Source organism: Amaricoccus sp., from assembly GCF_017993425.1.
GTDB lineage: Bacteria > Pseudomonadota > Alphaproteobacteria > Rhodobacterales > Rhodobacteraceae > Amaricoccus.
The window spans coordinates 54,042-94,973 of the sequence record NZ_JAGOMQ010000014.1 but is presented as its reverse complement, the minus strand read 5'-3'; the positions used below and the strand labels follow the sequence as shown (position 1 = coordinate 94,973).

Sequence of the window (40,932 nt, the reverse complement as noted above, 5' to 3'; positions counted from 1 at the left end):
CGACAGTGGAGAGGAAGCCCGGCCCGAGGCTGGCCGCGACGCCGACGCCAGACGGATTTGACCCGCGGCAAATCCGTCCGCGATCGCCCCTGCGGGGGGCGAGCGCGATTCCGCGCTCGCCGGGGCGACCACGGACGGATGGCGCGCTTCCGCAGAAATCGGCGCCCCTGACGGCTTCCGCGCCAACGCGCTCCAGCCGTCGGCGCGGCGAAAGCCATGCTTTCGCCTGTCGCGCCGGGCCTCGCGGGCAAGCCCGCTTCGGTCGCTCGGCGCTCGCGCGCGCCCCGTGGATCCAGCAGGGCAGACAGGTGTCGTGCAGTGTGCCGCGCCAGGATCCGGCCGGGGTCGCCTCACGTAAAATCAATGACTTAGGCAATTTTCACGCGTGAACACGCCTCCGCCCCGGGACGGGCTCAGCGCGCGAGGCGCGCCGCCAGCTCGACGTGCCCCGACCAGCGGAACTGGTCGATCACCTCGACCGCGCCCAGCCGGAACCCCGCCGCGACGAGGATCGCCGCGTCGCGGGCGAAGCTCGCCGGGTTGCACGAGACCGCCGCCGCCACGCCCACCTTCGACGCCGCGAGCGCCCGGGCCTGCGCCTCGGCGCCGGCCCGCGGCGGGTCGAGCGCCGCCGCCTCGAACCGCGCCAGCTCGCCCGGCAGCAGCGGCCGGCGGAAGAGGTCGCGCGCTTCCGTCGTCACGCGCCGCAGCCCCTCCGCCCCGCGCCAGCCGGCGTCGAGCGCCGCCAGCATCGCCGCGTCGCCCTCGACGGCGTGAACCTCCGCCGCCTCGGCGAGCGGCAGCGCGAAGGCGCCGCAGCCGGCGAAGAGGTCGGCGACCCGCCGCGCCCCGCCGACGCCCTCGCGCACCGCGGCGACCAGCGCCGCCTCGCCCTCCGCCGTCGCCTGGAGGAACGCCCCCGGCGGCGGCGTGACCCGCGCCCGCCCGATGCGCTGCGCCGGCGGCCGCAGCGTCGCGACCGGCTCGCCCTCCCAGGCGAGCCGCGCGAAGCCTGCCGCCCCGGCGACGCCGACCAGCTCCCGCCGCAGGCCTGCGTCGAGCGGCTTGCCGCCGGCGACCTCGACGTCGAGCCCGCCCTCCGACAGGGTGACCGTGCAGCGCAGCGCCCCGGAGCGCGAGGCCCCGACGCGCGCGACCTCCGCGAGCGCCGGCCGCGCCGCGATGAGCTCCGGCCGCACCAGCAGACAGCCCGGCACGTCGACGATCTCCGCCGAGCGCCGGCCGTGGAAGCCCACCGCCGCGCCCTTGCGCGTCCGCCGCGCCGCGAAGACCGCCCGCCGCCGCGACCGCGGCGGCGAGACCCGGACCGGTCCGACCTCGGCCGCCAGCCCCTGCGCCGCCAGCGCCCGCGCCACCGCCTCGCGCTTCCACGCCGCGAGGAAGCCGTCCGAGGCGTGCTGCAGGGCGCAGCCGCCGCAGGTCCCGAAATGCGGGCAGGGCGGCTCGACCAGCTCCGGCGCCGCCTCGAGGATCTCCACGGGCGCGAGCACGCCGTCGGCGACCGGCCCGCGCACGACCTCGCCCGGCAGCGCCAGAGGAACCCGCAGCCCGTCGGCGGCGAGCCCGTCGCCGCGCAGCCCGAGCCGCTCCACCCTCACCTCGCGCATGGCGAAACCAACCGTTTCCGCAGCGCCGGATTATCCGCCGCCGCGGGAGGCACTATACTCCTGCCGTCAACGCAAAGCCGTGCAACCCCGATCCGAAAGGCCGCCGCCATGTCCGCCGCCACGTCCGCCTCCCAGCCTGCCCGCGCCGCGGTCCCCGTGGCGCCCGCCACCCGCATCGGCCATGTCCACCTCAAGGTCGCCGACCTCGACCGGGCGATCGCCTTCTACTCCGGCGTCCTCGGCTTCGAGCTGATGCAGCGCTACGGCCGGCAGGCGGCCTTCCTCTCGGCCGGCGGCTACCACCACCATATCGGCCTCAACACCTGGGAGAGCAAGGGCGGCACGCCGCCGCCTCCGGGGCATACCGGGCTCTACCACACCGCCTTCCTCTACCCCGACCGGACCGAGCTCGCCGACGCGCTGCGCCGGGTGGTCGAGGCCGGCGTCCCGCTCGACGGCGCCGCCGACCACGGCGTCTCGGAGGCGATCTACCTGCGCGACCCCGACGGCAACGGCGTCGAGCTCTACCGCGACCGCCCCGAGGCGGAATGGCCGCGCGACGCGAACGGCGTCCTGCGCATGGTCAACGCCCCCCTCGACCTCCGCAAGCTGCTCGCCGAGGCCCCGGACCGCACCGCCCCGGCCGGGTGACGGACAGCCCTGGCCGGCTGCGACGGGCCGGCCCCGGGGGGTCCAGCCGACGACGACCGGCTCCGGCCGCCGGCCGATGACGCCCCCCGATGGGCGGCGACGCTGTCCCCCGGTCGGCGCCGGCCGAGGGCGGTTGGCGGGGCGGGCGGGGGCGGCTAGGCTCGGGGCGAGACCTGCCGCGGAGCGCGCCATGCCGAACCCCGTCCCGACCCGCCAGCCGGCCCGCCGCGGGAGGGCGGGGCGATGAGCATCGCCCGCCACGCCCCGGCCATCGCGCCGATCCCGGAGGCGCTGCTCGCGCGCTGGCGGCGGGTGCCGCCGGCCATCGTCGCCGACCTCGCGCCGGAGCGGCAGATCGACCCGGCGATCCGGCCGCTGCTGCCGCCCGGCCGGCAGCCGGCGCTGTTCGGGCGCGCCGTCACGGTGCGCTGCGATCCGCCCGACTTCGGCGCGGTGCTGCTCGGGGTGGAGGCGATCGGGCCGGGCGAGGTGCTGATGATCGCCGCGGGCGGCGACCCGGTCACCGCGATGATCGGCGAGATCCTCGGCGGCCATATCCACGCCAAGGGCGCGGCCGGGCTCGTCTGCGACGGCGCGATCCGCGACGTCGACACGCTGGCCGGCCTCGAGGGCCTCTCCGCCTGGTCGCGCTCTATCACCCCCCGCGGCCCGAAGGGCGCCGCCGGCGGCGAGCTCGGCGGCCCGGTGACGATCGGCGGCTGCGAGGTCCGCCCCGGCGACCTCGTCATCGGCGACGGCGACGGCCTCGTGGCGCTTTCCCCCGACGCGCTCGCCGACCTCATCGACGCCGCCGAGGCCAAGCTCGCCCTCGAGGCCGAATGGATCCGCCGCCTCGCCGCCGGGGAGACCATGGCGAAGATCTTCGGGATCGGGTGAGCGGGAAAATGTCCCACGGTGGGGCGCTATGTGGGAGCGCGCCCCGGCGCCCGTGTCGGAGCAGGCCCGAATGTCGCGGGAGGCCGTCCCGCCCGGGCTCCCGCGCCGGCGGTCGCGCCCGGATCCGCCGACATCTCGGGGAGCGCCCCGCTGGGGCGATGCTCGAATCGGCCCGGGCGTAAAAAAGTATCGGTCGGGGGCCTTCGCGGTGGTAGCGGGCGGCGGCGGCGGGGCCTAAGGTCCCCGACGCGCGCCGGGAACAGGCGCGGGCGGGGTCGGGAGGCTCGCGGATGAAGCCGGACCTGGAGGTCGTCCAGATCGGACGCGCCGAGTCGTTCAAGGCCTGGGAGCACGGCTATCCGTTCCGGACGGTGCGCTGGCATTTCCATCCCGAGCTGGAGCTGCATCACGTCGTCGCCACCTCGGGGCGCTACTTCGTCGGCGACTTCATCGGCAGCTTCGTCCCCGGCAACCTCGTCCTGACCGGCCCGAACCTGCCGCATAACTGGGTGAGCGACACCGCGCCCGGCGAGGTCGTGGCGGTCCGGAACCGCGTCGTGCAGTTCACCGAGGGCTTCGTCGCCGGCGCCGCTGATGCCGGAGATGGCGCCGTTCCGCGAGACGGTGGAGCGGAGCCGCCGCGGCCTGCTCTTCGGGGCGGAGGCGAGCGCCGGCGTCGGGCCGCTGATGGGCGAGCTGGTGCGCGCCCGCGGCATCCGCCGGCTCGAGCTCTTCTTCGCCATCGCCCGCCGGCTGGCGCGGGCGCGCGACGTCGAGGAGCTGACGAGCGCGAGCTACCTGCCCGATCCGTCGGGCTTCATGTCCGAGGGCATCAACCAGGCGCTCGCCCATATCGACGAGCACCTGACGGGCAAGCTCTCCGAGCCCGACCTCGCCCGCATCGCCGGGCTCAGCCCCGGCGCCTTCTCGCGGGCGTTCCGCCGGCATACCGGGCTCGCGCTGGCGCAGTTCGTCAGCCGGCTGCGCGTCAACCTCGCCTGCCAGCTGATGATGCGCGACGAGGGGGTGCGGATCATCGAGGCCGCCTATGCGGCCGGGTTCAACAACCTCTCGAACTTCAACCGGCAGTTCCTGCGCCACAAGGGGATGACGCCGTCGCGCTTCCGCGCGATGTTCGAGGACAACCGCGCCTTCGTCGGCGCCGGCGACGGCCGCGCCTCCGCCGCCGGAAGCGACGGTCGTGCCCGCGTCGCCGGCGGCGACGGCCGCGCCCGCGTCGCCGGAGGCTACAGCCGCGGCGTCGCCGGCGGCGACAATCGCACGCCCGTCGCCGGCGGCGACAACCGCACGCCCGTCGCCGGAGGCGACGACCTTGCCCTCGTCGCGGGACGCGCCGCGGGCGCCGCGCCGCCGCCGGCGCCGGGCTCACACGGGATTCGCCGGGCGCGGAGCCGCCCGCGGATGGAACGTCGCCGCGCGGGCGGCGGCCGACGACAACAGAGGAGGAAATCCATGCGACCCATCCCAACCCTCGCCGCGGCGCTGCCGCTCGCGGCCGTGCTCCTCGGGAGCGCCGCCATGGCCGCGCCGAGCGGCACCGTCGCCTTCCTGATGCCGGACCAGGGCTCGACCCGCTACGAGGAGCGCGACTTCCCGGGCTTCAAGGCGGAGATGGAGAAGCTCTGCCCCGACTGCCAGGTGATCTACCAGAACGCCAACGCCGACGTGGCGCTGCAGCAGCAGCAGTTCAACTCGGTCATCACCCAGGGCGCCAAGGTCGTCGTGCTCGACCCGGTCGACAGCGCCGCGGCGGCCTCGCTGGTGAAGCTCGCGCAGAGCCAGGGGGTCAAGGTCGTCGCCTATGACCGTCCGATCCCGGACGTGCCGGCCGACTTCTACGTCTCCTTCGACAACCAGGGCATCGGGAAGGCGATCTCGGACAGCCTCGTCGCGCATCTCGAGGCGTCGGGCGTCGCCAAGGACAAGGGCGGCGTCCTGCAGATCAACGGCTCGCCGACCGACGCGGCCGCCGGCCTGATCCGCGACGGCGTCCACGAGAGCCTGGCGGCCAGCGGCTACACCACGCTCGCCGAGTACGACACGCCGGACTGGTTCCCGGCCAACGCCCAGGAATGGACGAGCGGCCAGATCCAGCGCTTCGGCGACCAGATCGTCGGCGTGGTGGCGGCCAACGACGGCACCGGCGGCGGCGCGATCGCGGCGTTCAAGGCGGCCGGCGTCAACCCGAACCCGCCGGTGACCGGCAACGACGCCACCATCGCGGCGCTGCAGCTCATCATCTCGGGCGACCAGTACAACACCATCTCCAAGCCCTCGGAGATCGTGGCGGCCGCGGCGGCCAACGTCGCGGTGCAGCTCCTCGACGGCAAGACGCCGGAGCCGAAGAACACCCTCTACGACACCCCCTCCGAGCTCTTCATCCCGGTGGTGGTGACCAAGGAGAACATCAAGGCGGAGATCTTCGACAGGAAGCTCAACACCGCCGCCGAGGTCTGCACCGGCGCCTATGCCGAGGCCTGCAAGGCGCTCGGCATCGAGTAGCACGTCCCCGCCGCCCGGCGGACCCGCCGGGCGGCTCCCTTTTGCCGGAGGCCTGCCCCAGCATGAGCGACATCCCCAAGCCGACGGGCGAGCCGATCCTCACCCTCCGCGGCATCTGCAAGGATTTCGGCGCCGTCTCGGCGCTCAAGGACATCGATCTCGACATCCACGGCGGCGAGGTGGTCGCGCTGGTCGGCGACAACGGCGCCGGCAAGTCGACGCTGGTCAAGGTGCTGGCCGGCGTCCATGCGCCCACCTCGGGCGAGATCCGCTTCCGCGGCAAGCCCGTCGCCATGTCCGGCCCCTCGGACGCGCTCGCGCTCGGCATCGCCACCGTCTACCAGGACCTCGCGCTCTGCGAGAACCTCGACGTGGTGGCGAACCTCTTCCTGGGCCACGAGCTGAACCCCTGGCAGCTCGACGAGGTGGCGATGGAGGTGCGCGCCTGGACGCTGCTCTCCGAGCTCGCCGCCCGCATCCCGAGCGTCCGCGAGCCGATCGCCTCGCTCTCCGGCGGCCAGCGCCAGACCGTCGCCATCGCCCGCTCGCTGCTCCTCGACCCCGAGATCGTCATGCTCGACGAGCCGACGGCGGCGCTCGGCGTCGCCCAGACCGCCGAGGTGCTGAACCTGATCGAGCGGCTGAAGGCGCGCGGCCACGGCGTCATCATGATCTCGCACAACATGGAGGACGTGCGCGCCGTCGCGGACCGCATCGTCGTCCTGCGGCTCGGCCGCAACAACGGCGTCTTCACGCCGGAATCCTCCAACGCCGAGCTGGTCGGCGCCATCACCGGCGCCACCGACAACGCCGTGTCCCGCCGCGCCGCCCGCCGGGCGGAAGAGGAGGCCCGCCCGTGACCGCTCCCGCTCCCGCCCCCAAGGGCCTGCTCGACCGCAGCGACAGCCGCGTCACCCACGCCGAGGGCCTCGGCGGCGCCGTGACGGCCTTCCTCGACCGGGTGCGCTCCGGCGACCTCGGCTCGCTGCCGGTGATCGTCGGGCTGATCATCATCTGGACGGTGTTCTACAGCCTGAACCCGATCTTCCTGTCGCCGAACAACATGGTGAACCTGTTCTTCGACTGCTCGGTGATCGGGGTGATCTCGCTCGGCATCGTCTGCGTGCTGCTGCTCGGCGAGATCGACCTCTCGGTCGGCTCGATGAGCGGCGTCGCCTCGGCGCTCCTCGGCGTCATCTGGGTCCGCGAGGGCTGGCCGCCCATCCTCGCCATCGCCGCCGCGCTGGCGCTCGCCGCCTGCGTCGGCGCGATCTACGCGGCGCTGCGCACCCGCCTCTCCATGCCGAGCTTCGTCTCGACGCTCTCGGGCCTCCTCGCGCTGCTCGGCCTCCAGCTCTACATGCTGGGCTCGACCGGCTCGATCAACCTGCCCTACTCGTCCTCGCTCGTCGCCTTCGGCCAGCTGATGGTCATGCCGGCCTGGCTCTCGCACGGCCTCGCGCTGATCCCCGGCGTCGTCATGCTCGTCGTCGGCCTGCGCACCATGGAGAAGCGCCGGACCGCCAACCTCTCGCCGGGCTCGCTCGCCGGGCTCGTCGTCAAGGCGCTGGCGCTGACCGCCGGGCTCGAGTTCGTGGTCTGGTATCTCAACGTTGGCCGCGGCGTGCCGTGGATGTTCGGCCTCTTCGTCGCGCTCGTCGTCCTGATGAACTACGCCTTCACCCGCACCCAGTGGGGGCGCTCGCTGATCGCCGTCGGCGGCAACGCCGAGGCGGCGCGCCGCGCCGGCATCGACGTGCGCCGGGTCTACACCTCGGCCTTCGTCGCCTGCTCGATGTTCGCGGCGCTGGGCGGCATCCTCTCCGCCACCCGCCTCGCCTCGGCGAGCCAGCAGGCCGGGACCGGCGACGTCAACCTCAACGCCATCGCCGCGGCGGTGATCGGCGGCACCAGCCTCTTTGGCGGGCGCGGCAGCGCCTGGTCGGCGCTGCTCGGGATCATCGTCATCCAGTCGATCTCGAACGGGCTGACGCTGCTCAACCTGTCGTCCTCGCTCCGCTACATGATCACCGGCGCCGTCCTCGCCATCGCCGTGATCGTCGACAGCCTCGCGCGCAAGAGCCGCGTCTCGCACGGCCGCGCCTGATCGAAAGGGAAGGGAATGTCCGGAAAGCTCGAAGGCAAGGTCGCGGCCATCACCGGCGCGGCCTCCGGGATCGGCCTCGCCTGCGCGAAGGCGATGCTCGCCGAGGGGGCGACCGTCGTCCTCGTCGACCGCGCCGGCGACCGGCTCGACGCGCTCTGCGCCGAGCTGGGGCCGCAGGCGCGGTCGGTCGTCGTCGACCTCCTCGACGGCAAGGCGGTGTCGGGGATGCTGCCGCGCATCGTCGAGGCCGGCGGCGGGCTCGACATCTTCCACGCCAACGCCGGGTCCTACATCGGCGGCGACGTCACCGAGGGCGACCCCGACGCCTGGGACCGCATGCTCTACCTCAACGTCAACGCGGTCTTCCGCTCGATCCACGCGGTGCTGCCGCAGATGGTGGCGCAGAAGTCGGGCGACATCGTGGTGACGAGCTCGGTCGCCGGCGTGGTGCCGGTGGTGTGGGAGCCGGTCTACACCGCCTCGAAGTTCGCGGTGCAGGCCTTCGTCCACACCATCCGCCGCCAGCTCGCCCCCCGCGGCGTCCGCGTCGGCGCGGTGCTGCCCGGGCCGGTGGTGACGGCGCTGCTCGACGACTGGCCGAAGGCCAAGATGGAGGAGGCGCTGGCCAACGGCAGCCTGATGCAGCCCGAGGAGGTCGCCGAGGCGGTGCTGTTCATGCTGACCCGCCGCCAGGGCGTGACCATCCGCGACGTGGTGATCGTGCCGCACAGCCTCGACCTGTAAGGAGGCGCGCGCGGGCCCCTCCCGCCAGGCGCTTCCTCTTATGTCAAATGATATCAGTTACTTGATATGGCTAACACACGTGTTAGCGTGCCCGCGGGAGGCAGGAACATGGCCGACTACTATATCGGGATCGACGTCGGCACCGGCAGCGCGCGGGCGGGCGTGTTCGACGCCGCCGGCCGCATGCTCGGCTCGGCCAAGCGCGAGATCGCCATCTTCCACGCCTCCGGCGGCGTCGTCGAGCAGTCGAGCGCCGACATCTGGGCCGCCGTCTGCACCTCCGTGCGCGGCGCCATGGCCGAGGCCGGCACGGACCCGGCCGAGGTGAAGGGGATCGGCTTCGACGCCACCTGCTCGCTCGTCGTCCTCGGCCCCGGCGGCGCGCCGCTCGCCGTGGGGCCGTCGGAGGATCCGGCGCGCGACATCATCGTCTGGATGGACCACCGCGCCGTCGAGCAGGCCGACCGGATCAACGCGACGGCGGCGGGCGTGCTCGCCTATGTCGGCGGCGCGATCTCGCCGGAGATGGAGACGCCGAAGCTCCTCTGGCTGCGCGAGAACCGCCCCGCGACCTTCGACGCCGCCTGGCAGTTCCTCGACCTGACCGACTTCCTGACCTGGAAGGCGACGGGCAGCCTCGCGCGGTCCTCCTGCACGGTCACCTGCAAATGGACCTACCTCGCCCACGAGCGGCGCTGGGACCCGGCCTACTTCCGCGCCATCGGCCTCGGCGGGCTCGCCGACGAGGGCTTCGTGCGGATCGGCGTCGAGGTGGTCGATCCGGGCGCGCCGCTGGGGCAGGGGCTCACCGCCGCCGCCGCGTCCGAGCTGGGGCTTGCGCCCGGAACGGCCGTGGCGGCCGGGCTGATCGACGCCCATGCCGGCGGGGTCGGCACTGTCGGCGCGCTCGGCGACCCGACGCGGGCGATGGCCTATGTCTTCGGCACGTCGTCCTGCACGATGACGACGACGCGCGAGCCGGTGTTCGTGCCCGGGGTCTGGGGGCCGTACTTCTCCGCCATGGTCCCGGGGATGTGGCTGAACGAGGGCGGCCAGTCGGCGGCGGGGGCGGCGATCGACCAACTCGTCGCCTTCCATCCGGCGGCCGCCGAGGCCGCGCGGCTCGCCGCCGCCGAGGGCCGCTCGCTGCCGGAATGGCTCGCGGCGCGCGCCGAGGCCGGCGGGCGCTCCGAGGCGATCGGGCTCGCGCGCGGCCTGCACGTCGTGCCGGAGTTCCTCGGCAACCGCGCCCCCTTCGCCGACCCGCACGCCCGCGCCGCCATCGCCGGCCTCGGCATGGAGCGCGACGTGGCGTCGCTGGTCGCGCTCTACGTCGCCGGGCTGGCGGGCCTCGGCTACGGGCTGCGGCAGATCATCGAGACGCAAGCCGAGCACGGCGCGCCGGTCGAGGTGATCGCGATCAGCGGCGGCGCCGGCCGGCATCCGCTGATCCGCCAGATCCTCGCCGACGCGACCGGCCTTCCCGTCGTGGGCACCGAGGCCGAGGAGCCGGTGCTCCTCGGCTCGGCCATCCTCGGTGCGGTGGCCGCGGGCGGCGCGCCCGGCATCCCCGCCGCGATGGCCGCCATGTCCCGCGTCGCCGTCACCGCCGAGCCCGCCGGCGGCGCCATCGCGGCGATCCACGCCCGCCGCTATGCGGCGTTCCGCGCCCTCCAGCGCACGGCGCGGGAGCTGGAGCGCGAGTGATCGACGCCCGGCCGGAGCGGCCGGGCGTCAAGCCCCGGTGAAAAAGTGGCAAGGCGGATTCCAGCCGCCTTCCAGCCCGATTCCAGCCTGCCTTTTTCCCGTTATTTCGGGGGACGCCGCCCCTACGGCAGCCGGCTGCGCTCCGCCTGCCGCTCGACCTCGTGCGCCGCCTTGAGCTGGGCCTTCGTATACATCAGCGCATGGGTGGCGAGGTCCATCCCGTCCTCCCAGAGGTTGCGCCAGATGCCGAGGATGCCCTCCAGCGGCTGGCCCACCACCCGGGTCGAGAAGCTCTCGAAGGTGATCGGCCCCTCGTACTTCGCCCGGACGATGGCGCGGAACACCCCCTGCAGGTCGATCGTGCCCGAGCCCATGTAGCCGCGATGGCTGTCGCCGGTGTGGAAGTAGCCGAGATGCGGCGCGGCGTCGATGATCGCCGAGGGAATGTCGCTCTCCTCGATGTTCATGTGGTAGACGTCGAGATGAACCTTGACGTTCGGCGCGCCGACGCGCCTGCACATCTCCACGCCCTGCGCGGCGGTGTTGCAGATATTGGTCTCGTAGCGGTTCACGACTTCAAGGCACAGGTCGATGTCGCTCCGCGCCGCGACCTCGGCCACCTCGCGCAGGATGTCGGCGGAGCGCGCGACGCCATGGGCGGTCGGCTGGGAGTAGTACTTGCCGAAGCCGGAATAGAGGATGCCGCCGATGGAATGGCCGCCGCAGTCGCGGCAGACCGAGACCGCGTCGAGCAGCAAGGCCTTGCCGCGCTTCTCCTTTTCCGGGTCGCCCGAGGAGATGTCGCTCTCGAAGTCGAGCCCCATAGAGAAGGCGATGCCGATCCCCGCGGCCTCCAGCAGCTTCGTCGTCACCGCTGGGTCGATCGAGGACGGGTCGAGCGAAGGGGCCTCGATGAAGTCGTAGCCCGCCTCGGCGCTCTGGTTGATGGCGCGCGTCGCCTGCTCGCGGCTCCAGCCGTGCTCCCAGACGAAGGCGTGGACGCCGAGCTTGTTCTTGATGGGGGTGGTCATGCCGGTCTCCTCAGGCGCGCTTGCGGGCGGTGTCGTTGACGCCGTCGAGGTCGGGCGCCTGGCCATAGCTCATGTTCTTCATCTGCTGGATGACGCGCGCCATCTCCTCGTCGTCGAGGATCGGCGGCTCGCCGAGGGTCAGCGCCTGCACGTAGAGGCGCGCCAGCGTCTCGAGCTCGACCGCATTGGCGAGCGCCTGCGCCAGCGTCTTGCCGAGCGAGATCTGCCCGTGCTGCCCGAGCAGGCAGCCGAGCCGCCCGTCGAGCGCCTCCAGCGCCGCGTCGCTGAGGCCCTGCGTGCCGAAGGTGGCGTAGCGGGCGCAGCGGATGTTCGTGCCGCCGAAGATGCCGGTCATGTAGTGGAAGCTCGGGATCTCCTTGTGGTGGACCGCGAGCGTGGTGGCGTAGACGGAATGGCAATGGACGATGGCGTCGATGTCGGGCCGCGCCGCCTGGATGTCGCGGTGGAAGCGCCATTCCGACGAGGGCCGGCGCGCGCCGTCATAGCTGCCGTCCGTATACATCTGCACGATGTCGCCGGGCTCCATCGTGTCGTAGGGGAGCGAGGACGGGGTGATCAGGAACCCCGCCCCGTTGCGCACCGAGACGTTCCCGGCGGTCCCCTGGTTGATGCCGGTAGCGTTCATGGCGCGACAGATCGCCACCATCTCGCGCCGAAGCGCATCGTCGGATTGTGTCACGGCTGGGTCTCCATGGTCAGGGCGTCGCGCCAGGCGGCGCGATAGGCGGTGAGGTCGGGCAGGCCGGCCGTGTCGGGCCGGTCGAGGGCGAGCGGCGCGAGCCCGGCGCGGGTCTCGTGCGTGGCGAGGAGGGCCGCGCCGCCGGCGTGGCCGGCGGCGGCGGGGTTGACCAGCACCTCCGCCTCGGGGCGCAGCGCCTGCACCAGCGCGCCGTAGAGCGGATCGCGGACGAAGGTCCCGTCGAGCGCCACCCGCGGCGCCGGCGGCAGGGCGGCGAGGACCTCCGCGGTCAGCAGCGCGGCGTAGAGCACGGCGAGGGTGAAGCGGTCGGCCGGGTCGAGGTCGCCGAGGATGCGGCCATGCCCGCCGCGGCCGGGAAAGAGCCCGTCGTCTCCGGCGAAGAACGGCACGGCCATCACGCCCGCCGCGACCAGCCGGCGCAGCGCGTCGAGGCTCGCGGGGCCGGGCGCGTCGCCCGCGACGGCGGCGAACTCGCGGCCGCCCATGGTGAGCATCCCGGGGACCGGCGCGCCCGTCACGTCGGCGTTGCAGCTCCGCCCGCCGCGGGCGTCGTCGAAGTCGAAGCCCTCGGTGCGGTCGGTGAGCGCGACGATCCAGGTCCCGGTGGAGATCAGCACAAAGTCGGACAGGCCGGCCGCCTGGTAGCGGTAGAGGTTGGCCGAGGAATCGTGAATGCCGCAGAGGACGCGCGTCGTCGGCGAGAGGCCGGTCCGCGCCGCGATCTCCGGGCGGAGCGGGCCGAGCGTCGCCCAGGCGGGGGTCATCGGGGCGATCAGCCGTCCCCAGCCGCGCCGGGCGACGATGGCGGCGGGGCGGCCCGCCGAGGCGCACCAGAGATGCGACTGCGCCGCGGCGCTCGTCACCTCGTCGGCGCGGACGCCGGAGAGCCGCCACGACCAGTATTGCGGGGTGGCGAGGTAGGCCTCCGCCGCGGCCAGCGCCTCCGGCCAGCTCCGCTCCAGCCACAGGAGCTGGCGCGCGGCATGGGCGGCCCCGAGCATGATCGCGCTGCCGCCGCGCTCGCGGAAGCCGTCGGCCTCCGCCCGGTAGGCGGCGGCGACGTCGTCGGGCAGGCGCTGCTCGTAGTCGATCATCGGCATCGCCGGGCCGTCCGCCCCGACCAGCACGCCGCTGCCGCCATGGGCGCAGGGCACGATGGTCTCGATCGGGAACCGCGTGGCGGCCTCGGCGAGCGACGCGAGCAGGAACTCCTCGAGCCCCGCAAGGTCGTGGGCGCGGTAGGGCGGCCCGTCGAGCAGGCGGTTCGGCGTGGACGCGGCGGAGAGGATCTCCCCGTCCGGCCCCACGACATAGAGCTTGGCGTTGGTCTTGCCGACGTCGAGGACGGCGACGTTCACTTGCCCCTCCGGAGCGACGGCAGCCTGGCTGCGAAGGTCTGCGCCACCACGACGCCGATCAGCGTCGCGCCCCAGATCGCCACCGTCAGGTAGTTGGAGATGCCGAACTGGTTGAGCCCCGAGGAGATCACCTGGAGGATGGCGAGCGCGATCATCAGGCCGGAGACGGTGCCGAAGCCGCCGAACGGATCGACGCCGCCGAGCACGGCGGCGAGGATGGTGACGAGCAGGTAGGACTGCGCGTAGTCGGCGCTCGCCGAGTTGAAGGTCGCGAGCATGACCAGCGCCGCGAAGAAGCAGGTGAGGCTCGACATCGCATAGACGCCGACCAGCGTCCGGCGGGTGTCGATGGCCGAGTAGCGCGTCGCCTCGATGTTGGAGCCGATCATCCGGCAGGCGACGCCGAAGGGCGTGCGCCGCAGGATGATCCCGACCGCGATGGCGACGACGACGAGGAGGAGAAAGATCAGCGGCACCCCGAGGAAGGTGGCGTTCAGCGCCGCCGACATCCGCGGCGGCACGCCGGAGAGCGCCATGCCGCGGGTCAGGTAGATGCTGACCCCGTCGATCAGCGACTTGGTGCCGAGGGTGACGAGGATCGGATGCACGCCGGTATAGGCGACGAGGGCGCCCGTCGCGAGGCCGATGACGAGGCAGAGCGCCAGCCCTGCGATCATCGCGAGCAGGATCGCCCCGAGCGTCGCCGCCCCGCCGCTGTCCGGCCCGACCAGCGCGCCCATGACGAAGACCATCAGCAGCGCGCACTGGTTCGTCGTCGCGATGATCGCCAGGTTCAGGCCGCCGGTGATCAGCGGCACGACCATGGCGAGCGACAGGAGGCCGAGGAGCGGCAGCTGGTACATGAACGAGTTCAGCGTGGGCCGGCTGAGGAAGTTCGGCACCACGGCGGCGAACAGGACGAGGATCGCGACGAGGAGCGCGAGCAGGCCGGCATGGCCGCCCGGCAGGCCGCGGAAGAAGCGCAGGAGCCCGGCGGGCTCGGAAGCCGAGGTGTCAGCCATGGGCGGGAGCCTCGTCGAGGGTGCGGTGCCGCCGGCCGCGGCGGGAGGAGAGCACGGTGATCGCCGTGGAGATCAGGATCGCGAGGCCGATGACGATCTGGAAGAAGTAGGAGGACACCCCGAGCAGGTTCAGCCCGTTCTGCAGGATGGCGAGGAGCACGATGCCGAGGAGCACCCCCGGCACGGTGCCGATGCCCCCGGTGAGGCTCGCGCCGCCGAGGACGGCCGCCGAGAGCACGGCGAGCTCGGTGTTGACCATGGCGTTCGGCACGCTCTCGCCGACGCGGTGCGCCTGCACCATGCCGCCGAGCGCGGCGAGGAGCCCGAGATAGCCGTAGGCGAAGAAGGTGAGCCGGCCGACGTTGACGCCGATGCGGCGGGCGGCCTCGGGGTTGCCGCCGAGCGCGTAGAGCTGGCGGCCGATCGAGGCGCGGGTCATCAGCGCCCAGGTGACGAGCGTGACCGCGGCCATGACGACGATCGGCAGGGTGATGCGCACGATGTCGCCCGAGGCGAGCTCGGCGCGGTAGAAGACGACGCGCCCCGTCCACCAGTCCGGCAGGTCGTAGATCGAGCGGCCGGCCGAGAAGTACATCAGGAGCGAGAACGACACGCTCATCATCGAGATCGTGGCGATGATCGAGGTGATGCGCAGGTGGTGGATCAGCGCGGCGTTGAGGCAGCCGAGGCCGACGCCGATGGCGAGCCCGGCGAGAATGACGAGCGGGGCCGGCAGGCCGAGGCGGGCGGCGAGCAGCGCGGCGCAGTACTGCGCGACGGAGGCGGTGGCGGCGAAGGAGATGTCGATGCCGCCGGAGACCAGCACGACGAAAAGCCCCATCGCGATGATCGCCTGCACGGAATAGGTCTCGAGCAGGTCGATGAGGTTCGGCAGGGTCAGGAAGCCGGGCGCGGCGAGGCTGAAGATCGCGCCGACGATCAGGATGACCAGCAGGAGCCACAGCTCCGGCCGGCGGCGCGCCCTCGCCCAGGCGGCGGTTGCGGGCTCAGGCATAGATGCGCTCCTCCATCTCGTGCTCGCTGACGGCGCCGGGGACCATCTCGCCGACGATGCGGCCGGCGCGCATGTGCAGCACGCGGTCGCAGGTGGCGAAGACCTCCATCACCTCGTCGGAGATCAGGATGATGCCGACCCCGTCGCGGGCGAGCTCGGCGACGACGTCGTAGATGCCCTTCTTGTTCTTGATGTCGACGCCGACGGTCGGGCTGTCGAGGATCAGCACCTTCGGGCGGGTGGCGAGCCACTTCGCCAGCACCACGCGCTGCTGGTTGCCGCCCGAGAGCGTCTGCACCGGGCTGGCGAGGGAGGGGATCTTGACGGCGAGGCGCCGGACCCATTCCGCGGCGAGCGCGCGGCGGCTGGCGGCGGTCATCAGGCCGAAACGGTCGGTGAGCCGCTTCATCACCGCGAGGATGATGTTGTCCTCGATCGACTGCGGCAGCACGACGCCGAGCGAGAGCCGGTCCTCGGAGACGTAGGCGATCCCCGCCCGCACCGCGTCGCGGTTGGAGGCGAGCGCGAGCGCCCGGCCGCCGAGCTCGATGCTGCCGCCCTCGGCGCGGCTCATGCCGAAGAGGGTGAGCGCCAGCTCGGTGCGGCCGGAGCCGAGCAGGCCGACGATGCCGAGCACCTCGCCCTGCCGCAGCGTCAGGCTGACGTCGGCGAACTCGCCGGCGCGCGACAGCCGGTCGACGACGAGGAGCGGCTCGGCGGCGCTCATGTCGCGGGCGACGACGCCGTGCTCGATCTCGAGCCCGGTCATCAGGTTGGCGATGCGGCGCTGGTCGACCTCGGCGACGGGCCAGGTGCCGACCTTGCGGCCGTCGCGCATGACGGTGACGCGCTCGGCGATCTCCACCACCTCGTCGAGGCGGTGCGAGACGAAGACCACGGCGATGCCGTCCTGCTGCAGCCGCTTGACGATGGCGAGCAGGCGGTCGACCTCGGCGCGGGTCAGCGAGGCGGTGGGCTCGTCCATGAAGATCAGCCGCGCCTCGGCGGCGAGGCCGCGGGCGATGGCGGTGATCTGCCGCTCGGCGACGGGCAGGTCGGCGACGCGGGCCTCGAGGTCGATCGGGAAATCGAGCCGCTTCAGCACCGCGGCGGCGAGCCGGCGCATCTCGGCGCGGCTGACCGGCTTCAGCGCCGGGCCCATGGTCGCCTCGATCGCCACGTTCTCGGCGACGGTGAGGTTCGGGAAGAGCGACAGGTCCTGGAAGATCACCTGGATCCCGAGCGCCTTGGCCTTGCCCGGGTCGAGCGGCAGCACCGAGACGCCGTCGATCTCGATGTCGCCGGCGCTCGGCGGATGCACGCCGGCGATCGCCTTGATCAGCGTCGACTTGCCGCAGCCGTTCTCGCCGACGAGGCAGTGGACCTCGCCGCGGCGGACGTCCCAGTCGATGTCGGTCAGCGCGTGGACGCCGCCGAAACGCTTGGAGACGCCCTTGAGGCGCAGGAACGGTCGTTCGTCCATGCTCGCGTATCCCCGGGTGATGGGGCCGCCGGCCGCGTGGGCCGGCGGCGGGGTCAGGTCAGAGGCCGAGCTCGACCAGGCGGTCGATGTTCTCCTTGTCGAGCGACTCGAGCTTCTGGGCCTGGATGATCCTCGTCTCGGGGTCGACCTTCACCGGGCCGACGCCGACGATCTCCATCCCGTCCGTCGGCTCCTGCCCGGCGGCGAGCAGGTTGCCGAGCTGCACGAACATCTCGCCCGCGGTCATCGGGTTCCAGATGTAGCCGCCGCGGATCGTGCCGCTCTTGACGTACTTCACGCCCTGCCCGGGCGAGAAGCCGCCGACCAGCGCGATCTTGTCGGCGAGCTCGCGATCCTCCAGCACCCGCGCCGCGCCGATCGGCCCCTGCGAGCCGAAGGTCAGGATGCCCTTGAGGTTCGGATTGGCGCGGATCTGGTCCTGCGTCGTCTTGATCGTCTCGTCGACGCTCTCGGCCACGCCGAAGCGGTCGCCGAGCATCGTCATGTTCGGGTACTTCTCCTTCTGGTAGGCGATGGCCGCGTCGGCCCAGGCGTTGTGCAGCGGCACGGTCAGCGAGCCGACATAGACGATGTACTCGCCCTCCTCGCCCATCTCCTTGGCGAGCAGATCCATGTGCGCCTGCCCGTAGGCCTCGATCGTCGTCAGCTCGAAGTCCCAGTCCATGTTCTCCTGGTCCGGCCCCTCGTGGGCCAGCACCTTGATCCCTGCGTCGCGGGCGCGGCCGAGGACGGGGGCGAGCGCCGCGCTGTCGTTCGGGACGATGCCGATCACGTCGACGCCGCGGGCGATCAGGTCCTCGATGGCGCGCACCTGCTGCGCGGCGTCGGCCTGGGTCGGGCCGACCATCCAGGCGTCCGAGCCGGTCGCCTCGGCCTCCTTCTTGATGCCGACCTCCATGGCGTTGAACCACGGGATGCCGCCGATCTTCACCACCACCCCGATCTGCGGCTTGTCCTGGGCCAGGGCGAGCGAGCCGGCGAGCGCGCTCGCGAGAAGCCCGCCGGCGGCGCTGGAGAGCAGGGTCCGTCGCGTCAGTGACATGGGCGTCATCCTCCGATGCTGGTTATGGGTCGTCTGGGTCTTAGGGTCCGGCCCGGCGTCCAGAGCGACGTCGAGCCGCGGAACGTCACCGCGCAGGTCAGGCGCAGCCGCTCGGGCGGGGCCTCGTCGCCGCCGATGCGGCCGACGAGCAACCGCCAGGCGCGCTCGGCCATCTCCTCGACCGGCTGGCGGGCCGCCGAGACCGGCGGGGTGACGAGGCGCATCCATTCCATCTCGTCGAAGCTCGCGAAGGCGAGGTCCTCCCCGACGGCGATCCCGAGCCGCGCCGCGAGCTGGTAGACCGCGAGCGTGGTCTCGTGGTCGAGGCAGAAGACCGCGTCCGGGACCTCCTCCCGCAGCCGCGCCTCCAGCGCCGGCGGGGCGTGATCCTCGAAGCCGACCTCGACGAGGTCGAGCCGCATCCCTCCCGCCGCGCCGAGCGCCCCCTCCCAGCGCTCGCGCACGTTGCTGATCCGCAGGCTGGTCCCGGCGACGAGGCAGTCGCGGCAGCCCTGCCGCGCCAGGCGCCGCACCAGCGTCGCCGCCGCGGCGGCGTTGTCGACCGCCACGAGATCGAACCCCGGCGCGTCGGGAATGCGGTCGGCGACGACGATCGGCACCGCGAGGCCCGGGGGCAGCCGCTCCTCGAGCGCGCCGTCGCAGGGGATCACGATCAGCCCCGCCGGCCGCCAGCCCCGCAGGTGGCGGAGCCGCTGCGCCTCCTCGCCCGGCTGGTTGTGCGCCGAGACCACCACGAGGTCGTAGCCGTCGAGCCGGGCCCGCTGCTCCAGCGTCGAGAGGAAGGCGGCGAACATCGGGTTGGTCAGGTCGGGGACGATCACGCCGACGAGCCGCGACTCGCCCGAGCGCAGCCGCGCGGCGCGCTGGTCGCGCACGTAGCCGAGCGCGTCGACGGCGGCGCGGACCCGCTCCGCGATCTCCGGGGAGACGCTCGCCTTGCGGTTCAGGACGTTCGACACCGTCGCGACCGAGACGCCGGCGAGGCTCGCCACCATGCCGATCGACGGACGCTTGCCCAAGCCAGCCATTCCCCCCGCCCGAAGTCTTTCGCTTCGGTAAAACGTTACACGTGTATTAATGCGTCGCCGTCCCTTGTCAACCGGCAAGAAGCTTGCGGAAAGGTGAATCCCTCGTCGGTCGCCGCGGGGGCGCCGGCCTGCCGTTCCGGCGTGGATTCTCCGCTCGTCAACAGATATGATGAGCATGCAACCAGCCCTGAAGGGAAGCCGCCCATGTCCACCCCGTCGATCCGCGTCGCCTACCGGCTGGAGACCTCCGGCGACCCGGAGGCGGTGGCGGCGAAGATCGCCTCGGACCAGTCGACGGGCACCTTCACCGAGCTGCCCGGCGAGACGGCGGCGGTGCGCGCGCGCTGCGCGGCGCGGGTCGAGGAGGTGCGCCCGATCGCGCCCGCGGAGATCCCGGCGCTGCCCGATCCGGGCGGGCAGGGGCCCTACCGGCGCGCCGAGGCGGTGATCTCCTATCCGATGGAGGCGATCGGAACCGACATCGCCTCGCTGATGACCATCGCGGTCGGCGGGGTCTTCGCGGTGCGCGGCCTGACCGGGCTGCGCGTCCTCGACTTCGAGCTGCCGGAGGCGTGGTCCTGCCACCCCGGGCCGCAATTCGGCGTCGAGGGCTCGCGGCGGCTGATGGGCGTGGCGGAGGGGCCGATGATCGCCTCGATCATCAAGCCGTCGCTGGGACTCCTGCCCGAGGAGACCGCCGGCATGGTCCGCACGCTCTGCGAGGCGGGGGTCGACTTCATCAAGGATGACGAGAAGCTGACCAGCCCCGGCTATTCCCCGCTCGCGGCCCGCGTCGCCGCGATCATGCCGGTGATCCGCGACCATGAGCAGCGCGCCGGCAAGCGGGTGATGTACGCCTTCGGCATCTCCTCGGCCGATCCCGAGACGATGATGCGGAACCACGACCTTGTCGCGGAGGCCGGGGGCAATGCGGCCGTCGTCAACATCAACTCGATCGGCTACGGCGGCATGACCTTCCTGCGCCGGCGCTCGGCGCTCTGCCTGCACGCGCATCGCAACGGCTGGGACCTGATGACCCGGCATCCGGGCTTCGGGATCGACTTCCGCGCCTACCAGAAGATCTGGCGCCTGCTCGGGGTCGACCAGTTCCAGATCAACGGCATCCGGGCGAAATACTGGGAGCCGGACGACAGCTTCGTGCGGTCGTTCCACGACGTGATGACCCCGATCTTCACCCCCGCCGACCGCGCGCTGCCGGTGGTGTGCTCCGGCCAGTGGGGCGGGCAGGCGGTCGAGACCTACGAGCGGACCGGCCGGACGCTCGACCTGATGTATCTCGGCGGCGGCGGCATCCACGGGCACCCGCTCGGCCCCGCCGCCGGCGTCCGCGCCATCCGGCAGGCCTGGGAGGCCGCGGCGGCCGGGGTGGCGCTGGCGGACCATGCCCGCGACCATCCCGAGCTGGCCGCCTCGCTCGCGAAGTTCGGATAGGTCCCGCCGCGGGCTCAGCCTGTGCGGATCGCCTCCAGCTCCGCCCGGACCTCCGGCGGGCCGGCCACCAGCCAGTTGCCCTTGCGCAGGCCGTCGCCGGCGAGGAAGTCGTTCGATTCGAGCCCGGCGGCGTGGATCACCGCCAGCGCGCCCACGCAGTCCCAGGAGTTGATGTGCGGCTCGATGTAGCCGACGAGCCGGCCGGCGGCGACGTGGCAGAGCATCAGCGCCCCGGAGCCGTCGCGGTAGTAGACGCCGCCCGCCTCGAGGAAGCGGCCGAACATCGGCAGGAACTCGGCCGGGCGCACCCGCGGCGAATAGCCGAAGGCGGTGATGCCCTCGCGGATCGACCGGCCGGGGTGGCGCTCGACCGGCGCGCCGTTCACCGTCGCCGGGATGCCGACGCCGCCGGCGTAGAGCTCGCCCAGCGCCGGCGCGTAGACCATGCCGAAGAGGATCGCCCCGTCGCGGACGAATCCTATCGAGACGCACCAGGACGGCAGGCCCGAGACGTAGGGCTGCGTCCCGTCGATCGGGTCGACCACCCAGACGCCCTGCCCGGGCGCGAACGCCGTGGCCCCGGTCTCCTCGCCGAGGAAGCCGTCGCCGGGGAAGCGCGCGTCGAGCCGGCTGCGGATCAGGAGCTCGGTCTCCAGATCCGCCTGGCTCGCCATGTCCTGCGGGCCCTTGTCCCGGATCTCCAGCGCCGCCCGGTCGGCGAGGAAGCCCCGCGCGTGGTCGCCCGCCTCGCGGACGAGCGCCAGCGCGAACGCGAAACGGTCGGTGATGTCGGGAGCGGGGGTCATGGGCGCCTCGGAGCTGGTGGATCGGTGGCCGCCCGACCGGCTCCGGCCATCGCGACGGCCCCGTCCGGCGCCGGCGAGGATTGCGGATCAGGAGCCGGGGATGGGCTTGCCGGGTGGGTGTGTTCACGCGTGAAAATTAGATAAGTGGTTGATTTCATTTAAACCGATCCTCGCGCCAGGCTGGCCGCCAGGCTGCGCGACGCCTGCCTGCCCCTGCTGGCTCCCCGAGCGACCGAAGCGGGCTGCCCGCGAGGCCCGGCGCGACGGAGGCCGCAAGGGTCGACGAGCGGCGGGGCGTCGCCTCGGCCTCGCGAGACAGGACGGAGCCCTGCACCCGCTCAGGCCCAGAGCCGCGCGGCGCCGCGGACGCCGCTGGCGTCGCCGTGCCGCGCCTTCAGGATCGGCGTGTGGAAGACGGTCGAGAAGATCCGCCCCGCGAGCCGCGGCGGCAGGTCGCGGTAGAGCTCCTCGACGTTGGACATGCCGCCGCCCATCACCAGCACGTCCGGGTCGAGCGTGTTGACGACGGTGGCGAGCCCGCGCGCCACCCGGTCGACGTAGCGCTCCCAGATCAGCCCGGACAGGCGGTCGCCGGCGCGCATCCGCTCGACGATGGCCATCGCCCGGAGGCGCTGCCCGGTATGGCGCTCGTACTCCGCCTCGAAGGCGCGGCCGGAGACCCAGGTCTCCATGCAGCCGTGCCGCCCGCAATAGCAGGGCCGCGGGATCTCGGTGCTGTCGGGAAAGGGCAGGGGGTTGTGCCCCCACTCGCCGCCGGAATTGTTCGGCCCGTGATGCGCCCGGCCGCCGACCGCGATCCCGGCGCCCGCCCCGGAGCCGAGGATGACCGCGAAGACGACGTTGCAGCCGGCGCCGGCGCCGTCGGTCGCCTCCGAGACGGCGAAGCAGTCGGCGTCGTTCTCCACCCGGACCTCGCGCCCGAGCGCGGCGCGGAGGTCCGCCTCCACCGGCTGGCCGAGAACCCAGGTCGAGCTGCATCCCTTGCCGAGCCGGCTGACCGGCTCCAGCGATCCCGGCATCCCCACGCCGATCGTGCCCGTCGCCCCCGTCCGCGCCTCGAGCTCGGCCACCAGCTCGCGGATCGTGGCGAGGCAGGCCCCGTAGTCCTCGCGCGGGGTGTCGCGGCGCAGGCGGGCGAGCTCGCGCCCGTCGGCCTCCATGGCGACGCCCTCGATCTTGGTGCCGCCCCAGTCGATGCCGATCAGCATGGTCCGCTCCTCGGGCCGCCGCCGTCGCGGACCCAGCCGAAATAGTCCGGGCTGCCCATCTGGCCGCCCTTCAGCGCCAGCTCCAGCCCGTCATGCGCGCCCTCGCCATGGGCGCGGAAGATCGCCGCGCCGGGGATCGTCGGCGCGAGCGCGGTCAGCGCATGGACGCCGAGCTGCCGGCTGGCGTGGCCGGAGGTGTCCCCGCCCGAGATCACCGCCCGGCGCAGCCCCGCCCGCCGCACCACCGCGTCGAGGATCCGCCCGAGCGCCGCGCCGATCCGCGCATTGGCCGCCTCGGCCGTGACGCCGCTCGCGTCAAGCGCCGCCCGCAGCGCCGGCACGGCCGGGTCGTCGGGGCCGCGCGCGGTGTAGACCAGCGGATCGCGCCCCGCGCCGATCGCCGCCAGCGCCGCCTCGACCGCCGCCGCCTCGGCGGCCGCGAGGGCGGCCGCATCGACGACGGCCCGCGCGTCGAAGGCGATGCCGGCGAAGCCGTTGGCCTCCGACCAGTCGATCTGCGCCGCGGTGATCGGCGAGACCGATCCGGACACCACCGCCATGCGCCCGGCGGGGCCGATGCCGGCGGCCGGCGGCGCCTCGGGGATCAGCCCTGCGTCGCGCCAGTAGCGCGTGAGCGCGTACTCCACCCCCTGCGAGCCGACCGCGAGCTGGCCCGGCCCCCGCGCCTCCCAGATCAGCCGGCCGCAGGCCGAGAGGCTCGCGGCGTCGATGCAGTCGAGCGAGAGCAGCGTCCTGCCCGCCGCGACCTGCGCCTGCCGCGCCGCCTCGGCGGCCGCCGGATCGGCCAGCGCCTCGAGGTCGATCAGCCCGATGGGCCGCGCCGTCTGCCGCGAGAGGTGCCGCGCCACGTCGGCCTCGTCCATCGGGGTGACCGGATGGCGCGCCATCACCGGATGGCGGTCGAGCCGGGCCACGCCCCCCGGTCCCGAGGCGAACAGGCTGCCGAAGGCCTGGTAGCGCCGCATCGGCGGGGCGGCCGCCAGGATCGGCGCCCAGGCGCTCCCGAGGATCGGCAGGGCGATGTCGACCGCGCGGCCGATCGAGCCGACCTCCGGCGCCGAATCGAGGGTCGAGCAAATCTTGTAGTGGCTGATCGGCGCCGCGAGCCCGCGCAGCGTCTCGAAGACCGCCGGCAGCTCGCGGTCCATCCAGGCCGGTCCGTGCGCCCGGGCGGTGCTGGCGATGCCGATCCCGCGCAGGCCCCGGAACCGGGCGAGCTGCGCCGGCGTCGGCGGGTCGAAGAACAGCGCCGAGGGCAGGCCGGCGAAGGTCAGCACCTCCATCACGGCGGCCGAGCCGGTGAAGTCGTCGCCGTACCAGGCGACGAGCAGGCCCTCGGGCAGCGGCGCGGCGGCTCCGGTCACGACGTCAGCCCGGAGGATGGCGGTAGAGCGGCGTCGAGCGGTCGAGATGCCCCGCCATCGCCGCGGCGGCCGCCTCGACGTCCCCGGCCTCGATGGCGTCGACGATCGCCCCATGCTCGGCGAGGGTGACGTCCTCGTGCCCCGACCAGAGCAGCAGGTCGGAATGGAAGCGGAAGAGCCAGCCGAGCATCGCCTCGCTCACCGCGGAGAAGATCGGGTTGCCGGAGAGCGCGGCGATGGCGCGGTGGAAGTCGATGTCGGCGCCGATGAAGGCGCCCGGCTCGCCGAGGGCGGCGCGCTGGCGGACGATCAGCGCGCGCAGGCCCGCCACGTCCTCGGCCGTCGCCTTCGGCGTCCCGGTCCGCACCATGCCGAGCTCGAAGAGCCGCCGCGCCTCCTTGAGGTTCTCGAGGTTCTGCGGTCCGGTCGTCAGCAGCGTCCGGGCGATCGCGTCGCCCTGCCGCAGCACCGCCTCGGCGGAGAGCGCGTTCACCCGGCTGCGCTCGCCGTGGGAGATGGTGATCAGCCCCATCGTGTGCAGCGATTGCAGCGCCTCGCGCACCGCCGGCCGGCCGACGCCGAAGCGCTCCATCAGCGCGTGCTCGGAGGGCAGCGGATCGCCGGGCGAGACCTCGCCCGACAGGATCAGCGCCTGCATGCGCTCGAGCACCTGGTCCGAGAGCTTGCGGCGGACGATCTTGTCGCCCGCCTGCCCGCGCTCGTCCCGGAACTCCCGCGTCGCTTCCGCCATGTCGCGCCTCACCGCCAGCCAGCCCAAGGTAGGGGCGGAGCGCCGCCGAGTTCAACGGATGCCGGGTGGCGGGCGCGGCGCATCACGCCGTCCCGTCGAGCGCGATTGTGCGGCCGCCGTCCTCCGCCGACGCGTAGGCGGCGTAGACCAGCTCCAGCGTACGGAGGTTGTCGGCGCCGGAGGTCTCGGGCGCGCGGCCCTCGCGCAGGCAGTCGACGAAGTGCTGCTGGATCGCCTGCACGCTCTCCTGCACGTTGTGCCACGGCCGCTCCGCCCAGGGCAGGAGCGGCGGCGCGGCGTCGATGGCCCGGGTCTCGCCGCCGGCATGGACGGTCAGCCGGTAGCCGGCGTCGAGCCGCAGGCTGCCGTCGGTTCCCTCCACCTCCAGCAGGGTCTCGGGGAAGCTCTCGCGCGGCAGGCGGCTCGCGTAGCTGCAATCGACGACGCAGGTCACGCCGCCCGTGTGGGCGAGCAGCATGGTCGCCACGTCCTCGCCGCGGATGCGCGGGTTGACGCGCTGGGTCGTGGCCGCGAGGGTCGCGACGTCGCCGAAGAGGAAGCGCGCCACGTCGAGGATGTGGATGCCGAGGTCCTGGACGATGAAGCGCGCGTCGGTGGCGAGGTAGGGCTGCGCGGCGTAGACGTCGAAGCCGGAGCGGAAGCTCGCCCGCCCCCAGAACGGCCGGCCGATCGCCGCCATCTCCGCCTTCGCCCGGCGGATCGCCGACTGCCAGCGGAAGTTCTCGTGGACCATCAGCGTCCGCCCCGCCGCCCCGGCCGCCGCGACCATGGCGCGCGCGTCCTCCATCGTCGCGGCGAAGGGCTTCTGGCAGATCATGTGGACGCCCGCGCCGGCGGCGAGCTCGACCAGCGGGCGGTGGGTGGGGACGGTGGTGGCGATGTCGACGAAGTCGAGCCGCTCCGCGGCGAGCATCTCCGCCGCGTCGGCATAGGTCCGCGCCACCCCGAAGCGTTCGGCCGCCGCGGCCAGCCGGGCCGGGTCGCGGTCGCAGAGCGCGACGATCTCGGCGCCCGCGATCCCGGCCCAGGCGTTGAGGTGGTTCGCGGCGAAGAAGCCGCAGCCGATCATGCCGCCCCTGAGCATTCCCTGCCTCCCCAGCGCCGCGTGCTCGTCCCGTCACCACCCGGGCCGTCGGCAAGGCTGCCGATGACGATGGCCCGCCGGTTGCTCCACGGGAATCAGGTGATGCGCCGGATGCTCTCGGCGATCTCGGCGGGGTCGAACACGCCGAGCCAGTCGTCGCGGAAGATCCGCGGCTTGCCGTTCTCGATCGCCTTGTTGCAGGCGTCGGAGAACACGCCGGGCACCTCCTCGAAGGTGACCGCGGCGAGGATGTTCATGTGGCCGATCAGGAAGTCGCGGGCGCAGGTCCGGTCGACGCCGCGGCGCACCACCTCGTCGAGCGCGTCCTTCATGCCGGCGAGCAGCGTGGCGCAGACCGTCTCGCTGAGGCCCGGCTCCAGCATGGCGAGCTGGTCCACCGTCACCCGGTGCGAGCGCAGGATCGGCGCCCAGATCGTGCGGGCGATCGCCTCGCCGGTCGCGTAGTGCTCCTCCGGCCCCTGCATCAGCGCGCTGACGATGGCCTGCCTCGCGGCGATGCCGCCGAAGTGGTCGGCGCGGCCCTCCGGCGTCGCCTCGTCGTTGAAGATCGGCGGGTGGCAGGGATGGGTGACGAAGTAGGTGACGTCCTTGCGCTCGGGCAGGTGGCCGGCATAGGGCGCGGCGGCGTCGAGGATGACGACGATCGTGCCCGGCGCGAGCTGCGGCACGATGCCGGAGGCGACCTTGCCGATCGCGGTGTCGGGCACCGCGAGCACGACGACCTCCGCGCCGGCCAGCGCCTCGTCCTGCGGCACGCAGTCGACGCCGACCAGCTCCTTGAGCCGCGCCCGCCCGGCCTCGCTGACCTCGACATAGGCGACGTCGTAGGACGAGCCGACGAGGTTCGCGGCCAGCCGCGCCCCCATCTTGCCGCCGGCTCCGATCAACGCGACCTTCATGTGCATCCTCCCCGGAACGCGATGCGCGCCACCGTGCCGGGGAGAGATCGTCTTGTCAACAGGTATGATCAGTATCCGACGCGGCAGGGCGGCGCCCCAACGAGCCCCAGCAACGCTACGCTGACGCGAGATCCCATTCCGAGTCTGGGAGGCTAGACGGATTGACCCGCGGATGTCCGTCCGCGCTCACCGTGGGGCGAACGCAATTACGCGCCTTGGGGGCGGTCCCTCGGCGCGGCGAAGGGGCGCCTTTGGGTACGACGACAAGCGTGGTCATCAGGGCCTCGATCGTCTCCACGACCGTCTCCCGGCTTTTGTGGCGCCATGTGGAGAGGCGGGAGAGCTGGAGGCGATAGGTTCTGCCCTCGGCGACGCCCTGACGATGGGCGTTGTGCCAGAGGATGGTGATGGCTCGACGGGCGCTGAGCGAGAGGCTCTCGTGCCCGCGGATCTGGATCAGCTCGTGCGGCTTGCTGGCGATCTGCTCGGCTGGAGCCAGGGTCAGAACGTGGATCTTAGGTTTCTTGGGGGGCTTGCTCATGCCCGCCATCCTACGAGCGGTTCCCTCAAGGGGGAAAGCAGATCCGAACCCACGTCCCGGATCTGCTACAGTTGCAACATCAGACAGTACCCGGGATCGGGGCCAGGCGGAGTAGGGCGTATGGCAACCCCCCGTCCTGTCGCTGCCGGTGTTTTGACTCCACCGCCGGCTGGGAGATCGCGGTTGACGTACTGACAGATTCTCGTTCACGCTCCGCACACTGTTCTGGGAAGGGTGGGAGAATCTATGCGTGGACGAGTGTGTGCAGGGCTGTTTGCCCTGGTTGGCTCTTTGTGTCTGAACGACGCGACGTCTGCGGCAACGGCCCCGTTGATCGTAACGGTCCAGGGTAATTGCGACTACAATTGTAGCGCAGTGAACGCAGCTTATGGAGCGCCGGTAAACCTCTCGGTGACTCTCGATATGGCCACTTACGAAGAAGGCGCTCCTGTCTATAAAAAGAGCATTCTGGATTGGTCGATTAATGTTGGAGATTTCTCCTTTTCCATGGCTGATGCCAAAGCGCTCATGATTGAGGATTATTTGATCACATATAAATCTCGATGGAGAAAGATTGGTCAGCTGCCCTTGTTCTACATTACCGCCAGTGAGCACGTGGGAGAACTCGGGCGGTATGTGAACTTGTTTGTGGGGGAGCACCCTCACAGCTTCCAAGGCACATTCGGTTATTTCGCCTGCGTGCAGTCGGATTGCTCCGGCAATGGCTGGGGGGGTTCGGGCAACAGTGCTTATGGGGGAACGCCTCAACCCGTCCCCCTGCCGCCGGCGCTCGCCTTGATGGCCGCGCCCCTGATGGGGCTGGCTTGGGTGAAGCGGCGCCGGAAGAGGGAGAGCGAGGCGTAGCATTGGGGTCAGGCCGCGACCGGAAGGACGCGGCAGACCATACTCAGGTGATCTTGCAGGACGTGGACGACTGTCGCTACTCGCGAACAGGAAGCTCGTCGCCTGGCCTTGGAAAGACGCTTCAAGCTGACCGCAGAGGATCCAGATGACTCTGGTGACGGATGGCCGGCTTGGCTACTCGTTCGGGCCCGAGATGGGGCTGAACGCAGCGAGCCTGCATCCGGTGGGGGCGTTCATCCTCGGGTGATGCTCTGGATTGACACGGTGCTGGCGACGTTGGCACCGTGTCCCGTCAACTCAAGACAGGAAATCTCATGAATTATGTATTGTTTGTTATCAGTTTGTGTGCATTGTCCGCTATCATACGATACGGGCAAGTTATAGGTACAACAGAAGATCCCATCATAAGAACGTCTGCCTTATTTGAGGGGGCAGGATTAGCGTTTGGAGCGTGTATAGTTGGATGTCTTGGATTACTGGCTGCCCGGAACCGCTTCAAATGGTTCGCCTGGATCAGCTCGGGGATCTTCCTCCTGGCAATGATTGGAGTGATCCCGGTATCGTGAATATTTGCTCGCATAGCGAGCGTGAAGATCTCAGCAAAGGCTGAGAAAAATGTCTGATTCCGGGCTCGTTTTGGGGATTCCCCTCAACCTCCGGAGCATCTATGTTTGTGGGGACCAGCCCAGTTTTCCCAGAACGTTCTGGTCCCCTTCGAGACCCCGCCCGGAAAAGGGGGACTCTTTGGTAAGGGGGGATGTGTCTGCCCTCTCACGGCGGATAGCCGTCGGGGCGCCGCCGAGCAGAGGGGAAGCGTCGTGAAGGGACAGCCCGGCCCGTCCACATGTCGGGCTGAAGCAAATCAATGGCTTGGATAGTTTTCACGCGTGAACAGCCCGCGGCTGTTGGCGGGGGCTGACCTCCCGCAGGCGGCGTCGGACCTTCCCTGCCGCCTTCGGCAGGGAAGGTCGCCAGGTCAGGCGAGCTTCTCGCGGAGGATGTCGCGGAGCTTGCCGAGGTCCTTGGCGAAGCCGCGGATGCCGGCGGCGAGCATCTCGGTCGCCATGGCGTCCTCGTTCATCTCCCAGCGGAAGCGCTTCTCGTCCATCTCGACGACCGGCTCGGCCTCGAAGCGGTCGGGCGAGAGCTTGCGCTCGAGCGGGCCCTCGTCGGCGGCGAGCTCCTCGAGGAAGTTGGGCGCGATCGTCAGCCGGTCGCAGCCCGCCAGCGCCTCGATCTGCCCGGTGGAGCGGAAGGAGGCGCCCATCACCACGGTCGGGATGTCGTGCGCCTTGTAGTAGTTGTAGATGCCGCGCACCGAGACCACGCCCGGATCCTCCTCGGGCGGATAGCCCGCGGTTCCGGTCGCCTTCTTGTGCCAGTCGGTGATCCGCCCGACGAAGGGCGAGATCAGGAACACCCCCGCATCGGCGCAGGCGATGGCCTGGGCCTTGCTGAAGAGCAGCGTCAGGTTGGTGTCGATGCCCTTCTTCTGCAGCGCCTCGGCGGCGCGGATGCCCTCCCAGGTCGAGGCGAGCTTCACGAGGATCTTCTCGCGGGGGATCTGGCGGGTCTCGTAGTCCTCGACGATCGCCTCGGCGCGGGCGACCGAGCCCTTCTCGTCGAAGGAGAGGTCGGCGTCGACCTCGGTCGAGACGCGGCCGGGGACGATCCCGGCGAGCGCCGCCCCGACCGAGACGGCGAGCCGGTCGGCGACCGCGGCGACGCGCGCCTCGGCCCCGCCGTTCCGGCGGGCGCCCCAGCTGATCGCCTCCTTCATGGTGTCCTCGAACTCCGGCGTGCCGAGCGCCTTGAGCACGATCGAGGGGTTGGTGGTGCAATCGACGGGCTTCAGCCGCCGCACCGCCTCGATATCGCCGGTGTCGGCGACAACGGTCGTCATGGTGCGCAACTGGTCGAGCTTGGACATCGCGTCTGTTCCTTCAGCCGGAAGGGCGTGCCCGTCGGCTTTACCAGCAGCGGAAGCCGCCGTCGACGTGAAGCCGCGCATTTCCTCCCGCCCGCAGCCCCGCCGCGCCGAGCAGGTCGACATGCGCATGTCAACCTGCGGGAGCCGTCGCGAGGCGAGACGTCGCCGCTCGACCCTTGCCAGGTCGGCCCCTCACGCGGGCGACGCGGGGCGGCGCATCAGCAGCCAGCAGCCGCTCCGGCTGGTCCAGCCCGGCTCGGTCACGATCGGCTCCGCGGATACGGCCGCGAAGCCGAAGGCCTCGTAGGCCCGCAGCGCCGCCGCGTTGCCGTCGGCGACGATGAGGGCGAGCCCGCCCCGGCCGCCGTCGCGCCGGGCGGCCTCGCCGAGGAGCGCCGTCGCCACGCCCCGGCGGCGGAAGGCCGGATAGGCGGCGAGGATGTTGACGTACCAGGCCCCGACCGCGCGGTTCTCCAGCGCCTGCAACGGCCGGAAGATCGGCGGCGCCTCCTCGACCGGCTCCGCCGCCGCGATCCGGTAGCCGACCAGCGCCCCCGCCGTCGCGCCCCCGATCGTGGCCATCGCTCCGTTCCGCCACGAGAATGTGCCCGCGTCGCGCGCGGCGCGCCGCGTCCCGACCTCGAGCGGCGCCTCGCCCGGCCCGGCCATGCCCGACCAGAAATGCGAGGGCAGCCCCTCCCCGGCGATGTCGAAGAGCCGCGCGAGGTCCGGCGCGTCCTCGCGCCGCGCCGCGCGGATCACGACGGAATGGGTCGGGCCGGCCATGCGGCAGGATAATCCGCCGCGGCCCGCGCGCCTATCCCGTTCGGGGTGGAGGCGGCCGCCCGGCTGCGCTAGGCTCGGGCGACCGAAGCCCGAGGACCCGCGGCGCCGTCGCCTTCCCATGCCCCTTGACGCCCCCCGCCTGCCCGAGCCCTTCGCCGGCTGGTTCGCAGGCCGCGGCTGGACCCCGCACCCGCACCAGCTCGCGCTCCTCGCCCGCGCCGCCGACCCGGCGACGCTGCTGATCGCCCCGACCGGCGGCGGCAAGACGCTCGCCGGGTTCCTGCCCTCGCTGGTCGAGCTGGGTGCCGCGCCGCCTCCGGGCCTGCACACCCTCTACGTCTCGCCGCTCAAGGCGCTCGCCGCCGACATCCGCCGCAACCTGGCGCGGCCCGTCGCCGGGATGGGGCTCGACATCCGCATCGAGGACCGCACCGGCGACACCGGCGGCGCGGCGCGGGCGCGGCAGCGGGTCGACCCGCCGCACATCCTGCTCACCACCCCGGAATCGCTGACGCTGATGCTCTCCTACCCGGAGGCGCCGGCGATCTTCGGCGGGCTCGAGCGGGTGATCCTCGACGAGATCCATGCGCTCGCCGAGAGCAAGCGCGGCGACCAGCTGGCGCTCTGCCTCGCCCGGCTGCAGCGGCTCGCGCCGGGGATGCGGCGCGTCGGCCTCTCGGCGACGGTCGACGACCCGCCGGCGCTCGCCCGCTTCCTCGGCGGCGGCGCGCGGGTGCTGGCGGCCGATCCCGGCCCGGATCCCGACATCGCCATCCTCGAGACCGAGGCGCCGCCGCCCTGGGCCGGCCAGGGCGGCCGCTACGCCGCGCCGGCGGTGATGGAGCTGATCCGGGCGAACCGGGTGACGCTCGTCTTCATCAACACCCGCGCGCAGGCCGAGCTGTTCTTCCAGGCGCTCTGGGCCGAGAACGCCGAGGCGCTGCCGATCGGCCTCCACCACGGCTCGCTGTCGCGCGAGGCGCGGCTGCGGGTCGAGGCGGCGATGGCCGAGGGGCGGCTGCGGGCCGTGGTCGCCACCGGCTCGCTCGACCTCGGCATCGACTGGGGCGACGTCGACCTCGTGGTGCAGGTCGGCGCGCCGAAGAACGTCAAGCGGCTGGTCCAGCGCATCGGCCGGGCGAACCACCGCTACAACGCGCCGTCGCGGGCGATCCTCGTCCCCGCGAACCGCTTCGAGGCGCTGGAATGCCGCGCCGCCCTCGACGCCGTCGCCGCCCGCGACCTCGACGGCGAGCCGCGCGGCGACGGCCCGCTCGACGTCCTTTGCCAGCACCTGCTCCTCGTCGCCTGCGCCGGCCCGTTCGAGGCCGACGCGCTCTTCGCCGAGGTGCGGACCGCCGGACCCTACGCCGGCCTCTCCCGCGCCGATTTCGACGCCTGCCTCGAGTTCTGCGCGACCGGCGGCTACGCCTTGCAGGCCTACGACCGCTGGCGCCGGCTCGTGCTCCGCGACGGGCTCTGGTCGCTGCGCGACCCCCGCCGGGCGCGGACGATCCGCATGAACGTCGGCACCATCGCCGAGGTCGAGACCGTGCCGGTGCGCCTGCGCGGCGGCGCGGCGCTCGGCGAGGTCGACGAGGACTTCGCGGCGACGCTGACCGCCGGCGACACCTTCCTGATCGGCGGCGAGACCGTCCGCTTCGACCGGCTCCGCGACACCACGCTGGAGGTGACGCGGCAGGCCTCGCGCGAGCCGAAGATCGCCGTCTATTTCGGGACCAAGCTCGCCACCTCGACCCAGCTCTCGCGCCGGGTGGTCGGGATGATCGCCGACCCGGCGCGCTGGTCGCGCCTGCCCGGCTGGATGCGCGACTGGCTCGACCTGCAGGCGCATGTGAGCGCCTTGCCCCGCCCGGACCGGCTGCTCCTGGAGACCTTCCCGCGCGGCGGGCGGGCGCATCTGGCGCTCTACGGCTTCGCGGGGCGGAACGCGCTGCAGACGCTCGGCCTGCTGGTGACGCGGCGGATGGAGGAGGCGGGGCTCGACCCGCTCGGCTTCGTGGCGACCGACTATGCGCTGCTGGTCTGGAGCCTCGCCGAGCCGCCCGATCCGGCGGCGCTGCTCGACCCGCGCGACCTGCGCGCCGGGCTCGACACCTGGCTCGCCGGCAACGCGGTGATGAAGCGGACCTTCCGCACCTCGGCCCGCATCGCCGGGCTCGTCGACCGCAACCTGCCGGGCCTGCGCAAGACCGGCCGGCAGACGACGGTCTCGTCGGACATCCTCTACGACACGCTGCGCCGGCACGACCCCGGCCACCTGATGCTGCGGGTGACCCGGATCGAGGCCGGGCGCGGGCTGGTCGATTTCGGGCGGATCGAGGAGATGCTGGCGCGGGTCGCCGGCCGCATCGACGTGGTGCGGGCGCCGCACGTGACGCCCTTCGCGGCGCCCCTGCTCCTCGAGGTCGGCCGGGTGCCGATCGCCGGCCAGGCCGAGAAGCGCCTCGCCGCCGAGGCCGCCGCCGCGCTCCTCGCCGAGGCCGGGCTGCCGCCCTGAGGCGCCGCGGCGGCGGCGGAGCGGGTGGCGGGCGTCGCGAGTCCCGGGTCGGGGCCGTCGCTTGCGGCCGAGATGCCGTTGGCCGCGGGAAGCGGCGCGCGTCCGGGGCCGGGAGCGTCGCGCCGCTCAGATGGCGCGGTCGATGAGCTGGCCCGGCAGGAAGCCGTCGCCGGCGGTGAAGGCGGAGAGGGCGGCGCGGGCGGCGCCGGCGTCGTGGAGGCGCACGCCGTCGCCGGCCGGGGCCTGCAGCCCGGAGGCGATCCGGCGCGGGGCGGGCCGGGGCGCCGGGCGGGACGCCGCCCGGGCCGGCTCGACCAGCACCGCGACGAGGCCGGGCGCCCGGGCGACGACCGGGGAGCGGCCGTAGCCGGCGGCGATCTCGGGGCGGGTCGGCTGGATCATGGTCGGCTCCGCGGCATGCGTCTAAAGTTTTCACGATCATGCCGCGAAGCGGCCGCCGGCGCATCCGCGTCGTGAACGAAAGGTTAAGCCCGCGCCGGCTTGCGCCCCGCCCCGCCGCGGTGGAACCTTGCGGCGGGCAGGCGCGGGGGCGACGGGTGGACGAGGCCGATTACGTGGTGGTGGGAGCCGGGTCGGCCGGCTGCGTCCTCGCCGACCGGCTCAGCGCGGACGGGCGGGCGCGGGTTCTGCTGGTGGAGGCGGGGGGCGACGACCGGCGGTTCTGGATCCGCACGCCGATCGGCTATGGCCGGACGTTCCTCGATCCGGAGGTCAACTGGCGCTTCCATGCGGAGCCCGACCCGGGGCTCGGCGGGCGGGCTCCTTACGTGCCCCGCGGCAAGGTGCTCGGCGGGTCGAGCTCGATCAACGCGCTGGTCTGGCACCACGGGCTGCCGGCCGACTACGACGACTGGCGCGACGCGGGGGCGGCGGGCTGGGGCTGGGAGGAGGTCGGGCCGGTCTTCGGGCGCATTGCGCGGCGGGTCGCGGCGGACGGGGCGGCGAGCGGCGACGGGCCGCTCTCGGTGGCGACGCCGGAGGCGGAGTATCACCCGATCCGGCGGCATTTCTATGCGGCGGCCCGGGAGATCGGGCTGCCGGTCACGGCGGACATGAACGGGCCGGCGCCGGAGGGGGTCGGGCCCTATGCGCTCACCGTGCGGGACGGGCGGCGCTGCTCGGCGGCGGACGCCTTCCTGCGGCCGGCGCTGCGGCGGGCGAACCTCGCGGTGCTGACCGGGGCGGTCGCGGTGCGGGTGGCGTTCGAGGGCCGGCGGGCGGCCGGGGTGGAGGTGCGGCTGGGCGGCGGGACGCGGCTGCTGCGGGCGCGGCGCGAGGTGATCCTGGCGGCGGGAGCGGTCGGGTCGCCGGCGATCCTGCAGCGCTCGGGCGTCGGGCCGGGGGCGTTGTTGCAGGGGCTCGGGATCCCGGTCGTGCTCGCGACGGACGCCGTGGGGGGCGGGCTCCAGGACCATGTGGGGGTGAATTACGCCTATCGGGCGACGGAGCCGACGCTGAACGGGACGCTCGGGACGTGGCGCGGGCGGCTCGGGGCGGGGGCGGCCTGGCTGCTGGCGCGGCGGGGGCCGCTCGGGCTCAGCGTCAACCAGATGGGCGGGCTGGTGCGGAGCGGGCCGGGGGCGGCGCGGCCGGACGTGCAGCTCTATTTCAACCCGCTGAGCTACTCGGCCGAGTTCGCGGGCGCGCGGCCGATCACCCGGCCGGATCCGTGGCCGGGGTTCATCCTCAGCTTCAATCCCTGCCGGCCGACCAGCGAGGGCCGGGTGGAGATCGCGAGCCCGGACCCGGAGGCGGCGCCGCGGATCGTGACGGGCTACGTCGCGACGGAGGCGGACCGGGCGGCCGTCATCGCGGGGGCGCGGCTGGTGGGGCGGTTGCAGGAGACGGCGGCGATGCGGGGGCTGATCGCGGCGGCGCCGGCGTTCGATCCGGCGCGGGCGGAGGATGCGGCCGTCCTCGCCGATTTCCGGGCGCGGGCGGGGTCGGTCTATCACCTGTGCGGGACCTGCCGGATGGGGGCGGGCGGGGCGCTCGATCCGGCGCTGCGGCTGCGCGGGACGGAGGGGCTGCGGGTCGTCGACGCCTCGGCGTTCCCGAACGTGACCTCGGCCAACACGAACGCCCCGACGATCATGCTGGCCGCCCGGGCGGCGGCGTTGATCGTGGCGGGGGGCTGACCCGGTTGCGCCGGGCGGGCGGGCGGCATACCTCGGGGTCCATGCCGGACCATCGCCGCGCCCCGTCGCTCGCCGAGATCGAGCGCCTCGCCGACGCCGCCTTCGCGCGGCTGCCGGCGGAGGTCCGCGCCGCCTGCGCGGGGCTGGCCATCCGGGTCGAGGACTTCGCCGACGCGGAGATGCTGGCCGATCTCGGGGTGGAGGATCCGTTCGAGCTGACCGGGCTCTACGACGGGGTGGCGCTGCCGCAGCGCTCGGTGATGGGGCAGCCGACGCGGCCCGACGCGGTCTGGCTGTTCCGCCGGCCGATCCTCGACGAATGGATCGAGCGGGGGGACGTCGCGCTCGACCGGCTGGTCGCGCATGTGCTCGTCCACGAGATCGCCCACCACCTCGGCTGGTCCGACGACGACATCCGCCATGTCGACGACTGGACCGCCTGAGCGGCGGAATCGGCCCAGGTGTTCACGCGTGAAAATTCCCTAAGTGCTTGATTTCACGTGAGCGCCAATGAAGTGTTGGCGGGGCGCCAGACTGCACGACAGTGGAGAGAAACCCCGGTCGGGAGAGTGCGGGACGGTGACGCCAGACGGATTTGACCCGTGGCAAATCCGTCCGCGATCGCCCCGCGGGGGGCGAGCGCGATTCCGCGCTCGCCGGGGCGCTCACGGACGGATTGCGCGCTACGGGGAAATCTGGACCCCCTACGGCTTACGCGCCAACGCGCTCCAGCCGTCGGCGCGGCGAAAGCAATGCTTTCGCTTGTCGCGCCGCAGCCTCGCGGGCAGAGCCCGCTTCGGTCGGGGGGAGCGACGCGGCCTCGGGCGGCGACCGGCTCCTGTCGTGCAGTGTGGCGGGGCGCGACGCTGCAATACTTGCGCGCGAGCAAACATGCCCGGGCGGAACGCGGAGCCGCCGGCCCTTTCGGGCCGGCGGCGTGTCCCGTGGCGGGGGGCGTCGGTCAGGCCGCGACCGGCATCCCCTCCTCGTCGGTCTCGACCTCGCCGTCGAGGACCGCGGTGAGCCGGGCCTGGTCGAGCTCGCCCTCCCAGCGCGCCACCACCAGCGTGGCGACCGCGTTGCCGACGAAGTTGGTCAGCGCCCGGACCTCGGACATGAAGCGGTCGACGCCGAGGATCAGCGCCATGCCGGCGACCGGGACCGAGGGCACCACCGAGAGGGTGGCGGCGAGCGTGATGAAGCCCGCGCCGGTGATGCCGGCCGCGCCCTTGGAGGAGAGCATGGCGACGAGGAGCAGGATGATCTGCTCGCCGATCGAGAGGTCGATGCCGCAGGCCTGGGCGATGAAGAGCGCCGCCAGCGTCATGTAGATGTTGGTGCCGTCGAGGTTGAAGCTGTAGCCGGTCGGGACGACCAGGCCGACCACCGAGCGCTTCGCGCCGGCCCGCTCCATCTTCTCCATCAGCGAGGGAAGGGCCGCTTCCGACGAGGAGGTGCCGAGGACGAGGAGGAGCTCCTCCTTGAGGTAGCGGATGAGCTTCAGGATCGAGAAGCCGTTGAGCCGCGCGACCGTGCCGAGGACGAGAAGGACGAAGATGAGCGCGGTCAGGTAGAAGGTGCCGACCAGCATCGCGAGGTTGATGACGGAGGCGATGCCGTACTTGCCGATGGTGAAGGCCATCGCGCCGAAGGCGCCGATCGGGGCGGCCTTCATCAGGATCTCGACCAGCTTGAACATCGGGCTGGTCAGCGCCTGGAGGAAGCCCAGCACCGGGGCGCCGCGCTCGCCGACCGCGGCGAGGCTGATGCCGAAGAGCACCGAGAAGAACAGCACCTGGAGGATGTCGCCCTTGGCGAAGGCGTCGACGACGGTCGAGGGGATGATGCCGGAGAGGAAGCCGACGATGGTGGTGTCATGGGCCTTGGCGGCGTAGTCGGCCACGGCGGCGCCGTCGAGGCTCGCGGGGTCGATGTTGAGGCCAGCGCCGGGCTGGACGATGTTGCCGACGAGGAGGCCGACGATCAGCGCCAGCGTCGAGAAGGTGATGAAGTAGGCGAAGGCCTTGCCGGCGACGCGGCCGACCTTCTTGAGGTCGGACATGCCGGCGATGCCGGTGGTGACGGTCAGGAAGATCACCGGCGCGATGATCATCTTGACGAGCTTGATGAAGGCGTCGCCGAGCGGCTTCAGGCTGGCGCCGAGGTCGGGCCAGAAATGGCCGACGGTGATGCCGAGCGCGATGGCGGCCAGCACCTGGAAATAGAGCTGGCGATACCAGGGCTTCCCGCCGCCATGGGTCGCGTGCGAGGTGGTCGCGACATGCATCGATGCTTTCTCCTTCTGTCGGGACCGCCCGGGTCCGCTGTTCTCCCTAGCGCCGGCGCTCCGGTCGCATCCGGGTCTACGCAAGTTCGGCGCCAACTTTCGCGGCGGGCTGGAAGCCTGACGCATGGCGGCTTTTCGCCCGGCGCAACCCGGGCGGCGTGCGGAAATCCGCACGGTGCGGGCGGGGACCTGCGGATTTCCGCACCGGGGGGCTCGACCCGGGGCGGGCCCGGGCGCATCAATCGGGGGTGCGTGGAGCGACGGGAGGACGGGCGTGGGCGAGGCTTCGGGGCCGGCGATCGAGGTGCGCATCGGGGGGGTGGCGCTCGACGCGGCGCTGCGGCTGGCGGAGCGGGCGGCCGGGCTGGGGGCGGACCGCATCGGCGTGGGGACGCCGCTGATCTATGCCCGGGGAATGGGCGTGATCGCGGAGGTCTGCGCGCGGGCGGGGGGCGCGCCGGTGCTGGCGAACCTGACGGTGCATGACGGGTGCTTCCGGTTCCTTGCGCAGTCGCGCCGCCACGGGGCCGAGTTCGGCACGGTGTCGGCGATCCACAACCAGGCCGGCTGCCGGCAGGGGGTGCGCTGCCGGCTGGCCACGGGGATACGGGTGCTGGCGGACATGACCTGCATGGCGACGGCGGACCTGCCGGGACGTGCGCGCGAGCTGGAGGCGATCGGGATGGACGGGGTGGTCGTGGCGTTGGGGCACGATCCGGCGCGCTACGATCCCGGGCGGCGCGAGTCGGACGGGGTGGCCGCCGTGGTCGCGGCGGTGGGGATCGCGGTGGGGTGCGTCGTGAGCACGCGCGCGGAGGCCCATGCCGCGGCGGGGCAGGGGGCGGACTGGCTGGTGCTGGACGGCGCGGCGTTCGAGGCGGCGGAGGGCGGGCTCGCGGCGGCGATGGCGGAGATCCGGGCGGGGGCCTGGCCGACGCGGCCGCGGCCGCAGCCGGCGGCGGGGTATTGAGGGATGCGGGAGATGGAGAGGCCGCCGCTGCCGCCGCGCCCCTGGGCGCAGGCGGCGATCGACATGTTCGACCTGGAGAGCGCCGTGCCGATCGCCCGGATGGCGATGGCCTGCGGCGTCGACTGGCTGGAGGTCGGCACGCCGCTGATCTACGGCGAGGGCTTCCGGGCGATCGGCGCGCTGAAGGAGATCGCCGGGGCGCGGGCGCTGGTGGTCGACTACAAGGCGCGCGACAATTGCGGCCTCTTGTTTCGCGAGGCGCGGCGGCACGGGGCGGACTACGCGACCGTGTCGGCCGCCGGCAACGACTTCGGGGTGATCGAGGCGCTGCGGGCCCGCGCCGCCTGCGGGATCGGGGTGCTCGCCGACATCTGCGGGCTCGAGCTGCCGGAGATCCCGGCGCGCGCCCGCGAGCTCGCCGCCATGGGGGTGGACGGGGTCTGCATCCATTTCGGCAACGACCAGGCCGCCTATGACCGGGCGCGCCGGCAGTTCGACGGGATGCGGGAGGCGAAGGCGGCCGCGCCCGCGACGCCGGTCAGCTGCTCCGCCGACCTCCTGCCGGACGCGATCGGGGCCTGCAAGCAGGGCGCGGACTGGGTGTTCTTCGGCGCGGGCCTCTTGAGCGGCGCCGGCCCCGAGAAGCACGGGCCGCTGCGCGACTACGTCGAGACGGTCCACGCCTTCCGCGCCCCCGCGGCCGCCGGGGCGGGCGGCTGAGGGCGCGCGCGGCCCCCGGAAGCGGCGCGCGGCGGGCGGTTCGGCTTGCATTCGGGGCGGGGAAGGTATAGAGGGCCCGCCACCACAATCCACAGGCGGGGCTCGGGCGCCCCGGGGGAGACATCCCCGGGCGTCCACCGGTTGGCCGAAGGGCCTAATCCCCGCCGCGGCGAAACCGGAAAGGATACTGCCCGTGGCTCTTCCCGAGTTCACCCTGCGTCAGCTGCTCGAAGCCGGCGTCCACTTCGGCCACCAGACCCACCGCTGGAACCCGCGCATGGGGCCGTTCATCTACGGCGCGCGCAACGGCATCCACGTGATCGACCTGACGCAGACCGTGCCGCTGCTCGACCAGGCGCTGCTCGCGGTGCGCAACACCGTGGCCAAGGGCGGCCGCATCCTGTTCGTCGGCACCAAGCGGCAGGCGCAGAAGGCCGTCGCCGAGGCGGCGGAGCGCAGCGCGCAGTACTACATGAACCACCGCTGGCTCGGCGGCACGCTGACCAACTGGAAGACGGTGTCGAACTCGATCGCCCGGCTGAAGTCGATCGACGAGAAGCTCGCCGCCGGCGCCGAGGGCCTGACCAAGAAGGAGCGGCTCGGGCTCGAGCGCGAGCAGTCGAAGCTCCAGCAGTCGCTCGGCGGCATCCGCGAGATGGGCGGCGTGCCGGACCTCCTCTTCGTGATCGACACGAACAAGGAGGATCTGGCGGTGCTGGAGGCCAAGAAGCTCGGCATCCCGGTGATCGCGGTGCTCGACACCAACTCGTCGCCCGACGGGATCAGCTTCCCGATCCCCGGCAACGACGACGCGGCCCGCGCCATCGCGCTCTACTGCGACCTGATCGCCCGCGCGGCGCTCGACGGCATGGCCGCCCAGATGGGCGCGGCCGGCGTCGACATCGGCGGGCTGGAGGAAGGCCCGGTCGAGGATGCGCTGATCGAGGAATCGGTCGAGTCCGGGGCCTGAGGCCCGACGGCCGTCACGTTTGCGCCGCAGGCCCGGAATAGGGTCTGCGGCGCCGATTCCATAGAAAGAACAAGGAGAGCGGGCATGTCGATCACCGCGACGATGGTGAAGGAGCTGCGCGACGTTTCCGGCGCCGGCATGATGGACGCCAAGAAGGCGCTGACCGAGACCGGCGGCGACATGGAGGCGGCCATCGACTGGCTGCGCACCAAGGGCCTCGCCAAGGCGGCGAAGAAGTCGGGCCGGACCGCGGCCGAGGGCCTCGTCGGCGTCGCCGTCGACGGCGGCGTCGGCGTGGCGGTCGAGGTGAACTCCGAGACCGACTTCGTGGCGCGCAACTCGGACTTCCAGGAGATCGTCCGCGCCATCGCCCAGGTGGCGACCGGCTGCGCCGACCTCGAGGCGCTGAAGGGCGCGAAGCTCGGCGACAAGACCGTCGAGGAGGCGGTGACCGAGAAGATCGTCACCATCGGCGAGAACCTGCACCTGCGCCGCATGGCGGTGGTGGAGGGCGACAGCGTCGCCTCCTACGTCCAC

36 protein-coding genes (1 of these 36 cut by a window edge) are annotated in these 40,932 nt (G+C 72.6%); 16 read left to right on the top strand and 20 right to left on the bottom strand.

Going from position 1 to position 40,932, the window contains the following annotated elements:
• Positions 1 to 413: 413 nt before the first annotated feature.
• On the bottom strand, positions 414 to 1,628 hold the full coding sequence (locus tag KBB57_RS08860) for a class I SAM-dependent RNA methyltransferase (RefSeq protein WP_290748834.1): 1,215 nt from the start codon (positions 1,626 to 1,628) through the stop codon (positions 414 to 416).
• A 108-nt stretch (positions 1,629 to 1,736) separates the two neighbouring features.
• Between KBB57_RS08860 and KBB57_RS08855 the strand changes: the two genes are divergently transcribed.
• The 7 genes from KBB57_RS08855 (at position 1,737) to KBB57_RS08825 (ending at position 10,257) form a co-directional block, all read left to right on the top strand.
• A complete protein-coding gene (locus KBB57_RS08855) occupies positions 1,737 to 2,279 on the top strand; it encodes a VOC family protein (RefSeq protein ID WP_290748832.1) in 543 nt (180 codons plus the stop codon).
• A 243-nt stretch (positions 2,280 to 2,522) separates the two neighbouring features.
• Complete coding sequence (locus KBB57_RS08850) at positions 2,523 to 3,176, top strand: RraA family protein (protein ID WP_290748829.1); 654 nt, start codon at positions 2,523 to 2,525, stop codon at positions 3,174 to 3,176.
• Between the two features lie 594 nt (positions 3,177 to 3,770).
• Positions 3,771 to 5,699 (top strand): substrate-binding domain-containing protein, encoded by a 1,929-nt coding sequence (locus tag KBB57_RS08845; protein ID WP_290748827.1) that lies wholly within the window; start codon positions 3,771 to 3,773, stop codon positions 5,697 to 5,699.
• A 62-nt stretch (positions 5,700 to 5,761) separates the two neighbouring features.
• Positions 5,762 to 6,559 (top strand): ATP-binding cassette domain-containing protein, encoded by a 798-nt coding sequence (locus KBB57_RS08840; protein WP_290748825.1) that lies wholly within the window; start codon positions 5,762 to 5,764, stop codon positions 6,557 to 6,559.
• Complete coding sequence (locus KBB57_RS08835; protein ID WP_290748823.1) at positions 6,556 to 7,806, top strand: sugar ABC transporter permease; 1,251 nt, start codon at positions 6,556 to 6,558, stop codon at positions 7,804 to 7,806. The genes KBB57_RS08840 and KBB57_RS08835 overlap by 4 nt, the downstream gene beginning before the upstream one ends.
• A gap of 15 nt (positions 7,807 to 7,821) precedes the next feature.
• Positions 7,822 to 8,550 carry an SDR family oxidoreductase gene (locus KBB57_RS08830; protein ID WP_290748820.1) on the top strand — a complete coding sequence of 243 codons (729 nt, stop codon included), beginning with the start codon at positions 7,822 to 7,824 and terminating at the stop codon, positions 8,548 to 8,550.
• 108 nt (positions 8,551 to 8,658) lie between these two features.
• Positions 8,659 to 10,257 carry an FGGY-family carbohydrate kinase gene (locus tag KBB57_RS08825; protein ID WP_290748818.1) on the top strand — a complete coding sequence of 533 codons (1,599 nt, stop codon included), beginning with the start codon at positions 8,659 to 8,661 and terminating at the stop codon, positions 10,255 to 10,257.
• Between the two features lie 122 nt (positions 10,258 to 10,379).
• Here the strand turns inward: KBB57_RS08825 and KBB57_RS08820 are convergent, their stop codons facing one another.
• From KBB57_RS08820 to KBB57_RS08785, 8 genes are read right to left on the bottom strand one after another with little or no spacing between them, the layout of a single operon-like run.
• Positions 10,380 to 11,288: a sugar phosphate isomerase/epimerase gene (locus KBB57_RS08820; protein ID WP_290748815.1), complete on the bottom strand. Its 909-nt coding sequence runs from the start codon at positions 11,286 to 11,288 to the stop codon at positions 10,380 to 10,382.
• A gap of 10 nt (positions 11,289 to 11,298) precedes the next feature.
• Positions 11,299 to 11,955, bottom strand: a complete 657-nt coding sequence (locus KBB57_RS08815; RefSeq protein ID WP_290748844.1) for a class II aldolase/adducin family protein — start codon at positions 11,953 to 11,955, stop codon at positions 11,299 to 11,301.
• Positions 11,956 to 11,984: 29 nt separating this feature from the next.
• Positions 11,985 to 13,367 (bottom strand): FGGY family carbohydrate kinase, encoded by a 1,383-nt coding sequence (locus tag KBB57_RS08810; RefSeq protein ID WP_290748812.1) that lies wholly within the window; start codon positions 13,365 to 13,367, stop codon positions 11,985 to 11,987.
• Positions 13,364 to 14,389: an ABC transporter permease gene (locus KBB57_RS08805; protein WP_290748810.1), complete on the bottom strand. Its 1,026-nt coding sequence runs from the start codon at positions 14,387 to 14,389 to the stop codon at positions 13,364 to 13,366. Before KBB57_RS08805 ends, KBB57_RS08810 begins: the two co-directional genes overlap by 4 nt.
• Positions 14,382 to 15,404, bottom strand: a complete 1,023-nt coding sequence (locus KBB57_RS08800) for an ABC transporter permease (protein WP_290748807.1) — start codon at positions 15,402 to 15,404, stop codon at positions 14,382 to 14,384. Before KBB57_RS08800 ends, KBB57_RS08805 begins: the two co-directional genes overlap by 8 nt.
• Complete coding sequence (locus KBB57_RS08795) at positions 15,397 to 16,887, bottom strand: sugar ABC transporter ATP-binding protein (RefSeq protein ID WP_290748804.1); 1,491 nt, start codon at positions 16,885 to 16,887, stop codon at positions 15,397 to 15,399. The genes KBB57_RS08800 and KBB57_RS08795 overlap by 8 nt, the downstream gene beginning before the upstream one ends.
• A 58-nt stretch (positions 16,888 to 16,945) precedes the next feature.
• Positions 16,946 to 17,950, bottom strand: coding sequence for a substrate-binding domain-containing protein (locus KBB57_RS08790; protein ID WP_290748801.1), 1,005 nt, complete (start codon positions 17,948 to 17,950; stop codon positions 16,946 to 16,948).
• Between the two features lie 5 nt (positions 17,951 to 17,955).
• Positions 17,956 to 18,990 carry a LacI family DNA-binding transcriptional regulator gene (locus KBB57_RS08785; RefSeq protein ID WP_290748799.1) on the bottom strand — a complete coding sequence of 345 codons (1,035 nt, stop codon included), beginning with the start codon at positions 18,988 to 18,990 and terminating at the stop codon, positions 17,956 to 17,958.
• Between the two features lie 213 nt (positions 18,991 to 19,203).
• Between KBB57_RS08785 and oiaX the strand changes: the two genes are divergently transcribed.
• Entirely contained in the window at positions 19,204 to 20,451 is a 1,248-nt protein-coding gene (gene oiaX, locus KBB57_RS08780) for a 3-oxo-isoapionate-4-phosphate decarboxylase OiaX (protein ID WP_290748796.1), read from the top strand.
• Positions 20,452 to 20,465: 14 nt separating this feature from the next.
• Here oiaX and KBB57_RS08775 read toward each other — a convergent pair whose 3' ends face one another.
• The 7 genes from KBB57_RS08775 to KBB57_RS08745 form a co-directional block, all read right to left on the bottom strand.
• Positions 20,466 to 21,257 (bottom strand): inositol monophosphatase, encoded by a 792-nt coding sequence (locus KBB57_RS08775; RefSeq protein ID WP_290748793.1) that lies wholly within the window; start codon positions 21,255 to 21,257, stop codon positions 20,466 to 20,468.
• A 338-nt stretch (positions 21,258 to 21,595) separates the two neighbouring features.
• The gene (locus KBB57_RS08770; RefSeq protein WP_290748791.1) at positions 21,596 to 22,486 is read right to left on the bottom strand and encodes an ROK family protein; all 891 of its coding nucleotides are present in this window, start codon (positions 22,484 to 22,486) and stop codon (positions 21,596 to 21,598) included.
• Positions 22,480 to 23,871: a four-carbon acid sugar kinase family protein gene (locus KBB57_RS08765; protein WP_290748790.1), complete on the bottom strand. Its 1,392-nt coding sequence runs from the start codon at positions 23,869 to 23,871 to the stop codon at positions 22,480 to 22,482. The genes KBB57_RS08770 and KBB57_RS08765 overlap by 7 nt, the downstream gene beginning before the upstream one ends.
• Before the next feature lie 4 nt (positions 23,872 to 23,875).
• Complete coding sequence (gene nanR / locus KBB57_RS08760; RefSeq protein ID WP_290748789.1) at positions 23,876 to 24,622, bottom strand: transcriptional regulator NanR; 747 nt, start codon at positions 24,620 to 24,622, stop codon at positions 23,876 to 23,878.
• 82 nt (positions 24,623 to 24,704) lie between these two features.
• Positions 24,705 to 25,727 carry a Gfo/Idh/MocA family oxidoreductase gene (locus KBB57_RS08755; RefSeq protein WP_290748787.1) on the bottom strand — a complete coding sequence of 341 codons (1,023 nt, stop codon included), beginning with the start codon at positions 25,725 to 25,727 and terminating at the stop codon, positions 24,705 to 24,707.
• A gap of 95 nt (positions 25,728 to 25,822) precedes the next feature.
• Positions 25,823 to 26,647, bottom strand: coding sequence for a phosphogluconate dehydrogenase C-terminal domain-containing protein (locus KBB57_RS08750; protein ID WP_290748783.1), 825 nt, complete (start codon positions 26,645 to 26,647; stop codon positions 25,823 to 25,825).
• A gap of 115 nt (positions 26,648 to 26,762) precedes the next feature.
• On the bottom strand, positions 26,763 to 27,188 hold the full coding sequence (locus KBB57_RS08745) for a hypothetical protein (RefSeq protein ID WP_290748781.1): 426 nt from the start codon (positions 27,186 to 27,188) through the stop codon (positions 26,763 to 26,765).
• 423 nt (positions 27,189 to 27,611) lie between these two features.
• Here KBB57_RS08745 and KBB57_RS08740 point away from each other — a divergent pair, with 423 nt between their 5' ends.
• Positions 27,612 to 28,052, top strand: a complete 441-nt coding sequence (locus KBB57_RS08740; RefSeq protein ID WP_290748778.1) for a hypothetical protein — start codon at positions 27,612 to 27,614, stop codon at positions 28,050 to 28,052.
• Positions 28,053 to 29,028: 976 nt separating this feature from the next.
• On the opposite strand, the gene tal is transcribed toward KBB57_RS08740, so the two are convergent.
• Together tal and KBB57_RS08730 are read right to left on the bottom strand one after the other, a co-directional pair.
• Positions 29,029 to 29,982 carry a transaldolase gene (gene tal, locus KBB57_RS08735; protein ID WP_290748776.1) on the bottom strand — a complete coding sequence of 318 codons (954 nt, stop codon included), beginning with the start codon at positions 29,980 to 29,982 and terminating at the stop codon, positions 29,029 to 29,031.
• A 192-nt stretch (positions 29,983 to 30,174) separates the two neighbouring features.
• Complete coding sequence (locus KBB57_RS08730) at positions 30,175 to 30,768, bottom strand: GNAT family N-acetyltransferase (protein ID WP_290748773.1); 594 nt, start codon at positions 30,766 to 30,768, stop codon at positions 30,175 to 30,177.
• Between the two features lie 118 nt (positions 30,769 to 30,886).
• Here KBB57_RS08730 and KBB57_RS08725 point away from each other — a divergent pair, with 118 nt between their 5' ends.
• A complete protein-coding gene (locus tag KBB57_RS08725; protein ID WP_290748771.1) occupies positions 30,887 to 33,289 on the top strand; it encodes a ligase-associated DNA damage response DEXH box helicase in 2,403 nt (800 codons plus the stop codon).
• 126 nt (positions 33,290 to 33,415) lie between these two features.
• Here KBB57_RS08725 and KBB57_RS08720 read toward each other — a convergent pair whose 3' ends face one another.
• Positions 33,416 to 33,691 carry a hypothetical protein gene (locus KBB57_RS08720; protein WP_290748769.1) on the bottom strand — a complete coding sequence of 92 codons (276 nt, stop codon included), beginning with the start codon at positions 33,689 to 33,691 and terminating at the stop codon, positions 33,416 to 33,418.
• A gap of 155 nt (positions 33,692 to 33,846) precedes the next feature.
• Between KBB57_RS08720 and KBB57_RS08715 the strand changes: the two genes are divergently transcribed.
• A complete protein-coding gene (locus KBB57_RS08715; RefSeq protein ID WP_290748768.1) occupies positions 33,847 to 35,448 on the top strand; it encodes a GMC family oxidoreductase in 1,602 nt (533 codons plus the stop codon).
• Between the two features lie 41 nt (positions 35,449 to 35,489).
• Positions 35,490 to 35,891: a metallopeptidase family protein gene (locus KBB57_RS08710; RefSeq protein ID WP_290748765.1), complete on the top strand. Its 402-nt coding sequence runs from the start codon at positions 35,490 to 35,492 to the stop codon at positions 35,889 to 35,891.
• A 518-nt stretch (positions 35,892 to 36,409) separates the two neighbouring features.
• On the opposite strand, the gene KBB57_RS08705 is transcribed toward KBB57_RS08710, so the two are convergent.
• A complete protein-coding gene (locus KBB57_RS08705; RefSeq protein ID WP_290748762.1) occupies positions 36,410 to 37,735 on the bottom strand; it encodes a dicarboxylate/amino acid:cation symporter in 1,326 nt (441 codons plus the stop codon).
• A 274-nt stretch (positions 37,736 to 38,009) separates the two neighbouring features.
• Between KBB57_RS08705 and KBB57_RS08700 the strand changes: the two genes are divergently transcribed.
• From KBB57_RS08700 to tsf, 4 genes are all read left to right on the top strand, one after another.
• Positions 38,010 to 38,705: a hypothetical protein gene (locus tag KBB57_RS08700; protein ID WP_290748760.1), complete on the top strand. Its 696-nt coding sequence runs from the start codon at positions 38,010 to 38,012 to the stop codon at positions 38,703 to 38,705.
• Between the two features lie 12 nt (positions 38,706 to 38,717).
• Positions 38,718 to 39,425 (top strand): orotidine 5'-phosphate decarboxylase / HUMPS family protein, encoded by a 708-nt coding sequence (locus tag KBB57_RS08695; RefSeq protein WP_290748758.1) that lies wholly within the window; start codon positions 38,718 to 38,720, stop codon positions 39,423 to 39,425.
• A 193-nt stretch (positions 39,426 to 39,618) separates the two neighbouring features.
• Positions 39,619 to 40,395: a 30S ribosomal protein S2 gene (gene rpsB, locus KBB57_RS08690; RefSeq protein ID WP_290748756.1), complete on the top strand. Its 777-nt coding sequence runs from the start codon at positions 39,619 to 39,621 to the stop codon at positions 40,393 to 40,395.
• An 84-nt stretch (positions 40,396 to 40,479) separates the two neighbouring features.
• Positions 40,480 to 40,932, top strand: the 5' portion of a protein-coding gene (gene tsf, locus KBB57_RS08685) for a translation elongation factor Ts (protein WP_290748754.1). Its footprint extends 423 nt past the window's final position; the window shows 453 of its 876 coding nt (coding positions 1-453); its start codon is at positions 40,480 to 40,482; its stop codon lies off the right edge, out of view.

Bases quoted from the DNA above. Each gene is read 5' to 3' on its own strand.
- KBB57_RS08860 (WP_290748834.1), bottom strand. From the start codon at position 1,628: ATGCGCGAGGTGAGGGTGGAGCGGCTCGGGCTGCGCGGCGACGGGCTC.
- KBB57_RS08855 (WP_290748832.1), top strand. From the start codon at position 1,737: ATGTCCGCCGCCACGTCCGCCTCCCAGCCTGCCCGCGCCGCGGTCCCC.
- KBB57_RS08850 (WP_290748829.1), top strand. From the start codon at position 2,523: ATGAGCATCGCCCGCCACGCCCCGGCCATCGCGCCGATCCCGGAGGCG.
- KBB57_RS08845 (WP_290748827.1), top strand. From the start codon at position 3,771: ATGCCGGAGATGGCGCCGTTCCGCGAGACGGTGGAGCGGAGCCGCCGC.
- KBB57_RS08840 (WP_290748825.1), top strand. From the start codon at position 5,762: ATGAGCGACATCCCCAAGCCGACGGGCGAGCCGATCCTCACCCTCCGC.
- KBB57_RS08830 (WP_290748820.1), top strand. From the start codon at position 7,822: ATGTCCGGAAAGCTCGAAGGCAAGGTCGCGGCCATCACCGGCGCGGCC.
- KBB57_RS08825 (WP_290748818.1), top strand. From the start codon at position 8,659: ATGGCCGACTACTATATCGGGATCGACGTCGGCACCGGCAGCGCGCGG.
- KBB57_RS08820 (WP_290748815.1), bottom strand. From the start codon at position 11,288: ATGACCACCCCCATCAAGAACAAGCTCGGCGTCCACGCCTTCGTCTGG.
- KBB57_RS08815 (WP_290748844.1), bottom strand. From the start codon at position 11,955: ATGGTGGCGATCTGTCGCGCCATGAACGCTACCGGCATCAACCAGGGG.
- KBB57_RS08805 (WP_290748810.1), bottom strand. From the start codon at position 14,389: ATGGCTGACACCTCGGCTTCCGAGCCCGCCGGGCTCCTGCGCTTCTTC.
- KBB57_RS08800 (WP_290748807.1), bottom strand. From the start codon at position 15,404: ATGCCTGAGCCCGCAACCGCCGCCTGGGCGAGGGCGCGCCGCCGGCCG.
- KBB57_RS08795 (WP_290748804.1), bottom strand. From the start codon at position 16,887: ATGGACGAACGACCGTTCCTGCGCCTCAAGGGCGTCTCCAAGCGTTTC.
- KBB57_RS08790 (WP_290748801.1), bottom strand. From the start codon at position 17,950: ATGTCACTGACGCGACGGACCCTGCTCTCCAGCGCCGCCGGCGGGCTT.
- oiaX (WP_290748796.1), top strand. From the start codon at position 19,204: ATGTCCACCCCGTCGATCCGCGTCGCCTACCGGCTGGAGACCTCCGGC.
- KBB57_RS08775 (WP_290748793.1), bottom strand. From the start codon at position 21,257: ATGACCCCCGCTCCCGACATCACCGACCGTTTCGCGTTCGCGCTGGCG.
- KBB57_RS08770 (WP_290748791.1), bottom strand. From the start codon at position 22,486: ATGCTGATCGGCATCGACTGGGGCGGCACCAAGATCGAGGGCGTCGCC.
- nanR (WP_290748789.1), bottom strand. From the start codon at position 24,622: ATGGCGGAAGCGACGCGGGAGTTCCGGGACGAGCGCGGGCAGGCGGGC.
- KBB57_RS08755 (WP_290748787.1), bottom strand. From the start codon at position 25,727: ATGCTCAGGGGCGGCATGATCGGCTGCGGCTTCTTCGCCGCGAACCAC.
- KBB57_RS08750 (WP_290748783.1), bottom strand. From the start codon at position 26,647: ATGAAGGTCGCGTTGATCGGAGCCGGCGGCAAGATGGGGGCGCGGCTG.
- KBB57_RS08745 (WP_290748781.1), bottom strand. From the start codon at position 27,188: ATGAGCAAGCCCCCCAAGAAACCTAAGATCCACGTTCTGACCCTGGCT.
- KBB57_RS08740 (WP_290748778.1), top strand. From the start codon at position 27,612: ATGGCCACTTACGAAGAAGGCGCTCCTGTCTATAAAAAGAGCATTCTG.
- tal (WP_290748776.1), bottom strand. From the start codon at position 29,982: ATGTCCAAGCTCGACCAGTTGCGCACCATGACGACCGTTGTCGCCGAC.
- KBB57_RS08730 (WP_290748773.1), bottom strand. From the start codon at position 30,768: ATGGCCGGCCCGACCCATTCCGTCGTGATCCGCGCGGCGCGGCGCGAG.
- KBB57_RS08725 (WP_290748771.1), top strand. From the start codon at position 30,887: ATGCCCCTTGACGCCCCCCGCCTGCCCGAGCCCTTCGCCGGCTGGTTC.
- KBB57_RS08720 (WP_290748769.1), bottom strand. From the start codon at position 33,691: ATGATCCAGCCGACCCGCCCCGAGATCGCCGCCGGCTACGGCCGCTCC.
- KBB57_RS08710 (WP_290748765.1), top strand. From the start codon at position 35,490: ATGCCGGACCATCGCCGCGCCCCGTCGCTCGCCGAGATCGAGCGCCTC.
- KBB57_RS08705 (WP_290748762.1), bottom strand. From the start codon at position 37,735: ATGCATGTCGCGACCACCTCGCACGCGACCCATGGCGGCGGGAAGCCC.
- KBB57_RS08695 (WP_290748758.1), top strand. From the start codon at position 38,718: ATGGAGAGGCCGCCGCTGCCGCCGCGCCCCTGGGCGCAGGCGGCGATC.